General features: G+C 40.0%; 57 protein-coding genes (2 of these 57 cut by a window edge). 27 read left to right on the top strand and 30 right to left on the bottom strand.

Annotation, left to right across the window (positions count from 1 at the left end):
* Both OWEHO_RS07880 and OWEHO_RS07875 read left to right on the top strand, forming a co-directional pair.
* On the top strand, positions 1–270 hold the 3' end of the coding sequence (locus OWEHO_RS07880) for a DUF1015 domain-containing protein (RefSeq protein WP_014201945.1). The gene continues 957 nt to the left of window position 1, outside the view; 270 of the gene's 1,227 nt are visible here — the last part of the coding sequence; its start codon lies off the left edge, out of view; the stop codon is at positions 268–270.
* A 45-nt stretch (positions 271–315) separates the two neighbouring features.
* Positions 316–993 (top strand): YggS family pyridoxal phosphate-dependent enzyme, encoded by a 678-nt coding sequence (locus tag OWEHO_RS07875; protein WP_014201944.1) that lies wholly within the window; start codon positions 316–318, stop codon positions 991–993.
* Here OWEHO_RS07875 and OWEHO_RS07870 read toward each other — a convergent pair.
* The 4 genes from OWEHO_RS07870 to OWEHO_RS07855 form a co-directional block, all read right to left on the bottom strand.
* A complete protein-coding gene (locus tag OWEHO_RS07870; protein ID WP_014201943.1) occupies positions 981–1,652 on the bottom strand; it encodes a hypothetical protein in 672 nt (223 codons plus the stop codon). The two genes, OWEHO_RS07875 and OWEHO_RS07870, sit on opposite strands and share 13 nt — an antisense overlap.
* Positions 1,649–2,383: an LVIVD repeat-containing protein gene (locus OWEHO_RS07865; RefSeq protein ID WP_041628068.1), complete on the bottom strand. Its 735-nt coding sequence runs from the start codon at positions 2,381–2,383 to the stop codon at positions 1,649–1,651. The genes OWEHO_RS07870 and OWEHO_RS07865 overlap by 4 nt, the downstream gene beginning before the upstream one ends.
* Complete coding sequence (locus tag OWEHO_RS07860) at positions 2,380–2,868, bottom strand: hypothetical protein (RefSeq protein ID WP_052301102.1); 489 nt, start codon at positions 2,866–2,868, stop codon at positions 2,380–2,382. The genes OWEHO_RS07865 and OWEHO_RS07860 overlap by 4 nt, the downstream gene beginning before the upstream one ends.
* Before the next feature lie 66 nt (positions 2,869–2,934).
* The gene (locus OWEHO_RS07855; protein ID WP_041627505.1) at positions 2,935–5,328 is read right to left on the bottom strand and encodes a DUF5686 family protein; all 2,394 of its coding nucleotides are present in this window, start codon (positions 5,326–5,328) and stop codon (positions 2,935–2,937) included.
* 178 nt (positions 5,329–5,506) lie between these two features.
* Between OWEHO_RS07855 and OWEHO_RS07850 the strand changes: the two genes are divergently transcribed.
* From OWEHO_RS07850 to OWEHO_RS07830, 5 genes are all read left to right on the top strand, one after another.
* On the top strand, positions 5,507–6,778 hold the full coding sequence (locus tag OWEHO_RS07850) for a 3'-5' exonuclease (RefSeq protein ID WP_014201941.1): 1,272 nt from the start codon (positions 5,507–5,509) through the stop codon (positions 6,776–6,778).
* A 46-nt stretch (positions 6,779–6,824) separates the two neighbouring features.
* Entirely contained in the window at positions 6,825–7,493 is a 669-nt protein-coding gene (locus OWEHO_RS07845) for a hypothetical protein (RefSeq protein WP_014201940.1), read from the top strand.
* Positions 7,494–7,544: 51 nt separating this feature from the next.
* Complete coding sequence (locus OWEHO_RS07840; RefSeq protein WP_014201939.1) at positions 7,545–8,210, top strand: hypothetical protein; 666 nt, start codon at positions 7,545–7,547, stop codon at positions 8,208–8,210.
* Positions 8,207–8,815, top strand: coding sequence for a hypothetical protein (locus OWEHO_RS07835; protein ID WP_014201938.1), 609 nt, complete (start codon positions 8,207–8,209; stop codon positions 8,813–8,815). The genes OWEHO_RS07840 and OWEHO_RS07835 overlap by 4 nt, the downstream gene beginning before the upstream one ends.
* Before the next feature lie 64 nt (positions 8,816–8,879).
* On the top strand, positions 8,880–9,263 hold the full coding sequence (locus tag OWEHO_RS07830; RefSeq protein ID WP_014201937.1) for a hypothetical protein: 384 nt from the start codon (positions 8,880–8,882) through the stop codon (positions 9,261–9,263).
* Between the two features lie 81 nt (positions 9,264–9,344).
* Here OWEHO_RS07830 and OWEHO_RS07825 read toward each other — a convergent pair whose 3' ends face one another.
* Together OWEHO_RS07825 and OWEHO_RS07820 are read right to left on the bottom strand one after the other, a co-directional pair.
* Positions 9,345–10,301: a phosphoribosylaminoimidazolesuccinocarboxamide synthase gene (locus OWEHO_RS07825; protein ID WP_014201936.1), complete on the bottom strand. Its 957-nt coding sequence runs from the start codon at positions 10,299–10,301 to the stop codon at positions 9,345–9,347.
* Between the two features lies 1 nt (position 10,302).
* Entirely contained in the window at positions 10,303–11,244 is a 942-nt protein-coding gene (locus tag OWEHO_RS07820) for a PhoH family protein (protein ID WP_014201935.1), read from the bottom strand.
* A gap of 125 nt (positions 11,245–11,369) precedes the next feature.
* On the opposite strand from OWEHO_RS07820, the gene OWEHO_RS07815 reads away from it, so the two are divergent.
* From OWEHO_RS07815 to OWEHO_RS07765, 11 genes are all read left to right on the top strand, one after another.
* Positions 11,370–12,164: an SAM hydrolase/SAM-dependent halogenase family protein gene (locus OWEHO_RS07815; RefSeq protein ID WP_014201934.1), complete on the top strand. Its 795-nt coding sequence runs from the start codon at positions 11,370–11,372 to the stop codon at positions 12,162–12,164.
* The gene (locus OWEHO_RS07810; RefSeq protein WP_014201933.1) at positions 12,161–12,454 is read left to right on the top strand and encodes a putative quinol monooxygenase; all 294 of its coding nucleotides are present in this window, start codon (positions 12,161–12,163) and stop codon (positions 12,452–12,454) included. Before OWEHO_RS07815 ends, OWEHO_RS07810 begins: the two co-directional genes overlap by 4 nt.
* Positions 12,455–12,467: 13 nt before the next feature.
* Positions 12,468–13,187 (top strand): gliding motility-associated ABC transporter permease subunit GldF, encoded by a 720-nt coding sequence (gene gldF, locus OWEHO_RS07805; protein WP_262496311.1) that lies wholly within the window; start codon positions 12,468–12,470, stop codon positions 13,185–13,187.
* Entirely contained in the window at positions 13,187–14,908 is a 1,722-nt protein-coding gene (gene gldG / locus OWEHO_RS07800; protein WP_014201931.1) for a gliding motility-associated ABC transporter substrate-binding protein GldG, read from the top strand. Before gldF ends, gldG begins: the two co-directional genes overlap by 1 nt.
* Positions 14,905–15,921, top strand: coding sequence for a DUF4340 domain-containing protein (locus OWEHO_RS07795; RefSeq protein WP_014201930.1), 1,017 nt, complete (start codon positions 14,905–14,907; stop codon positions 15,919–15,921). Before gldG ends, OWEHO_RS07795 begins: the two co-directional genes overlap by 4 nt.
* Before the next feature lie 100 nt (positions 15,922–16,021).
* Entirely contained in the window at positions 16,022–17,143 is a 1,122-nt protein-coding gene (gene dnaN / locus OWEHO_RS07790; protein WP_014201929.1) for a DNA polymerase III subunit beta, read from the top strand.
* Between the two features lie 16 nt (positions 17,144–17,159).
* A complete protein-coding gene (locus OWEHO_RS07785) occupies positions 17,160–17,807 on the top strand; it encodes a metallophosphoesterase family protein (RefSeq protein ID WP_014201928.1) in 648 nt (215 codons plus the stop codon).
* A gap of 102 nt (positions 17,808–17,909) precedes the next feature.
* Positions 17,910–19,541 carry an L-glutamate gamma-semialdehyde dehydrogenase gene (gene pruA, locus OWEHO_RS07780; protein WP_014201927.1) on the top strand — a complete coding sequence of 544 codons (1,632 nt, stop codon included), beginning with the start codon at positions 17,910–17,912 and terminating at the stop codon, positions 19,539–19,541.
* A 228-nt stretch (positions 19,542–19,769) separates the two neighbouring features.
* Positions 19,770–20,138 carry a toxin-antitoxin system YwqK family antitoxin gene (locus OWEHO_RS07775; protein WP_014201926.1) on the top strand — a complete coding sequence of 123 codons (369 nt, stop codon included), beginning with the start codon at positions 19,770–19,772 and terminating at the stop codon, positions 20,136–20,138.
* 64 nt (positions 20,139–20,202) lie between these two features.
* Positions 20,203–20,967, top strand: a complete 765-nt coding sequence (gene yaaA, locus OWEHO_RS07770) for a peroxide stress protein YaaA (RefSeq protein ID WP_014201925.1) — start codon at positions 20,203–20,205, stop codon at positions 20,965–20,967.
* 4 nt (positions 20,968–20,971) lie between these two features.
* Entirely contained in the window at positions 20,972–21,640 is a 669-nt protein-coding gene (locus tag OWEHO_RS07765; RefSeq protein ID WP_014201924.1) for a DUF6089 family protein, read from the top strand.
* Here the strand turns inward: OWEHO_RS07765 and OWEHO_RS07760 are convergent.
* A complete protein-coding gene (locus OWEHO_RS07760) occupies positions 21,637–23,118 on the bottom strand; it encodes a right-handed parallel beta-helix repeat-containing protein (RefSeq protein ID WP_014201923.1) in 1,482 nt (493 codons plus the stop codon). The two genes, OWEHO_RS07765 and OWEHO_RS07760, sit on opposite strands and share 4 nt — an antisense overlap.
* 143 nt (positions 23,119–23,261) lie before the next feature.
* On the opposite strand from OWEHO_RS07760, the gene OWEHO_RS07755 reads away from it, so the two are divergent.
* The 5 genes from OWEHO_RS07755 (at position 23,262) to cmk (ending at position 29,299) form a co-directional block, all read left to right on the top strand.
* Positions 23,262–23,513: a type B 50S ribosomal protein L31 gene (locus OWEHO_RS07755; RefSeq protein WP_014201922.1), complete on the top strand. Its 252-nt coding sequence runs from the start codon at positions 23,262–23,264 to the stop codon at positions 23,511–23,513.
* A gap of 123 nt (positions 23,514–23,636) precedes the next feature.
* Positions 23,637–24,794, top strand: a complete 1,158-nt coding sequence (locus tag OWEHO_RS07750) for a GlmU family protein (protein ID WP_014201921.1) — start codon at positions 23,637–23,639, stop codon at positions 24,792–24,794.
* A gap of 92 nt (positions 24,795–24,886) precedes the next feature.
* Positions 24,887–27,376, top strand: a complete 2,490-nt coding sequence (lon, locus tag OWEHO_RS07745; RefSeq protein ID WP_014201920.1) for an endopeptidase La — start codon at positions 24,887–24,889, stop codon at positions 27,374–27,376.
* Between the two features lie 199 nt (positions 27,377–27,575).
* Positions 27,576–28,598: a type IX secretion system protein PorQ gene (gene porQ / locus OWEHO_RS07740; RefSeq protein ID WP_014201919.1), complete on the top strand. Its 1,023-nt coding sequence runs from the start codon at positions 27,576–27,578 to the stop codon at positions 28,596–28,598.
* An 8-nt stretch (positions 28,599–28,606) separates the two neighbouring features.
* Complete coding sequence (cmk, locus tag OWEHO_RS07735) at positions 28,607–29,299, top strand: (d)CMP kinase (RefSeq protein WP_014201918.1); 693 nt, start codon at positions 28,607–28,609, stop codon at positions 29,297–29,299.
* 1 nt (position 29,300) lies between these two features.
* On the opposite strand, the gene OWEHO_RS07730 is transcribed toward cmk, so the two are convergent.
* Genes OWEHO_RS07730 through rsfS form a run of 6 tightly spaced genes read right to left on the bottom strand, consistent with a single transcriptional unit; the run spans position 29,301 to position 34,221 of the window.
* Positions 29,301–29,594, bottom strand: coding sequence for an acyl-CoA-binding protein (locus OWEHO_RS07730; RefSeq protein ID WP_014201917.1), 294 nt, complete (start codon positions 29,592–29,594; stop codon positions 29,301–29,303).
* 5 nt (positions 29,595–29,599) lie between these two features.
* A complete protein-coding gene (locus OWEHO_RS07725) occupies positions 29,600–30,259 on the bottom strand; it encodes a phosphatidylserine decarboxylase family protein (RefSeq protein WP_014201916.1) in 660 nt (219 codons plus the stop codon).
* Positions 30,256–31,074 (bottom strand): phosphatidate cytidylyltransferase, encoded by an 819-nt coding sequence (locus tag OWEHO_RS07720; protein ID WP_169312769.1) that lies wholly within the window; start codon positions 31,072–31,074, stop codon positions 30,256–30,258. The genes OWEHO_RS07725 and OWEHO_RS07720 overlap by 4 nt, the downstream gene beginning before the upstream one ends.
* An 8-nt stretch (positions 31,075–31,082) precedes the next feature.
* On the bottom strand, positions 31,083–31,718 hold the full coding sequence (locus OWEHO_RS07715; RefSeq protein WP_014201914.1) for a LutC/YkgG family protein: 636 nt from the start codon (positions 31,716–31,718) through the stop codon (positions 31,083–31,085).
* A gap of 29 nt (positions 31,719–31,747) precedes the next feature.
* Positions 31,748–33,823 carry an ATP-dependent zinc metalloprotease FtsH gene (ftsH, locus tag OWEHO_RS07710; protein WP_014201913.1) on the bottom strand — a complete coding sequence of 692 codons (2,076 nt, stop codon included), beginning with the start codon at positions 33,821–33,823 and terminating at the stop codon, positions 31,748–31,750.
* 20 nt (positions 33,824–33,843) lie between these two features.
* Positions 33,844–34,221, bottom strand: a complete 378-nt coding sequence (gene rsfS / locus OWEHO_RS07705; protein WP_014201912.1) for a ribosome silencing factor — start codon at positions 34,219–34,221, stop codon at positions 33,844–33,846.
* Positions 34,222–34,292: 71 nt separating this feature from the next.
* Between rsfS and OWEHO_RS07700 the strand changes: the two genes are divergently transcribed.
* The gene (locus OWEHO_RS07700) at positions 34,293–35,054 is read left to right on the top strand and encodes a biotin--[acetyl-CoA-carboxylase] ligase (RefSeq protein ID WP_014201911.1); all 762 of its coding nucleotides are present in this window, start codon (positions 34,293–34,295) and stop codon (positions 35,052–35,054) included.
* Here the strand turns inward: OWEHO_RS07700 and OWEHO_RS07695 are convergent.
* Together OWEHO_RS07695 and pyrE are read right to left on the bottom strand one after the other, a co-directional pair.
* On the bottom strand, positions 35,051–35,440 hold the full coding sequence (locus OWEHO_RS07695) for an SRPBCC family protein (RefSeq protein WP_014201910.1): 390 nt from the start codon (positions 35,438–35,440) through the stop codon (positions 35,051–35,053). The two genes, OWEHO_RS07700 and OWEHO_RS07695, sit on opposite strands and share 4 nt — an antisense overlap.
* A 36-nt stretch (positions 35,441–35,476) precedes the next feature.
* Positions 35,477–36,121 carry an orotate phosphoribosyltransferase gene (gene pyrE / locus OWEHO_RS07690; RefSeq protein WP_014201909.1) on the bottom strand — a complete coding sequence of 215 codons (645 nt, stop codon included), beginning with the start codon at positions 36,119–36,121 and terminating at the stop codon, positions 35,477–35,479.
* Positions 36,122–36,128: 7 nt separating this feature from the next.
* On the opposite strand from pyrE, the gene OWEHO_RS07685 reads away from it, so the two are divergent.
* Entirely contained in the window at positions 36,129–36,740 is a 612-nt protein-coding gene (locus OWEHO_RS07685; RefSeq protein ID WP_014201908.1) for an NUDIX hydrolase, read from the top strand.
* 101 nt (positions 36,741–36,841) lie between these two features.
* Here the strand turns inward: OWEHO_RS07685 and OWEHO_RS07680 are convergent, their stop codons facing one another.
* The 6 genes from OWEHO_RS07680 to dinB all read right to left on the bottom strand — a co-directional run bounded on the left by OWEHO_RS07680 (position 36,842) and on the right by dinB (position 42,866).
* On the bottom strand, positions 36,842–37,903 hold the full coding sequence (locus OWEHO_RS07680; protein ID WP_014201907.1) for a hypothetical protein: 1,062 nt from the start codon (positions 37,901–37,903) through the stop codon (positions 36,842–36,844).
* A 167-nt stretch (positions 37,904–38,070) separates the two neighbouring features.
* Positions 38,071–38,526 (bottom strand): pantetheine-phosphate adenylyltransferase, encoded by a 456-nt coding sequence (gene coaD, locus OWEHO_RS07675; RefSeq protein ID WP_014201906.1) that lies wholly within the window; start codon positions 38,524–38,526, stop codon positions 38,071–38,073.
* Positions 38,527–38,567: 41 nt separating this feature from the next.
* Complete coding sequence (locus tag OWEHO_RS07670; protein ID WP_014201905.1) at positions 38,568–39,554, bottom strand: D-alanine--D-alanine ligase; 987 nt, start codon at positions 39,552–39,554, stop codon at positions 38,568–38,570.
* A 160-nt stretch (positions 39,555–39,714) separates the two neighbouring features.
* Positions 39,715–40,566 carry a DUF4197 domain-containing protein gene (locus OWEHO_RS07665; RefSeq protein ID WP_014201903.1) on the bottom strand — a complete coding sequence of 284 codons (852 nt, stop codon included), beginning with the start codon at positions 40,564–40,566 and terminating at the stop codon, positions 39,715–39,717.
* Positions 40,567–40,615: 49 nt separating this feature from the next.
* Complete coding sequence (locus OWEHO_RS07660) at positions 40,616–41,749, bottom strand: hypothetical protein (protein ID WP_014201902.1); 1,134 nt, start codon at positions 41,747–41,749, stop codon at positions 40,616–40,618.
* 31 nt (positions 41,750–41,780) lie between these two features.
* Positions 41,781–42,866, bottom strand: a complete 1,086-nt coding sequence (gene dinB, locus OWEHO_RS07655) for a DNA polymerase IV (RefSeq protein ID WP_014201901.1) — start codon at positions 42,864–42,866, stop codon at positions 41,781–41,783.
* A 130-nt stretch (positions 42,867–42,996) separates the two neighbouring features.
* Here dinB and OWEHO_RS07650 point away from each other — a divergent pair, with 130 nt between their 5' ends.
* Both OWEHO_RS07650 and OWEHO_RS07645 read left to right on the top strand, forming a co-directional pair.
* A complete protein-coding gene (locus OWEHO_RS07650; RefSeq protein ID WP_014201900.1) occupies positions 42,997–43,446 on the top strand; it encodes an RrF2 family transcriptional regulator in 450 nt (149 codons plus the stop codon).
* A 99-nt stretch (positions 43,447–43,545) separates the two neighbouring features.
* Positions 43,546–45,024: a T9SS type A sorting domain-containing protein gene (locus OWEHO_RS07645; RefSeq protein ID WP_014201899.1), complete on the top strand. Its 1,479-nt coding sequence runs from the start codon at positions 43,546–43,548 to the stop codon at positions 45,022–45,024.
* 5 nt (positions 45,025–45,029) lie between these two features.
* On the opposite strand, the gene OWEHO_RS07640 is transcribed toward OWEHO_RS07645, so the two are convergent.
* The 9 genes from OWEHO_RS07640 to OWEHO_RS07600 all read right to left on the bottom strand — a co-directional run.
* Entirely contained in the window at positions 45,030–45,716 is a 687-nt protein-coding gene (locus tag OWEHO_RS07640) for an SMUG2 DNA glycosylase family protein (protein ID WP_014201898.1), read from the bottom strand.
* Between the two features lie 61 nt (positions 45,717–45,777).
* Positions 45,778–47,553, bottom strand: coding sequence for a choice-of-anchor I family protein (locus tag OWEHO_RS07635; RefSeq protein ID WP_014201897.1), 1,776 nt, complete (start codon positions 47,551–47,553; stop codon positions 45,778–45,780).
* A 160-nt stretch (positions 47,554–47,713) separates the two neighbouring features.
* Complete coding sequence (locus OWEHO_RS07630) at positions 47,714–49,492, bottom strand: choice-of-anchor I family protein (protein ID WP_014201896.1); 1,779 nt, start codon at positions 49,490–49,492, stop codon at positions 47,714–47,716.
* 129 nt (positions 49,493–49,621) lie between these two features.
* Positions 49,622–52,063, bottom strand: a complete 2,442-nt coding sequence (locus tag OWEHO_RS07625; RefSeq protein ID WP_041627501.1) for a TonB-dependent receptor — start codon at positions 52,061–52,063, stop codon at positions 49,622–49,624.
* On the bottom strand, positions 52,047–53,405 hold the full coding sequence (locus OWEHO_RS07620) for an HTTM domain-containing protein (protein WP_014201894.1): 1,359 nt from the start codon (positions 53,403–53,405) through the stop codon (positions 52,047–52,049). The genes OWEHO_RS07625 and OWEHO_RS07620 overlap by 17 nt, the downstream gene beginning before the upstream one ends.
* Positions 53,406–53,432: 27 nt before the next feature.
* Entirely contained in the window at positions 53,433–54,539 is a 1,107-nt protein-coding gene (locus OWEHO_RS07615) for an imelysin family protein (RefSeq protein WP_014201893.1), read from the bottom strand.
* Complete coding sequence (locus OWEHO_RS07610) at positions 54,536–55,948, bottom strand: di-heme oxidoreductase family protein (protein WP_014201892.1); 1,413 nt, start codon at positions 55,946–55,948, stop codon at positions 54,536–54,538. The genes OWEHO_RS07615 and OWEHO_RS07610 overlap by 4 nt, the downstream gene beginning before the upstream one ends.
* Positions 55,949–55,958: 10 nt before the next feature.
* Positions 55,959–57,188, bottom strand: coding sequence for an imelysin family protein (locus tag OWEHO_RS07605; RefSeq protein WP_014201891.1), 1,230 nt, complete (start codon positions 57,186–57,188; stop codon positions 55,959–55,961).
* 21 nt (positions 57,189–57,209) lie between these two features.
* Positions 57,210–57,671, bottom strand: partial view of an imelysin family protein gene (locus OWEHO_RS07600; protein ID WP_014201890.1) — the final stretch only. 621 nt of this gene lie beyond the right edge of the window; only the last 462 of its 1,083 coding nucleotides appear in the window; its start codon lies beyond the right edge, outside the window; it ends in the stop codon at positions 57,210–57,212.

Here is a 57,671-nt window from a genome sequence, read left to right as displayed (position 1 = left end):
TTGAGCAAGAAAATATTGAAACCAATTCTGGGTATTCAAAACCTAAAAACGGATAGCCGTGCTGGATTTTTGCCGGGAACCGAAGGTGTATCAGGTTTAAAGAGCAAGGTAGACAGTGGTGCCTTTGATATTGCTTTTGCTTTATATCCTGTAGCGGTGGAGCAAATAAAGCAGGTTGCCGATGCTGGAAAAACTATGCCGCCAAAGAGCACTTACATTGAGCCAAAACTGAGAAGTGGACTTACTATTTATCAAATTTTGGAAAACTAAAACTTTCCAATTTTTAAGCTGTTCATTTTAAAAACACTCCTGAATATGTCTTCACTTGTAGCCGAAAATATCAAGCAATTTTCCAAAGCTTTGGAAGGAAAAGCCACGCTTATTGCTGTGAGCAAAACCAAACCTGTAGAAGATATTGCAGAAGCTTATGAAGCTGGTCATCGTGACTTTGGCGAAAATAAGATTCAGGAAATGGCGGATAAATATGAGCAATTGCCAAAAGATATTCGCTGGCACATGATAGGTCATGTGCAGGGTAATAAAATAAAATACATGGCGCCATTTGTACACTTGGTGCATGGTATTGATAAAGCCAAGCGCCTTAAAGAACTGGATAAAGAAGCAGCTAAAAATGATAGGGTAATCGATTGCTTGCTGCAGGTGCATATTGCTAAAGAAGACACCAAATTCGGTTTTGATGAAGTTGAATTGACAGAGGTGTTGACCGAATCTCCAGAAGAAAAATACCCAAACGTTCGTATTCGTGGATTAATGGGGATGGCCACTTTTACCGATAATGAGCTACAGGTGAGAAATGAGTTTAAAGGCTTATTTCAAATCTATTCAAAAGCAAAAGCCCAGTTAGGGCTTCCGCATTTTGACATTCTTTCTATGGGGATGAGTGGTGATTATCAATTAGCTATTGATGAGGGTTCAAATATGGTGCGAATTGGCTCATCAATTTTTGGCGAGCGCAATTATCAGTCTAAGTAAAAACCCATTTTGATGCTCAGCCTCGGTGCAATTCCAGAGTAATCGAGGTCATCAAAAAAATCACCACTGTTTTCGCTAAACTCTTCCGGAGGGGTATCGTTAGAAATTACACCTTTATACTGTGCGCCAAATGAAAACTCAGTAAAGAAAATACCGGCCTTGAGCTCCACGCCCATTTCCATTCCAAAGGCAATATTTTCTACGTGATAATACTTTGCCACATCTCGATAATAGTAGTATGTGAGACCACCTGATGGTTCGGTTACCCAATCTTTTTCAAAGTATTTTATATCAGCATTTTCATAGGATAAATGCAATTTGGTAAATGCAAAAGTGTTTCCCTTTTCTGAACTAAAGACATAGTATTTGTAGCCTAAGTTGGTGTAAATACTATTTGCAGGATAGTTGCTTCGGTTAAAAGGGTTGTCATCCATGTCCATACGGCCGAGGTGGGTGCCTACCCCAAGAATTAAGGTATGTGGGCCAGCAATACGGTAAGCTCCTTCCATTCGAAAGCGATCTACAATAAAGTCAGAAAGAACAAAGCCTATACTTAGGCGATTTTCAGGAAAACTATTTCTGATAACAAGTTCATCTACTTGCTGTGCTTGGGCAAAAAAGCTAGCACACAACAAGAGAAGTTGGGTTAATCGTTTCATATTTTGCTTAGAAATTTGAGTTCGCCTTTGTGATATTCGTACTGCTCAAATCCGGTGCTGGTGGAGATAATCATTTGCTTACCGTAAGGAATAATATCCACAGCATCTATTTCCTTTTGAGTGGTAATGAGGTAAGGGTTGCGAGGATCAACGGTGCTAAAAACTTTTATCCCATCATCGCAAACCAGCAGGGTGTCGCCATACAAACCTAGCCCGATGGGGTGATCCATGGGTATGCGGTTTACTTCCTGCGGCATAGTTAGGTCTGAAATATCCAGAATGTCAAGCTGGTTTACACCTCGGCTGCAAGCATTGTTATTTACCGAAGAGCGCAATGTTACATAAGCGTAATTTTCATTTGCCACCACAGGGTCGCAGCTTGTTACGTGCCTGTAAGTGCTGAGGTGTATAATGTTCGGAGCATTGCTAATGTCATAAATAAACATGCCATCTGTAGAGCCGATAAACAATGTTGCGGAGTCTCTCAAAAAGATGGTTTCTACATTTACACCAAGGTTTTGGGTAGAAAGCAACCGTGGGTTTTCCGGGTCACTAAGACTGAATACTTTTAGAGATTGACCATTTACGGCAAACATAAAATCAGATGAAATGGCGAAACGTGCTAAACTGCCGCCTTGGCCAGTTCCGGGGATAGCGCTTGTGTCTGAAACTCCATCTTGGCAGCTCACTAAAAAAAGGATGGACGCAGTAAGTAAGAGTAGCTTTTTCATAGTTTTTCCCATTTTACGATTACGGTATTTTCAGGACGATTTGTGGCGGTATATTCATCTGGTATATTTCCAAAATCAGGAGCCACGATTTCTGGAAAGACATCTCTGTCGCGATCCAAAATTTGAATTTGCTCATTAGAATATCTCAGTGCCACAAGGTCTACAGCATTGTCTGCATAAATAATGTCGTTATTAATGGTAATGTCAACATTGCCCGGAATTTTGATTAACCCTAAGGCCACAGGTTTTTTCGGATCACCATTGTTGTATACGTGCACACCTTCAAATTTTTCATTGATAAAAAGAAGGCTTCCCTTGCGGTAGATTTTACCAGCATCCTTTATTGGACGGGCGCTTTCTACTTTAATAGATTTTTCAAGGTCAGATCTTTTGAGGAGTACAGGTGTGTATTCTGTGTAGGTTTCGGGCTCTTCGCCACATGCTGTGAGAAGTAGGGCAGGGATTAGTAAATACAGTAGCTTCATAGGTTGATAGATTTATGAGCGTACACGAAAGCTTAGCCTGAAAGGTTGGCTGAAGAAGAGAAAAAATTACCTTTTATTACGAACGTAATAAAGATAATTGAAGTCGATACCCACCAGAATGGTTGGGCGTACATCGTTGATATTGTGTATGCTACTTGCAATTTCTATTTTTAGAATATCCATGATATTATCTATTCCAAAAACTACTTCCAAAAACTGAGGGTCACTGAAATTATTCAGATAATTAGCACCGCCAAACGCATGAATTCCGGTATTTCTTAAAAAAGAAATCTTTGATAAAAGCGCTCCGTCAAAATGATGTTCTACGTGCGCTTCAATAAAGGCCTGATCGGTACTGTAGCTATAATATCCCAAAGTGCTAAATCGTTTGATGGAACTATAAGAATAGGCACTTTGCTGCAGGTAAAAAGTTTGAGTACCATTAAAATGTTGATAATCGATAAATTCCATGTACTTGTTGTCCATAAAACCACCTGCACTAAAATCCCATTTGGTGTGACCTGCATTTCCTAAATCAGTATTGAAGGAAATCCCTGCTGAGGCAAAAGCAAACCTTGTGTCGCTAAAGCTGGATTTTATTCCTTGTCGGTAATTGAGGTACACTCGCGGAGTATTCATTTGTAGAGCTACCTTTTTACCATTTATGGTTTTGTATCTCTGATGAAATTGATAAGCTAGCTGAGTTCTAAATGTTAAAGCATGATGTTCCTTGAATCCATTTTCATCAATCACATCATCAGCCGTGGGGTTGTTTGGAGTAAAATTACTTCCATCACCAAAAAAGGTGTAATCTGTATTATTATACACAGCAAAGCGGTTACCATATTCCAGTGACGACTGGAACTCCAGGCCGTTCACAATTTCAAGCTGGTATCCCGCACGAATGTAGTCTTTGCCATATAGCTTCATGTAGTTTTTGCCAAGAACCAAGCTGTAGTAGGTATTGATAAATGGCGATATGGGATCTTCTTCATTAAACTGGTCAAAAACATGGCCTACTTCCAGTGATACTTTTTTTGGGTTTTTGAGGTCGTACGTGAGCTCAGCTGTCATCCTTGATTTAAACTCATTGTCCGCAAAACCATAACGCACCATAGGGGTAAGGCTCCATTCCGTATTTGGTTTGTATACCTTTATCGGAACTTTGTAAGTGAGATAGGCGCCTTCTACTGTGTTGAACCCTGGCATGTAATACAGAGGAGAAAGATTAAAATACAGATCATCTTCTCTGTAAATGTATCTCTTATAGAGCAGCTGAAAAGGTTTAAATTCAGTGTGAAAGTGTAGGTTTCTAGCGTATTTTCCTCTAAATATTTTATTGAGATTCTCACTTGTTAAAACTCTTTCGGCTTGTGTAGATATAGGTTTAGGAGCATGGTTTTTCCAAATGTTGCTATCACCATTTATTGCTAAAGAATCTAAATGGTAAACCTCTGTTCCTAGCTTTATTTCAGGGTTAGAATTTTGATACTCATAATCCGAAAAATAGGTGTTGGATTCATAGTTTCCACTAAATCCGGTGATGTGTAGATAATGGGTAAGGTGATTGTGAACCTGGCGGTATTCATCATTTTGGTAAACAAAAAATTGCTCCACGGCAACGCTATCCAATGATTTGAGGTGGTGTGCATTGTCAAAACTAAATTTGGCGAAAGCCAAGGTGTAGGTAGAGTCATAAAGCTCCATATATCCTTTTAAGGTAGCGCTACCGTATTTTTTTGGTTCAAAGCTTATGCGAAAGACTTTGCGATTTCCATCCATATAAGTACCCTTGGCGGAAAACTTGTAGTAACGCAAACCTCTATCACCAAGAGGTGAAAAGTACTTGCGATAATCCAACTCAGGCAAGGACAGCTGATTGTGGTATAATGACAAGTCTTTATCCGATACATAATTGAAATTAGGAACGGGGAGGTTGCCACCAGCTCTGTAGGCTATCACGCTGTCGCTAAAACTGTATTCATTTTGAAAGTTGTGTTTACTGATTTGCTCTGAGTAAAACATTATTCCCGTGTCTCCCTTTCCGGGAAGGATAAAACCGCTGGCGATGGGTATCTGAAAAGGGACATTGAAAAGATTGGCAGTAGTGGATTTGAATGCTGTTCCGGTGTAGGCTGTGTATTTCTCTTCGTTTTCTGCTCTTTTGTTTTTTGCCAGTCGTACTACTTCATAAGGGTTGAAATATTCATCAGTAATGTTTTGTTCCAAGTAAATAAGCAAAGGCTGATTATGATTATATGGCAATACTATTCTTTTGGATGAAAACTCTGGAGCAGTTACTTTCAAATAATGTTTGTGAGAAAGTATCGGGATGTTAAAATCTCCATTATTGTCGGAGTAAAAAATAGTATCCATATCTGAAACCCAAAGTAGAGCCTGCGAAATAGGTTCTCCATCTTTGTCTCTCACGCTTCCGTATATACTTTTAGGCTGAGCCAAAGCAATGTTGCTTAGCGCAAAAAATAGTATTAACAGATAGAGTTTCGGTCTCAAATTATAGCTCCGTGTGGATGTTTTACTTAATGATTAAGCATTTGCTAAAGTATAAACCTGAGTTCGAATATTATTTGGGATTCAGGTATTAAAGTCAGGCTCTATTAATGATTACCTTTGCCGAGTGTTTTGCATATTAGATATAGAATCGTCTGGCGGTCCTTTTGGCAAAGAGGCCATGATTGAGATTGCCGTATACCGTTTTGATGGCCACGAGGTGGTAGATCAACTCATTAGTTTGGTGCATCCGCATCGGGAAGTTCAAAAATTTGTAACCAAGATAACTGGGATTACTCCCAAAATGTTGCAGCGGGCTCCTCGTTTTCAAGAAATCGCTAAGCGCATTATTGAAATTACGGAAGGAGCAATTTTGGTAGGCCACAATGTGGAGTTTGATTACCGCATGGTACGTCAGGAATTTGCTCGTTTGGGTTATGAATATGAGCGTGAAACCTTGGATACAATTGAAACTGCTCAAGAACTCATACCTGGTTTACCTGCCTATGGTTTGTCAAAAATCTGTAAAGAACTGGGTATTCACATGCCTAACAAACATAGAGCTGAAGATGATGCCTTGGCTACTTTAGAGCTGTTTAAAATCTTAAGAGAAAAAGATAGCAAGAAAGATATAAGTGTGCTAGGGCAAAGCATACAGGAAGGAAATTACATGCGGGACAAGCTGAGCGATTTGGCACGTTCTATCAAAACCCAAAAAGGAATTTTTTATTTACACGATAAAGACGGGAAGGTTCTTTATTTAGCTGCCTCTGATAATATAAAGAGTGCCCTCAATAGGGTTTTTGTGGCCGATAGCAAGCGCGCTGATGACTTGCGCGAACGCGTACATTCTGTGCATGCTGAGGCTGTGGGCAACTGGCTTATTGGTCGCGTCAAGCGTGAGCAGGAACTAGAAAATACCCGTCCTCCTTTCAATCGTATTTCTGAAACACATCTGGAGAGAGGGATTTATATAGATAAGAGAGGAAAGTCTCCAAAGCTTATTCAGCGTGATATAAAAGATGCAGGCAAGAAAAAACCTTTGATTAAAAGTATTAATCAAAAGCTTACTTCTAGAGCTTTGGCCATGTTTGGTCGAAACTTTAGAAAGTCGGAATCACGCCAAGCTATTATAGATTTATTGTCTGATTTTCCAGCGGAAGCTGTGTATTATGGTTCAGGTAGAACGCGAACCGAATACTGTGCATTTATAGTAGAAGATGGTGATTTGATTGGCTACTATTATTACAATCTAAACGATCAAATAAGTCATGCAGAAAGACTGCACAAAAGCATGACGAGCATAAAGCCTAAAGAAGCTTATACCGAGCTTTTGAAGTTGGGTATACTGAGTGGAGAGTTTAAAAAGTTTGAAGGAGTTGTGGAAAGAATTAAATAGATTCGATTTCAACTTTATTATTTGCCAGATAAAAATAAAAACTAACATGCTTATTTTCTCTCAAAAGCTTTTTCATGTAGTCTCAATCATCTTGTTATTCAGTTTAACTTCCTTGGCACAAGAGGTTTCTTTTAGGAGTTTAGGTGTAGGAATGGGAACGGGAGTAACATCCACAGGGATGGATGAAGGCCCTAATTTCACACTTGGGTTAGATATAAATCATCAGAGGAATTTTTCCGATTTTTTCTCATTGCGAATCGGTCTTGGTTTGAATTACTTTTTGCCAACCCACTTAGAATATTATAACGAAAACGGTACTAATTGGTCATCAACTGAGTATAATCAAGTACACATGAACGCTACCTTTTTTGCGATGCCGGTCTTTTATATAAGAGCAGAAGCGGTGTCTGTATATTTTGGAGTTGCATCTGGGGTAGGAGGTCATATTACTAGTACAGAGGTGGTCGAGGAAGCAGATATTGGTGTGGGCGAAATAATAAGTGATGAAAGCAGAACTGTGCGAAATTACTTGATGGTCAACTTAAGACCTGTAATAGGGGTTAGTTTTAATGTATTTGAATCTGATGAACTGCAGCTTGAGGTTTCGCAGAATTTTTGGAAGGAAGCACAGGATCTTGCTGATGATGATTTTTGGGAGCCTGATGTTAGCTTGTTTTCAGTTACACTTTCCTACCGTTTTGGTTTTTCAAGATAAGGAAGTGTACAAATCTTATTTATATTCGTTCGCTCTCAATTAAACTAACACATGAATTTGAATCTCAAAAAGCTTTTGCTCTTTACTGCAATAGCACTCTCTTTCTCTCAGGTTTCATGGTCGCAAGATTATTTCCCTCATGGTTTGGGTATAGGTATTAATGGTGCCGTGGCAACCAACGGAAGCAATTTTGATGTTGACCATGAAGCTATTGGTCTGCACTTTGACCACCAAAGAAATTGGTCAAGATTTTTCTCGTTCCGTACAAGTATTGAGGCGAATTATTTTTTACCAGATAGGAATTCTTACACCAGTTCTAGTGGAAGTAGTCCCGTGAATGTTGAGCAAATCACTAAAAAGTTAAACACTACTCTTAGTTTGGAGCCTATACTGTATCTAAGAACTAACGCTGCTTCATTTTATCTGAGCTTGGGTATATTGGCTGGAGATCACACACAATATAATAAGAGAATAATGCGCAGTGTAGATGGCGAAGAGGATGTATCTAAGTATAAGGACAGTTATTTTATTGTGGGGATCAAACCTTCGATTGGGGTGACTTTTCACATGCGTGATAATTCTAATGATATAGATTTTCAGTTTTCGCAGAATCTATGGGGAGGTTTTGAAGATGTAATTGATGGCGGCCTGTTGGAATATGGGGAATACATGTATGTGCTTACAATTGCTTACCGTTTTAACTTTCTAAAGGGATGAAAAAGCTTATTTCAATAGTGGCTCTACTGCTTGTAAGTTTTGCCGTCAAAGCTCAGGACTTTGAATCTTACAAGGCATTTGGATTACAGGTATCTAAAAGGTTTACGAATTTAAACGTAAAGGATAGGGAGGATGTCGAATTGACGAGTACCGGCCAAGCAGGTCGGGGTTTTGACGTCATCGCTCATTATGATAATGGAGTAAAAAAGTGGTTTGGTGTTGGTGTAGGCCTGGGCATTAGTTCAATAGGAAGTAGTGTAGGAGGGGATAAACAATTGTATTATGCTGTGTTGCCCTTACGGATGCAAATTAAGATGGGAAGTGTGTGGTTAGAACCAGGGTTAGAAAATCGATTTTTTCTGTGGATGGATGAAGGTAACCGGCCTAATTATGTAAACTCAAAATCGGCAAACACTTATCATTTGGCCGGTAATTTGGGGTTGCGTTTTAAACTATTTAGAGGGCTCTCTATTAATGCGGGCGTGTCTGCTAGTATTACTCCTGTAATTAGTCTCGAAAAAGTGGACGTTAAATATGGGAATACCTATTACAACTCAATCGCAGGTTTTGTAGGTGTGAGGTATATGTTTAATCAGCCTTATTGAAAAGTGTGCGTCATGCTAACCTGACTAATCTCTATAGTTTCTTGGGAATAACACTTAATTTCTAATGAAAAATATTAGTGGTTTATGGAAGTGTCTATTGGTTGTACTCGTACTATGGTGGATTGTTGTGTTTACTTTTGCCGATAAATTTAGCTCAGTAGTAGAGGGAGTTGGCATGGCATTTACTATTGTTTTAATATTTGCTTATGCGTTATATCGGTATGAGCTTTCTAAAATGATTAAAGCTAAAGGAGACACTTTCTTTAATCAGTATTTAGGATTAGGAAGTATGAATGGGATAGAGCTGGTAACAACAAGTATTTTTAGGGAGATTGGTTCTGATAAATTGAAAGGAGAAGAACGGAAAATGCTTTTGGGTTACAGGAATTCCTTGTATTTATTCTTTGCAAATGTAATCTTCATGATTCTATACGTATTGTTGAGGTGAGTTAGGGTTAATAAACTAAAAAGCCCCGCCAGTTTTCACTAGCAGGGCTTGTCTAATATCTAATCCCGATAGCTATCGGGACTACTTTCTCAACTTCTCCAACTCCTTCACCACATTCTCCTCAATTCTCTTTTCAAGATCTGAAGAATCATGGCGCTTAAAAGGTTCGCCAGTGATTTGCTCGTAAAGCTCTACATAGCGATCAGAAACGGAGGTGATATATTCTTCAGTCATTTCAGGAACTTGTTGTCCTTCCTTTCCCTGAAAGCCATTTTCAATCAACCATTGGCGCACAAACTCCTTGCTTAGTTGCTTTTGCTGCACATCATTCTTTTGGTTTTCTTCATAGCCATCAAGATAAAAATAGCGGCTGCTATCGGGTGTGTGAATTTCGTCAATCAGTACGATGGTACCATCTTCTGTTTTTCCAAACTCATATTTGGTGTCTACCAAAATCAAACCGCGCTCATTGGCGTATTCTTGTCCGCGGGCAAATAGCGCACGGGTATATTTTTCGAGCTGCACGTAATCTTCTTCTGAAACAATGCCTTGCTTCAAAATTTCTTCACGGCTAATATCCTCATCATGATCACCTTGATCAGCTTTGGTGCTTGGTGTGATGATAGGCTCCGGAAAAGCATCATGTTCTTTCATTCCTTCAGGAAGAGTAACTCCGCAAAGTACGCGCTCGCCAGATTTATAAGTTCTCCAGGCATGGCCTGTCAAAAATCCACGGATTACCATTTCCACTTTAAATGGATCCGCCATGTGGCCAATGGTAACCATAGGGTCTGGTGTAGATATTTTCCAGTTTGGAACGATGTCCGAAGTCATGTCCAAAAACTTATTGGCAACCTGATTTAGCACTTGGCCTTTTCCAGGTATTCCTTCAGGAAGTACTACATCAAATGCAGAAATTCTGTCGCTGGCAATCATCACCAAAAGGTTGTTGTCAATGGTGTACACATCGCGCACTTTGCCACGATAAAACTTAGTTTGCCCCGGTAGGGTGAAGTTGGTTTCTTTTAAAGCGTTCATCTTATTCTTCGTCTTGGTATGCTCTGATAATATGTTTTACAAGGTCATGGCGGATCACATCGCGGTCATCCAGCATCACAAATTTTATCCCTTTTATGTTTTGAAGTCTGCCCATAGCTTCTTTCAGTCCCGAGGCTTGCTTTCGCGGAAGGTCTATCTGCCCTGCATCACCGGTAATGATAAACTGAGCATCAGACCCCATTCGCGTAAGGAACATTTTCATTTGGCTATGAGTGGTGTTTTGGGCTTCATCCAAAATCACAAAGGCACGATCTAAAGTGCGTCCACGCATAAATGCCAATGGTGCAATTTGGATGGTTCCGGTTTCTAAATAGTAAGCCAGCTTTTCTGGTGGAATCATATCGCGCAAAGCATCATATAATGGCTGCATGTACGGATCTAACTTTTCCTTAAGGTCACCAGGAAGAAATCCTAAGTTTTCACCAGCTTCTACAGCAGGTCGAGTCAGAATTATCTTTTTGATTTGTTTGGTTTTTAAGGCTCTCACGGCCAAAGCTACAGCAGTATAGGTTTTTCCGGTTCCGGCTGGGCCAATGGCAAATAGCATGTCATTGTCTTTCATGGCGCGCACCATCGCTCGCTGGTTTAGAGTGCGGGCTTTTATTGGGCTACCAGTAGTACTATATAATATAGTGTCATCCTCATTATTCGAATCGTCAGCCACGGGCATTTCATCCTTTAGGATTCGCTCCAGCTGATTTATAGAAAGTGAGTTGTATTTATTGAGATGCAAAATGATTTCCTCAATTTTTGACTCAAAATGATCTATGCGATCAGATTCGCCATTTACCTTAAGATTTAGGCCGCGACCAATAATTTTGAGCTCGGGAAAATGCGCCTTTATGAGATCAAGATATTTGTTATTACTGCCGTAAATATCTCTAGGGTCGGCATTCTCTATTACTATCGTTCTTTCGATCAAATTATTAAAAAACTATTAGGGTAAACCCTCGATTGAGGGTGTAAAATATTAATACTTTTGAAGCCACAAAGTAACAACATTTCTAGCCACGTGTTGTTCTTAGCTACTTAAGTTTATATGCCTCAATGCCAATAATTACGCTTACATCTGACTATGGTATTCTGGATCACTATCTGGCCTCGGTAAAGGGGGCTTTACTTAGTGAGTCTCCAGACTTTACTTTGGTGGATATAAGCCACACTATTGAGCCGGGCAATTTTTTTGAAGCAGCTTTTATCCTGCGTAATTGCTACGCAAGCTTCCCAAAAGGGACGGTTCATTTAGTAGCTTTTCAAGAAATTTCAGAGAATGGCAAACTTTTAGCTGCCGAGATGGACGGTCAATTTTTTTTGATGGCCGACAACGGTTTGCTACCCATGATAAATCCAGATCTTAAGATCAAGAAAACCATAGAGATAGACCTTCGAGCGGAGAAGTCACACTTTCCCGCCAAGGATATTTTGACCCGAGCAGCCAACCACTTGGCTCGTGGTGGGTCTATAGATTTGCTGGGGAGGCAAGCGCGCGATATTGTGCAAAAAACTATTAGCCGCCCAATTATCAGTAATGATAAAAATTCAATAAAAGGATCGGTGGTGTACATTGATAATTTTGGAAACTTGATTAGCAATATTTCGCAGAAGACCTTTAGAGAAGTGGGGCAGGATAGGAGTTTTGAAATACAGTTGCCAAGAAGCCAAAGAATTTCCAAGTTGAGTGAATCTTATCACTCAGTTTCTTCGGGAAGTGTAATGGCTTTCTTTAATTCGCAAAATCTGCTGGAAATAGCGGTGAGCGATTCGCGCGGTAAAGTTTTTAATGGCGCCAATACCCTGTTGGGGATAGAGGTGCAAAATGTAATAACTATACAGTTTAGATGATTGTACGCATAGTGAAGATGACTTTTCAGCCTGAAAAGGTGAAAGACTTTTTAGAGAATTTTGATGCCAATAAAGCCAAGATTCGCGGATTTGAAGGTTGCGAACATTTGGAACTACTAAAGGAAGAAGGCCGTGAAGACGTGTACTTTACCTACAGTTACTGGCAAAATGTGGAGGCTCTGGAAAATTACCGACATTCGCAGCTCTTTAAAGGGGTTTGGAAATTTACCAAAACCTTGTTTGCCGATAAACCACAAGCGTGGAGTGTACAATCAATAGATAAGCAATAGTATGGGGGCTTTGATGCTCAAAGAAATCAGGAGCTTTTTAAATTCAATTACCGGATATCTGGTGATTGTAGTTTACCTGCTCATCAATAGTTTTTTACTCTGGATGTTTCCTGGGGTGTTCAATATTTTGGAGGGAAGCTACGCTAGTATAGACAGCCTTTTTCTTGTTTCACCTTGGGTGTTTATGTTCTTAATTCCGGCTATTACCATGCGCATGTTTGCGGATGAAAAAAAGGCGGGTACCATGGAACTTCTTCTTACACGGCCAGTCACTGATATGCAAATAGTGCTGTCCAAGTTTAGTGCTGGATTTATTTTGGTACTGTTTTCAATTTTACCAACCCTCATCTATTATGTATCGGTTTATCAGCTCGGTAATCCTGTTGGCAATATTGATAATGGTGGTGCTTTTGGTTCGTACATCGGACTATTGTTTTTGGGTGCCAGTTATGTGAGTATTGGTGTATTTGCATCATCTCTTACCGAAAATCAGATTGTAGCTTTTTTGATTGGTGTATTCCTTTGTTTGTTTATGTACATCGGTTTTGAGCAAATGTCCGAGCTAAACCTTTTTGGTAATGCGGATCTATTTATCCTTTCTATGGGAATAAGTGAGCATTACACTTCTATGAGTCGTGGGGTGTTGGATAGTCGCGATATGCTGTATTTTATTAGCCTTATCGTTTTCTTTTCGTTGGCTACCCGATTGGTAATTCAAAGCAGAAAGTGGTGATGAAGAGTAGAAGAACAAAAGACATCATAAACTTCTTGGTGATCACGGCCATCATTTTGGTACTGAATGTGATTGTCTCCCTCAAGTTTTTTAGAATTGACCTTACCACTGAAAACAGGTTTAGCCTTTCGGATGCTACCATTGATCTGCTGGAAAGCTTTGATGATGTAATGTATATTAAGGTATACCTGGAAGGGAATTTCCCTGCAGATTTTCAACGTTTGCAGCGTGAGACGCGTCAAATGCTGGATGAGTTTAGAGCTTATAATAATAAGATTGAATACGAATTTATAGATCCTTCAGCATCTGAAGATTCTAAGATTAATCAGGATGTATTTGAGCAACTCCAGTACAAAGGACTTAAGTATTATGAACTTCGGGTAAGTGAAAAAGGCGGGAACAAAACGCAGCGTGTTTTTCCTGGGGCTTTGGTTACCTATGGAGAGAAGGAAGTGCCCGTTCAGCTTCTTATGGATCAGCTTGGAGTAGCCCCGCAAGCACAGGTAAATGCTTCGGTTCAAAATCTTGAGTACACATTGGCCAATACCATTCGAGGTTTGGTTCGTCAGAGAAAACCGCTTGTTGGATTCCTACAGGGACATGATGAATTGGATCTAAAGTATGTTGCTGATTTTGCTCGTTCATTAAGTGAAAACTATAGTGTGGATAAGTTTAATATCCGCAAGTTTAAATCAGACAGCACAGGTCAGGATTTAAGCATTATGGAGCAACAGCGAAGATTAAATCGCTTTGATGGATTGATCATTGCTAAGCCACAAAAATCTTTTAATGATTTAGATAAATTTCTGCTGGATCAATACCTGATGACCGGAGGGAAGGTTCTTTGGCTGGTAGATGCCATTCACGCCAATATGGATAGTTTGAGCGAAAGCTCACAGTTTATTTCATACCCTATTTATGATCGCCTCAATATTCAGGATATGTTGTTTCGCTATGGTGTGCGAATAAATACAAACATTGTACAGGATTTGGTCGCTGGCGGGGTTGCTGATCGCCAAGGTGTTTATCCGTGGGTGTATTTTCCTATGATAATGCCACAGTCCAAGAACCCCATTACTAAGGATTTGAGCGGGATAAAGTTGGAGTTTCCTTCTTCTATTGATACCATTATTGCCAAGGGGGTAAAGAAGACTTTTTTGCTTAGGAGTTCGCAGTACTCTAATGTGGTGGCTACTCCGCATATGGTGCGATTGCAAACCTTGTATGAGCCTCCAAGCGAAGATCGATTTAAAGCAAAAGGAGTGCCTTTGGCTGTGTTACTTGAAGGAAAGTTTGAGTCAGCTTTTAAAAATCGCCTAAAGCCAAAATCTAATGGACAAGAAATGCCAAACCTGGTGGAAGAGAGCCAATCTACGCAGATGCTGGTGGTGGCTGATGGTGATATTATCAAAAACCAATTGAATATTGTAAACCCAAATATTCCAAAAGGAGCGCCATTACCACTTGGTTTTGATCAGTTTACTCAAGCCCAATATGGCAACAAGAATTTCCTCTTGAATGCTGTTGATTATATGCTGGATGAATCTGGTCTTATAGATATTCGCTCTCGAGAATTGAAAATTCGCCTTTTGGATGTAAATAGAATAAACAATAATAAGCTGTTTTGGCAGCTGCTTAATACAGTTGCACCTATCCTTATAATTTTCCTTTTTGGGGTGGTGTATATATATTTAAGAAAGAGGAAATACGGAAAAGCATGAAGAACAAAAATCTTGTATATCTAGGAATTTTAGTAGTTCTGTTGGCCATAGCAGGCTGGCTTCTTACCAGTAGAAATGATGGTGGTACGTTGGAGCGTAAGATGGATTACAACTTTACCATAAAGGACACTGCTGATATTGATAAGATTGTAATCAAGGATAAATCTCCGGCTGAGGTTACTCTTACTAGAGAAGGCAAGGAGTGGATTCTGGATAATAAATACAGAGCAAGACAAGGGGCAGTAAAAACTTTGTTGGGAACTCTGTACAGAATGGAGCTCAAGAATTTCATTCCCGAAAGAATGAAAGAAACTGTGATAAAACGTATGGCGGTTTTTGGTAAAGAAGTGCAGATTTATAAAAATGGGGAGCTTTTTAAAACCATTTATGTAGGTACAGAAACGCCTGACGAAATGGGAACTTACATGATGATTAAAGGTTCTGACGCTCCATACGCTGTGCATATGCCTGGTTTTAATGGTTTCCTATCCACGCGATTTTTTACACAACAGCACCTTTGGAAAAGCCGTGATGTAACACGCATGGATCCCCGCAATATTAGAGAGGTTACTATGGTGTATCCTGATTCGTCATCTGCATCTTTTAAAATTCAAATGTTTTCGCCTGATAGCATTTTTGTAACTCAACTTTCTACCGGAAAGGTTTTACGCAACGTGAATAAGGTGAAGACTCGGTTATACATTGGCTCGGCAGCACGTATGAAATATGAAGGTGCTATTTTGCCAACCGATCCTATTTCGGCAAGAAGAGATTCACTTTTAGCATCAAATCCAGTGTTTGAAATTACCGTGAAGGATACTAATGGTAAAACCACTTCGCTGGAGGGTTACCATATTAAAGCGCCAGAAGGCATGACCAATGATGCCGGAATAGAACATAAGTATGATCCGGATAGAATGCATGGTTTTATAAACAAAGAGGATATGGTGCTTATACAGTATGCTGGTTTGATAGAGATTATTAAGCCAATAAGCTTCTTTGTAACGCCCTAGTTTTGTTAAAAACAATTGAAAACAAAAAGTCCATTAGGGATTCAATTCAAATTATATTTGCTCTTTAACCTAACCAAGGTCAATTAAAATACATAGTCCCATGAAGTTTATCGTTTCCAGCGGAGCATTATTAAAGCAACTGCAAATTGTAGGCGGAGTATTGAATAATAACAATACCCTGGCCATTCTTGATAATTTTCTTTTTGATCTAAAGCAGAATGAACTTACCCTTTCTGCAAGTGATTTGGAAACAACCATTAGCGCTACCCTTGAGGTAGATAGTGAAGATGAAGGTCTGGCCGCCATCCCGGCCCGTCTATTGCTTGACGGACTAAAAGCTTTGCCAGAGCAACCAGTAACTTTTGTGCTTGATCCAAAGACAAACTCATTGGAGATGAGCTCGGACTATGGTAAGTATTCATTGGCTTTTGTAGAAGGTGAAGAATTTCCGAAACTTCCAGAAATGGAAGACGTAAGCACCACCGTAATCCCTGGGGAAATTATGGCGAATGCTATTACTAAAACGCTTTTTGCAGCTGGTAATGATGAGCTTCGTCCAGTAATGTCGGGTGTGTTTTTTCAGTTTAGTAGCGATAGTCTAACCTTTGTTGCTACAGATGCACACAAGTTGGTGCGTTACCGCAGAAATGATTTGAAGAGTGATCAAACAGCAGAGTTTATTATGCCACGTAAGCCACTTACTATTTTGAAGTCTACCTTGGCTTCTATAGGCGAGGAGGTTACTATTCACTACAATGAAACCAATGCGCGCTTTGAGTTTGAAAACATCATTCTTACCTGTAGGTTGATTGATGGAAAGTATCCAAACTACGAAGCGGTAATCCCTAAAGAAAATCCTAATACCATGGAGATTGAGCGAACCACGTTTCTTAGCTCGGCTAAGCGTGTAGCTATTTTCTCTAATAAAACTACCCATCAAGTTCGCCTAAAAATTGCTGGCTCGGAGTTGCAGCTTTCCGCTGAGGATCTTGACTTTTCTAATAAAGCTCATGAACGTCTTAGCTGTAATTATAGCGGTGAGGATATGGAAATTGGCTTTAATAGCCGTTTCTTAAATGAAATGCTTAGCAACCTTGATTCAGATGTAGTTACCCTGGAAATGTCTGCGCCAAATCGTGCGGGTATCATTTTACCTAATGATGGCCTTGAAGAAGGCGAAGATATTTTGATGCTGGTTATGCCAGTGATGTTGAATAGCTAAAAAGCTATCGTTCCCTATGAATTTACTGGTGATTGGTGACGTTCATGGATGCTATCATACTTTAAAACAACTAGTGGAGGAACACTGGGATGTGGAAAACGAGTTGCTCATACAGCTCGGAGATATGGTAAATAAAGGGTCTCATTCCATAGAATGCATCAAATATTGGCAGCAGCTGCAGGCTAAGCATGGCGATTATGTGGTGATGCTAAGAGGTAATCACGAACAGCAGTTTGTGAAAGACAACCTGGAGCACCCTCGTGATTTAGAGAATGCCCTGTTGCAAAGGGATGCTTTAGCTCAAGGGATGAAAGTAAAGTCATTGAGAAAATGGTTTACTCATCTGCCCTTAGGCTGGGAAAATGATGACATCTTAGTTACCCATGCCGGAGTTGCCAAAAACGGTATCAACCCTTTTTCTGCAGAAAATAAAACAGGCGTACTTTATAATAAAGGTCCTTTGAAATGTTTGAAAAAGCTTCAGGTGAAAGGACACTCTATTGTGGCAGGAGATAAACCTGTGTTTGTACCTCGTGAAAATGCTTGGTATATAGATACGGGGGCCTGGACAAAGAAATATCTTTCCGCCATACGTTTGTCTCCAAAAGGAGAAATGCTAAAAGCAGTTCGGGTGAAAACACACCCTGAAGACAAAAGAAAATAGACTCTTAATAGACTGTGTTAATCACCATGGTTTTATCACTTGCCAGTCCTCATTAGAATACTAATTTTGTGGCCACTTTATTAATTTCTAAATCAACGAGATATGTCCAAAGGATATTACGATATTCCCTTAGCGGTAAATGAGCCGGTAAACTCTTATGCGCCAGGCACCCCAGAGCGCGAAAGCTTGCAAAAAGCCTACGATGAAATGTGGAACCAGAAGCTTGACATCCCAATGGTAATTGCTGGCAAAAATGTAACTACAGGTAACACTCAGCGCGTAATTTCTCCACAAGACCATCAGCATGATTTAGGTTCTTATCACTTGGGTACTGCTGATCATGTACATCAAGCTATTGATGCTGCACTTGCTGCTAAAGAAGGTTGGGAAAGATTACCATGGGAGCACAGAGCTGCAATTTTCTTAAAAGCAGCAGATCTTATTGCCGGGCCTTACCGCGATAGAATCAATGCAGCTACCATGATTGGTCAGGGTAAAAACGCAATGCAAACTGAAATTGATGCAGCTTGTGAAACAATTGACTTTTTACGTTTTAACGTACAATATATGGCTGAGCTATATAGCCAGCAGCCAGAATCTTCTGAAGGTGTGTGGAACCGTACAGAGTACAGAGCTTTAGAAGGATTCACCTTTGCAATTTCTCCATTCAACTTTACAGCTATTGCTGGAAACTTGCCTACCTCTATGGCAATGTTGGGTAACACTGTGGTTTGGAAGCCTTCTTACAGCCAGATGTATTCTGCACATGTGTTGATGGAAATTTTTACAGAAGCTGGTGTTCCAGCTGGTGTAATCAACATGATTGCCACCGATCCTCAGGAAACAGCTGATATCGTATTTGGTCACAAAGATTTTGCTGGACTTCACTACACAGGAAGTACTACAGTTTTCAAAAATATATGGAAGACCATTGGTAACAATATTGATAAGTACAAAACTTATCCACGTATAGTTGGAGAAACTGGCGGTAAGGATTTTATCCTTGCTCATCCTTCAGCTGATGCCAAGCAAGTTTCTACTGCAATGGTTCGTGGTGCTTTTGAATTCCAAGGTCAAAAATGTAGTGCGGCTTCTCGTGCTTATGTTCCTTCTAATATATGGGAGGATGTGAAGAAGTATATGATTGCTGACTTGAAAGACATCAAAATGGGTACTCCTAGAGACTTTACCAATTTTGTAAATGCAGTAATTCACGAAGCTTCTTTTGATAAGTTGGCCTCATTTATTGATGGAGCTAAAGCTGATGCAAATGCTGAAATCATTGCTGGTGGTAACTATGATAAATCTGTAGGATACTTTGTAGAACCTACGGTAATCTTGGCAAAAGATCCTAAGTACACTACCATGTGCGAAGAGCTTTTTGGACCAGTACTTACAGTATATGTATATGACGAAAATGAATACGATGCTACTGTTGAGTTGGTAGATAATACTTCTATTTATGGTCTTACAGGAGCTATTTTCTGCAAAGACAAAGCTGTTGTTGCTGAAACTGCACATCGCTTAAGAAATGCAGCGGGTAACTTTTACATCAATGATAAGCCAACCGGAGCTGTTGTAGGTCAGCAGCCATTTGGTGGAGGTAGAGCTTCAGGAACCAATGATAAGGCTGGTTCTATGCTTAACCTATTGCGTTGGGTAAGTCCACGTACTATTAAGGAAACTTTTGTTAGTCCTACTGATTATCGCTACGCCTTTTTAGGTGAAGATTAGTCTTTAGAAACTAACAAATAATACATACAAAAGCCGGGTGTTTATGCAACATCCGGCTTTTTTTGTAGGCTCCAATGTTAAATTTTTATGTTTCAATGTTAAGTTTTTGAGGCTAAACCATTGGTAGCTAGTGTTTTGGTTTTTCAATGTTATCTCAATGTTAAGAGAAGGTTTACTCAAAGTGAATTATTGGGTATATTTGTTAAGAATAATTTAAATCAGGAACAGATGAAAGCAATGACAAAAATATTGAGCGTGATGATGGTTTTCCTGTTTGCAGTACCTACTCAAGCTCAAGAGATAAAAGACGAATATACCCGCAAAGGAGATAAAGTGATGGTAACTCGCTACTATGAGAATGGAGCAGTGAGGGAACAAGGAACTTTTGCTAATAATGTAGCCGATGGTCGTTGGGTAGAATACAAGAGAGACGGAAGCGTGAAGATTGAAGCGTTTTACGAAAACGGCAAAAAAGAAGGAAAATGGTTTGTATGGTCTGATGAAGGCGAAGTAATGTACGAACTAGTTTATGCTGATAATTATCTTCAAAACTCTAATCGCTGGAAGTTGGAAGAAAATAATGTAGCGGATAAGTAAACTCATTAAAAAATTTAATTTTGAAGGTGTCTCAATTTGAGGCACCTTTTTTAGTTTATACTATATGATATTATTTCTTTCGCCAGCCAAAACCCTTGACTTTGAAAAAGATGTGCAAATAGGGGAGGTTACCAAGCCTGTGTTTTTGGAAGAGTCTCAAAAAGTAAATGCCAAGCTAAAGAAAGTTTCCAGGAAAAAACTGATGGAACTTCAAGGTATTAGCACGCAACTGGCCTCACTAAATTATGATCGCAACCAGCAATGGAATGCGGAGCACAATGAAAATGTGAAGCAGGCAGTATTTAGTTTTAAAGGTGATGTATATGTTGGCTTGCAAGCCGAAAATTGGAATGAGCAGGACATGAGTTTTGCCAACGAGCATGTTCGTATTCTTTCAGGCTTATATGGTATTTTGAAACCTTCAGATTTGATAATGCCTTACAGGTTAGAGATGGGAACTTGGCTAAAGGTGGGACGAAGGGAAGACCTGTATCACTTTTGGCAGGATAAGATAAAAGCCTACTTTAAGGAAAATATTGATAGTGAAGAGCTTATTGTAAACCTTGCTAGCATAGAGTACTTTAAGGCCGTTGAAAAAGCAAAGGTGAAGAATCAGGTGTTGAACGTTGAGTTCAAGGATTTTTCAAATGGTAAGTTTAAAATAATTAGCTTCTTTGCGAAGAAGGCAAGAGGCTTAATGGCAGATTTTATTGTGAAAAATAGAATTAGCACAGCCGAAGACTTAAAGAAGTTTGACACTGATGGATACTATTTTGATGCAAAGGAATCCACCGAAGGTAATTATGTATTTTTGAGAGATAAAAAATAACAGAATGAAGAAAATTTGGTCATTTTTAGTGGTGATGGGTATTGGCGGAAGTTTATTTGGCCAGGCTCGTACCGCGTATTCAGAGTTGGGTATTGGTATTGGAACCCTCAATCAGAAAAGTGAAATTGCCAACACCACAAGTGCGGGTGCTTTACTGGCCGAAGTTCGACCAAACTTTTCTGCCTTTGCCGAGCGTCATTTTAATGATTGGTTTGCACTAGGAATAATGGCAAGCTATGGCTGGACGGTGGCTAATGATGAGAATCACAACAATCAAACAAGAGGTCTGTCTGTAAAAACGGATATGTTTCAGGTAAATCCTTTTGTAGAAGTGAACCTAATTAAGTTTGGAAAGTATCATTTGGATAGAAAGTTCACGATTTATCTTAGGGGAGGTGCAGGATTTTTAGCCTATAATCCTACTCCAAATGCTGCAAAAACATATCCTGATGAATTTGACGTGGAGCCGGATGCTTACAGTGGTGTTAACTTTTTCGCTGGTACTGGAGTGAAATTCCGAGTATCGTATGATTACATTCTTACGCTGGGTGTTCAGGTACACAACTCTGGTGCTGATAACTTAGATGGAATCATGAACAAAACTCCGGGTTTGCAAGGCAAAAATGATAGTTACGGAGGCATAAATATCAGCTTCAGTAAAGCACTTTTCTAGTATTTTCTTTCGTAAGCTCCCAAATCAGGTTGTCCATCCAAGCGTGGATATCCAATGATGTCAATGGGTGTTTGCCTACTTACAGTTCCCTGATCCGTAGCTTGCGAAGCGGAATCCAGCGCGTATATGTTTTCTGAGGCATTTATAAAGCCTGGTTCCTTATTATATAGATTGTTTTGAAAGTGTGTCTGATCATCAATATCATACGCTCTATCATCTACATCATCAAAGATGTCAATCATATTATATTGTAAGAAGTATTCCAAAGCTCCACTGTTGTCCTCTAGTATAGATAGCTCTTCTTGATTGTTTCCTACAATTAAACAGTTGCTAAAATTTGCCTGATTTAAATCTCGTACCAAACGGTAGGTCTTGTTGTTTTCATCCACTAGCTCCAAATAATTGCTCAGTGTTACACCTCCACCAGAACGAGTGCCACCTTGCCAATAGTTGGCAAAAGTACTATTGGTAAAATCATAGCTCCCGCCAAAAGCATATAGAAGATGGACGCCAGCGTTGGCTACCACCACGTTTTCAGCCTTTAGGTTTCCAAACCCACCATAAATACCTACTCGCGAAGAGTTGAGAATATAAGAATTGGTAAGCGTGGTGAGCGAACTTACATTACTATCCAACCTAAGTGCGGTAGTTGCGTTTTTTATAACAGTATTATTAATGATGTGGTTCCCACTATTTCCTTGAATAAATAGGCCTCCAAGCACACCACCCCATTGACCGGGCACATCTTCATAAAACGGCTCTAGTCTGTCTCCTGCAAAAATTACCGAGTCTCCAATTCCTGAAATAGCATTTTCAGCAATTTTTAAGGTAGCACCTTCAAATACCCACATACCACTGTTTTGATGAAAGTAAACCTCGGTTCCAGCCGGAATGTTAAAGTTTGCATTCTCGTCAACTACACCGTAACCATATACTACATGGGGTTTGTCATTTGACCAAGTGGTAGTTTGATTTTCAGGGGCTATAATGGAATAAGGAATAGGGATACCGTCAATAAGTACAAAACTTGTGGGAAAGTGAAAGTATGCATCACGGACGGTGGTGACAAGCTTTACATTTTGGGTGGTTCCCTTATTCACAAATATTATGCTGTCTTCAGCAATAAAGTTTAATGAAGTAGGCTTCTTGTTATGCTTTACCTCCACAAAAATGTGGATACTATCTTTTCCTAAAATTTCTACATCCTTTAGGTCATTACCAGCTGTGCCGTTCACGTTCATGGTGTAAAACCCTGCTGGGTTGTTAATATATACCCGATCCAAAATCACCTTATCTTCACTTGGATTGAATACTCTAAGATTGTAAGTGCTAGAACCGATAGATGTAAATACGGTATCAAGGAAAACAGTATCGGTAGAAAATTTTAAATTCACCCCGTTACTGGCTACAGGCTCATCTTTGCGGCATGAGTATAGAGCTAAACTTATAAATGCAATAAGTAGGAAAAGTTTTTTCATCTTAATGAAACGGTCAGTTGCGACCAATATTTTGAGGAGTGAAATTCTTTAAATCAAAAGGTTGCCTATAAAAATAGCTTGTTCTATATTTGCAGCCCTTTAAAAGGCTGGGCAAAATCCTAGCGCAAAGAAACTAAAGTATTATGAAAAAAGACATACATCCAGACAACTATCGCTTTGTAGTATTCCAAGACATGGGTACTGGCGAAGAGATCCTTACTCGCTCATGCTTAGAGACTAAGGATACTATTGAAAAGGACGGTGAAACTTATCCATTGTTCAAAGTGGAAATCTCTGCTACTTCTCACCCTTTCTATACTGGTAAGATGAAGCTTGTGGATTCTGCAGGACGTGTAGACAAGTTCCGCAACCGTTACGCGAAATTCAAAAAGTAAGATTTACTTTTTTAGCATAAATTTTAAACCCCGGTTAATTTTATTAATCGGGGTTTTGCTTTTATAGGTATTCCTTCTTCCTTTCATTTAAATTAGCCCTCTCGTTTATTAAAATTAGCATTCATGAATATTATACTCTTTGACGGCCCGTCACGTAATCACCTTCTACCATTCACTTTTACACGACCTGTTTCTGAAATCAGAGTAGGTATTATTACCCTAAGGGAAAAGTGGGAAAAGCGCATTGAGGGAAATTATTCGTGGCAAACGGAAGAGTACCTTCAGGGTAAATACCCAATGAATACTGGTGCTGATAATCTTTTTATAAATAGTGCTCTTTGTGCGAATGATGCTTTAGCGAAAGCTGTAGGTGATCTCAAGCTCGGGCAAAAACTTGTAGCTGGCGACACTTTCCTTGCCGCAAAACTGGAAGGTCAGGATTTGGAGTCAAATCTTGAAGCGGTAAGTTTTGAAGGCGAATTCAACCTTATTGATCGCCCATGGAAAATATTCTCTTTGAATGGAGCAGAGCTTGAATCCGATTTTGACCTTATCACCAAAGGAAGAAAGTCGCAACCATTAAGTGAAACCAACACTGTAATTGGCGATCGCATTTTTGTTGAAGAAGGCGTGGAGGCTGAATGTGCTGTATTTAATACCAAAAGCGGAGCAATCTATTTAGGAAAGGATAGTTCGGTGATGGAGGGTTCTGTAGTACGAGGAGGCTTGGCTTTGGGTGAGCATTCTCAACTTAAGCTTAGCGCAAAAATATATGGCCCTACTACTATTGGACCTCACAGTAAAGTAGGTGGTGAGGTAAATAATTCGGTAATATTTGGCTACAGCAACAAGGGGCATGATGGCTTTTTGGGTAACTCCGTAATTGGAGAGTGGTGCAATATTGGAGCGGATACCAACAATTCTAACCTTAAGAATAACTATGATGAAGTGCGTATTTGGAGCTACGTTCGCGGTGGCTTTGAGCGTACGGGCCTTCAGTTTTGTGGTCTTATGATGGGTGACCATTCTAAATGTGGAATCAACACCATGTTTAACACAGGAACCGTGGTTGGCGTAAGTGCCAATATTTATGGAGGAGGTTTTCCCCGCAACTTTATTCCATCATTTAGTTGGGGAGGTTCCGGAGGTTTTGTTGATTATAAATTGGACAAAGCCCTGGCCACAGCCGGAAGGGTAATGGAGCGCAGAAAAATTGAGCTTGACGAAAATGAACGTTCTATTCTTCAGCATGTTTACGATACCACCAAGGCTTCTCGATAATTAGGTAGGCCTTTTGGCACACCAATTGACTTACATAGGGCTCTATTAAGGTTGCGCCTTTTGCGTGACATAATGGCTCAAAAAATCAAAGAATGAAATCCAGAGATATTTTTGATATGGACAGCTTGTCATTGGATCAGGTGATAAGTGAAGACACGGAATTTATTCCGTTAATGACTCATGATGATGAGGACAACATGGAGAAGGAAGAGGTGCCAGAAACACTTGCGATCTTACCATTACGAAATACAGTGCTTTTTCCAGGTGTGGTAATTCCTATCACAGCAGGTCGCGATAAATCAATTCAACTTTTGCAACAAGCCAATAAGGATAAAACCCTGATTGGTGTAGTGAGCCAAAAAGATGGCAACAATGAAGATCCTGGAAAGGAGGATATTTATGGTGTAGGAACCGTTGCCCGCATAGTACGAATGTTTAAAATGCCTGATGGAAACACCACTGTTATCATTCAAGGGAAAAAGCGATTTGAAGTAGAAGAGGTAACGGAAGAAGAGCCTTATATGAAGGCCCGCGTTACTATTCTTACTGAAAAGAAAGTACGCAAAGACAATCAAAAGTTTGCGGCACTTATTGATTCCATTAAGGATATGGCGCTTAAGATTATTAAGGAATCGCCAAATATTCCTAGTGAAGCGGCTTTCGCCTTAAAGAATATTGAGAGCGATACTTTCTTGCTAAACTTTATTTCATCCAATATGAATTTGGATGTGGATGCGAAGCAGGAGCTTTTGGAAATCCGAGACATGAAGGAGCGCGCCAATATGGTATTGAAGCATCTACATGATGAGCTTCGCATGTTGGAGATGAAGAATGAAATCCAAAGCAAGGTAAAAACCGAGTTTGATCAGCAGCAGCGCGAGTACTTTTTGCATCAGCAGATGAAGCAGATTCAGGAAGAGCTTGGAGGAAATACTTCGGAGGAAGAAATTGAAGAAATGCGTGCCCGTGCCGAAAAGAAAAAGTGGCCGGATAATATTAAGGAGGTTTTTGAAAAGGAATTGAAAAAAATACAGCGCATCAATCCACAGGTTCCTGAATTTAGCATTCAGCGCAACTATTTGGAGTTTATGCTCGACCTGCCCTGGAATGAATATTCAAAGGACACTTTTGATTTAGCGAAAGCGGAAAAAATACTAGACCGCGATCATTACGGTTTGGAAAAAGTGAAGGAGCGTATTTTGGAACACCTTGCTGTGCTTAAGCTAAAGGGTGATATGAAGGCGCCAATCCTTTGCTTATACGGCCCTCCGGGAGTTGGTAAAACCAGTCTTGGAAAATCTGTAGCCGAAGCTTTGGGACGCGAGTATATTCGTATGTCTCTTGGTGGAATGCGTGATGAAGCAGAAATCCGTGGACACCGCAAAACCTACATTGGCGCCATGCCTGGCCGATTGATTCAAAGCATAAAGAAAGCTGGTACGTCAAATCCGGTTTTTGTGCTGGATGAGATAGATAAATTAGCAAGTGGAGGAGGGCATGGTGACCCACAATCTGCCATGCTTGAGGTGCTTGACCCTGAGCAAAACAGTGAATTTTATGATAACTACCTGGAGTTGGGCTATGACCTGAGCAAGGTGATGTTTATTGCTACAGCTAATAATTTGAGTTCGATTCACCCCGCGCTTCGCGATAGAATGGAAATCATTGAAATAAATGGCTACACGGTAGAGGAGAAGGTGGAAATTGCAAAGAGACACCTTTTGCCAAAGCAGCTTAAAGAGCATGGTATTAAGCCAAAAGATTTATCTGCTGACAAGAAAGTGCTTGAATATATCGTAGACAACTACACCCGTGAATCAGGTGTACGTGGCCTTGATAAAGTGATGGCTAAAGTGGCTCGCTATGCGGCCAAAAATGTAGCCATGGAGAAGGATTACATCAAGAAGCTAAAGGTTTCTGATGTGAAGGAAGTGTTGGGGCCAGAGCGTTTTAATAAAGACAAATACCAAGGTAATGATATTGCAGGGGTGGTTACGGGCCTTGCCTGGACGCCCGTTGGTGGCGCTATTCTTTTTATTGAATCATCATTGAGCAAAGGGAAAGGTAAGCTTACCGTGACCGGAAACTTGGGGGATGTGATGAAGGAATCGGCTATCATAGCTATGGCATATTTGAAGGCCCACGCTGATGAATTTAACATCAATTACAACTTGTTTGACCAATGGGATGTGCATATTCACTTCCCTGAAGGTGCCACACCAAAAGATGGACCTTCAGCCGGTATTACAATTTTAACTTCTTTGGCTTCGCTATTTGCTCAAAAGCAAGTGCGTGAAAAGACAGCTATGACTGGTGAAATAACTCTTCGTGGAAAAGTACTGCCAGTAGGAGGTATTAAGGAAAAGATTCTTGCTGCCAAGCGTGCTGATATTCAAAATATCATTCTTTGTGAAGATAACAGAAAGGATATCGAGGAAATCCGTGCTGACTATTTGGAAGGGTTGAACTTCCATTATGTTGAGAATATGATGGATGTGATAAAATTTGCATTGACGGATAAACCTGTGAAAAATGCAATTGACATGTCTGATAAAAGGCCAATTGGTTTGAAACAAGCTTAGGATAGCGAATTAAAGGAGTTTACTCTTTAAGATATATAAGATAGCCCCATGAACTTCATGGGGCTATTGTTTTATAAAGCTAAATCAAAAAATGCTGTTGGAAAATAAAACGGTGGTAATTTAATTGAACCTTGTACGTTCTATAATCTGATTTAGATATTTAGCTTGCCATTAGCTATAAATAGATATTTTCGCATTTATGAAGAAACTGCTATCGCTGCTTATTCTTTTATCCGGTACACTCAGTGCCCAAATTGGTGGTCAAAATGCTTACCAATTTCTGAACATTGTTCCTTCGGCTCGTGTGGCGGGGCAAGGAGGAGTAGCTATTGCTAATACTGAGCAAGACGTAAATTTTGCCCTATGGAATCCTTCGCTTCTCAATAAAGAAATGAGCGGTCAGGTTAGTATCAGCATGGTAGATTATCTAAGTGATATTTTGCTAGGAGATGTAACCTACGCGCGTCATTATGATAGTATTGGTACGTTTTCAATTGGCTTACGCTATTTAGATTATGGTGATTTTGACAGAGCAAATACCTTGGGTATAAGAGCTGGAGAATTTGGCGGAGCAGATGTAGCCCTCACCATTGGTTATGGTTATCAGTTAGACACCAATTGGAGTTTTGGTGCAAACTTAAAAGTGATAAACTCTACTCTTGAAGCTTACTCGTCTACAGGGATGGCACTGGATTTAGCAGCTACTTATCAAATTCCGCGAAAGAGACTTTCTATTGCCTTGGTGGCAAAAAATATAGGATTCCAGTTTAATGCCTATGATGCACAAAGAGAAAAACTTCCGTTTGAATTACAATTAGGTATTAGCAATAGATTTGAGCATTTACCGCTAAGGTGGTCACTTACATGGGAGCAGTTGGAAACTTGGGACCTGAGGTATGATGACCCCAGTAATGTAAAAGTGAATAGCCTTACAGGAGAAATAGAAGAAGATAAGCCGGGTGTGATGAATAACGTATTGCGACACTTAGTAATTGGTGCTGAGTTCGCGCCTACTAAGAGTTTCAACATCCAGTTTGGGTATAATTTTAGAAAAAGACAAGAGCTTAATTTGGATACCAGAAGGACTTCAGCAGGATTTTCTTTTGGCTTGGGCTTGAAAATTTCAAAATTTAGAATTAACTACGCTCGAAATATGTATCACGTTGCCGGAGGTGCCAACAATTTTAGTTTGGTCACTAATCTTGGTGACTTTAAAAAGTAAAGCGGGCCATGCCTAAATCTATCAATATAGCCGTAGATGGCTATTCTTCTACAGGAAAAAGTACACTTGCCAAAGATTTAGCAGCAGCACTTGGATATCGCTATGTAGATAGCGGAGCAATGTATAGAGGCGTCACTCTTTATGCCCTCAAAAATGGCCTTATCAAAAATGGCCGAATTGCCGAAAATCTTGCTGATTATCTAGAAGATATGCATTTAGAGTTCATTTTCAATCGTGAACGAGGAGCCTCCGATTTACACTTAAATGGTGAAGATGTAGAGGAAGAAATTCGTGAATTGGAAGTTGCTAAGTACGTGAGCGATGTAGCTTCTATTTCAGAAGTGCGAAAGTTTTTGGTGAAGGCTCAGCAAAAAATGGCTGGCAAAAAGGAGGTGGTAATGGATGGCCGCGACATTGGTACGGTGGTAATGCCTGATGCAGAGCTCAAAATATTTGTAACAGCAAGACAAGCGGTGCGTACTTCACGCAGACATGGTGAACTTATCCGTAGAGGAAAGGATGTAACCAAACAAGAAGTGGAAGCTAACCTTATGCAGCGCGATTTGATTGATAGTACTCGCGAAGACAGCCCTTTGATGCAAGCAGAAGATGCTCGTCTTTTGGATAACTCTGAACTAAGCTTAAAAGAGCAGCTGGAAATTGGCCTAAATTGGGCTAAAGAAACTTTGGCTACTACTTAACTTACTCACCGCCTTCTTTCTCCAATAACTTTATAGTGTCAATATACTTTTGCATGGCTTCTTCTTTGGGCATGCCTTGAAGGCGGTACCAGGCGTCATGCTTGAAAGTTTCAATTACGTTGGAAGATTCGTGAGGGCGGGTGTGGGTATTGTTACCAATAGTACCTTGCTTAAAGTAGGCGTAAGCGATGAGCATGTTGTCTGCCGTTTGAGGAGGAAGGCCGCTGCCAATTTCCACATACTTCCAAAATTCGGTGTCCAGACTTTTGTCCTCCATTACTACTAGCTTTGCCATCAAATTTACTTTAGTTCTGCTAAAATCTGCTCCCCTCCGCGAGCTTTGTCTCCAACTTTTACCAACACATTTGCGTCAAGCGGTAAAATAATATCTACACGAGATCCAAACTTAATAAATCCTGAGTCAGTACCCTGCAATACTTTTGCGCCCTCTTTGGCATACATTATTATTCTTCTTGCCAATGCTCCAGCAATCTGCTTGTACATTACAGGTGTTCCTTCTGGGTTTTCTACCACTACTGAGGTACGTTCATTAAGTAAGCTCGACTTTGGGTGCCACGCCACCAAATATGCACCAGGATGATATTTTGCGTATTTCACCAATCCTGAAATAGGGTAGCGATTTACGTGTACATTTAAAGGTGACATAAAAATACTGATTTGTATTCTTCTGTCTTTAAAATATTCTTGTTCGTCAATTTCTTCAATTACAACCACCTTGCCATCACATGGTGCTATCACTTGATTATTATCTACCTGATGGTAGCGCTTAGGATTTCTAAAAAATTGAAGCACTAATGCGTAGATGACGATTGAAACAATTAGCACAATGTTTTCTACCCACTCATTGGTAAAAAGCAAAAACACAGCTACATTAATTACGGCAAGTATGAGCAATGCTCTAAAGAGGATAGTTTTTCCTTCTGTGTGAAGTCTTATCATTGGGCTAAATTTTCAATAATGCGAATGTAAAAATAAGAGAGGGGCAAGGTAAATAAAAGACTGTCAATACGATCTAAAATACCACCGTGCCCGGGCATGAATTTTCCACTATCTTTTCTATCAAAGCTTCTCTTAAGAGATGATTCAAACAAATCTCCTACAGTACCAAATATCAAAACAATTATGGCTAAACCTACCCAACCCACAATAGGCATAAAGGTGAGGTAGTGGGACATAATTGTCGAGGCAACAAGGGCTGATATGGCGCCACCGATAAAACCCTCCCACGTTTTGTTGGGGGAAATACGCTCATAAAGTTTGTGTTTGCCAAATGTTCTTCCAAACAGATAAGCAAAGGTGTCATTACACCATATAAGTATAAATACTGAGGCCAGCATCCATGGTTGATTTTCGCCCATGTACTGGGGCAGCATTGGTAAAACTATTAGTGGAAAGCCGATATATACCAAACCAAAAATGGTGTGAAAGAGTTTTTTAGGAACGTCTCTAGAATTAAAAGCTAAATTCATCATTAGGGTGGTCAGCATCACAATAAGTAGGGCTTTTAACCATCTTAGTTGTTCCACATCTACATCAAAAATTCCTGTAAAGCAGTAGATGGAAAGAAAGATGCTACCGATGCTTAGTGCTGTAGGAAATGATATGTCCTTGGCTTCTTTGTCAAACTGCATCCATTCTGTCATGGCGGCAATTACTAAAAATGCCGAGAGGAAAACCTGGCCAAACTCTCCGCTAAAAGTGGTTAGAATTACAAGGGCAACATACAGCACCCCGCTGATAGTACGTATAAACATGTTTGACATCAGAGCTGGTCTTCAAGTAATAGTAAATATACTTCTTTGTTACAAGTGCTACCTCCAGCTTCTTCGGGGGCGCTGGCCTTTATTGGGCCTTTTATAGTGGTGATCTGCGAAGGGATGTTTCCGCTATATTTATTACGAATACCGGTAAGGCCCGAACGTAGATTCTCTACAATCTGGCTGGTGCGGGCTACGGTAATAAAGGTTTCAGGAAGATCATTTAATTTATTTCCCATTGTTTGGTTGGCGGTAATCATAATGCCACCATTAAACGAAATGAGATATTCGCAAGATGAGCAGAAGGCATCAGCACTTTTTACATCATCAGCCAGCACTTTTATTCCAGCTTTTTGCAAAATAGATTGCAAGTTACTTTCATTGCAAAAGATGGAATTGAGATGGGACTCCTTGGCTATTTGAGCAAGAAATTCATAGGCATCTTTTTCCTCCTCACAATAAAGAAATTTACCGCCAGAGGCGGTAAAGTTTTTTACAAAAGAAAGGTCAACCGGCTCTTTTTTAGAAGAGCTGCTGAATAGGCTTTGAGTTTCAGGCTCAGAAGAATTTTCCTCTGGCCTTCCACTTAGCACATTAAGAAATTTACCAAAAAAACCGGTCTTCTTCTTAGATTCTGCCATTTGCACTTTTAAGGTTGTGCGAGGTTTTTCTAGCTATTTTCCCCCGGTGATGATACTTCTTCTTCCTCAGTTTTAGAACTTTCCAAGTCAGCTTCGATTTTCTCTATTGCTTTTTGTTCTTGGATTTTCTCTTCCTGATTTTTCCAGGGGCGTTTGCCAAAAATTTCCTCTAAATTTTCCTTAAAGATAACTTCTTTGTCAAGCAGAAGGTCGGCAAGGATAGAGAGTTTTTCCTTGTGCTTTGTTAATAATTCCTTAGCTCTTATGTATTGAGCCTCAATTATCTTACTGATTTCTTCATCAATTACCTGTGCAGTTTTTTCGCTGTAAGGCTTACTGAATCCGTAATCGTCATTGTTTTGACTGTCGTAATAAGTGATGTTTCCAAGCTTATCATTTAGGCCATATACAGTAACCATGGCACGAGCTTGTTTATATACTTTTTCTAGATCACTAAGTGCTCCGGTAGAAATTTTACCAAACACTATTTCTTCAGCAGCTCTACCACCAAGGGCAGCACACATCTCGTCCAAAATCTGATCAGTGTTGGTTATTTGTCTTTCTTCAGGAAGATACCAGGCAGCACCTAATGAACGGCCTCGTGGAACGATAGTAACTTTTACCAATGGAGCAGCATGTTCCAGCATCCAACTGGTAGTAGCATGACCTGCTTCGTGAAAGGCAATCACTTTCTTTTCCTCTTGCGTGATGATTTTATTTTTCTTTTCAAGCCCGCCAACTATACGGTCTACAGCATCAAGAAAATCTTGCTGATCAATTGCTTTCTTGTTTTTGCGAGCTGCAATAAGTGCAGACTCATTACAAACATTTGCAATATCAGCTCCAGAAAAACCTGGTGTTTGCTTAGCTAAAAATTCAGTATCCAAATTTTCAGCAAGCTTTAATGGCTTAAGGTGAACCTGAAAGATTTCCTTACGCTCATTAAGATCTGGAAGATCTACAAATATCTGACGATCAAAACGGCCGGCACGCATAAGTGCTCTGTCCAATACGTCAGCACGGTTGGTGGCAGCAATTACAATTACGTGTTCTTTGGTAGCAAAACCATCCATCTCAGTAAGCAGTTGGTTAAGCGTATTTTCGCGCTCATCATTACCTCCACTAAAAGAGTTTTTACCACGAGCTCTACCAATCGCATCAATCTCATCAATAAATATAATAGCAGGAGATTTTTCTTTGGCTTGCTTAAACAAGTCACGAACACGAGAAGCTCCAACTCCTACAAACATTTCTACAAAGTCAGAACCTGAAAGAGAGTAAAAAGGAACCTTGGCTTCTCCAGCTACGGCTTTCGCCAAAAGCGTTTTACCAGTTCCGGGAGGGCCTACAAGTAGTGCGCCTTTTGGGATTTTACCACCGAGGCTAGTGTACTTTTCAGGGTCTTTTAAAAAAGAAACAATTTCTTCAACCTCCTCTTTTGCGCCTTCCAATCCGGCTACATCTTTAAAGGTGATTTTTACATTTGTGTTTTTGTCAAAAAGCTGTGCTTTAGATTTGCCAATATTGAAAATCTGAGCACCAGCTCCACCGCCACCACCGCTCATTCTGCGCATGATGAAAATCCAAATAGCAATCATAAGGATGAATGGAAAAGTCCAGGCGAGAATGTCGCCCCAGTAATCTTTTTGCTCTTCGTAAGTAACTACGGGTTTGTTTTCTACAGCTTCCGGATGTTCCTCATAAAACTCACGAAGGTTAGTGTTAAAAGCTTCAAATGGCATCTCAAAAGTGTAATGCGCAGCACCACCCAAGTTGTTGTCTTTAAGCTCCTTGTACTTATCCTTTTCAGCAATCACATCTTTCTTTACGAAAACTTGGATTTGTTTTTCGTTCACAATTTTTACTTTGCTCACATCACCATCTTCTACCATAGATGTAAACTCTCTAAAGTCTATAGTAGTGCTGGATTGGCTAAAGCTTCCAAAGATTTGAATGCCAATAAATGCTATAAAAATGGCTGCATATACCCAGTAAAAGTTGAAGCGCTTATTTGGCCCACCGGGCTTCTTTCCGCCTCCTTTACCGTTATTTTTGGAAAACTGTTCTTTAAGTTTATCCAGTTGTTTTTTATCTTTTGTCTCCATGGTTTCTTTAAAAAAGTAGATCAGAAATTGTTTTCAAGCACCGTTACTTTGGCATCGCCCCACAGGCCTTCCAAATCATAAAAATCACGGGTTTCGGCTTGAAAAACATGAGCCGCAACATGAACATAGTCCATCAAAATCCACTGAGAATTATCAAGTCCTTCTACATGCCAAGGCTTTTCATTCAGGGTTTTACGAACGTTATCTTCTACACTGTTACTAATCGCTCTCACTTGCGTGTTTGAGTTGGCATCGCAGATAATAAAGTAATCACAAACGGAATTTTCCAACTCGGTAAGATCTAAAATGGTGATATTTGAAGCCTTCAAATTTTCCATACCATCCTTGATGGCTTCTACAAGCTCGGGGAACTTGTTTTTTTGATTTTCTTTGATCATTTACTTGTTTTGGTCACAGCCTGTAAAAATAGAAAATATACAAGCGGCATCAGTTATCTTTGTGTGTAAATATGGCAAGCACTTCTCATTTAAACACCCTGTTCATCGGTCATCATCGACTGCATTTTGAATCTCTGGATTCAACCAACAATTATCTTAAAGAATTGATTGGTAAGAAGGATGTACAAGAAGGACTTGTAGTTACCGCAGATTATCAAACATCAGGCCGAGGACAAATTGGCAATACATGGGCTTCGGAGCCGGGAGTGAACCTGCTGATGAGTGTGTTTTTCAAGCCACATTATCTGAATGCTTCTCATTCTTTCTATTTTAATATGTCAGTTTGTCTTGCGGTGGCGGATACCCTAAATTTCTTTCATGCCGGTTTTCAGGTAAAATGGCCAAATGACATTCTCTTTGATGGCAAAAAGGTTTGCGGTATTTTGATTGAAAATTCACTGATGGGAAAGAATATCCAACACTCCGTTGTGGGAATTGGCGTGAATGTAAATCAAAATATTTTTGATAAAAACACTAACAAAGCAACTTCTCTTCGTCAGATTTTAGGCCATGAGGTGGAAATGAGATATTTTACCAATAAGGTTTTGGAAATGTTGGAAAAGAGGTATCACCAACTTCAGCGCGACAGGTATGGTTTACTGCAGGATTATTTTGCCTTTTTGTATGGCTACAAACAAACCGTGGCAGCCTTTATAAATGGTAAAAAGGTAATGGCCACCATAATAGATGTGCTAGCCGATGGGCACCTAAAAGCGGAAATAAATGGAAAGACAGAGCTATTTCAGTTTAAGGAAATAAGCTTTGAGCTTTAAATGGTGTTTAGCTTGTCAGCTAAAACTTCAATAAAATTCTTCAACGGCTTTTCTACCATCATGCGAAGCATAGGATTGAACTTTCCTTTAAAATCAAAGTAAGCTTCGCAGCTATTGTCATCAATCGGGCGAATGCGGCATGCAAGACTAAAATCTAATTTGCTGCTTGCGGCTTTGAAAGCAATAAGCTCTGGCTCATTCTTTTCTTCCAATACCAAGCGAACTTCTGGCATTCCTTTCATTCCAAAAAGGAAAGAAGTTTCGTCTGCTTCAAATTTGGTAACGGATTCAGGCATGGCTTTGCCAAAGTTTTCAAAATTCTCCAACTGCTTATAAAGCTCCGTTGCAGATTTATTTACGATCACTTTTTTAGATTCTATATTCATGCCTGATTTATTTGAAATTAATTTTGAAAAGAAGAATTACACACCCTTCCAAGCAGAAGGATCTTTTCTCCATTCTTGAAGTGTGGCAAAAGTGGTGTCTTCTAAAAAGCCATTGTCACGAACTTGCTCCAATAGGTGATTGTAATCACTTAAGGTCAAAAGGTCGCAATTAGCGTTTTTGAAATTTTCATCAGCTACTGGAAAACCATAAGTGAAAACAGCGGCCATTCCTATCACTTTAGCATTTTCTTCGCGAAGGGCTTCTACAGCTTTTAGGCTGCTACCTCCGGTGCTAATCAAATCTTCTATTACCACCACACTTTGGCCAGAGTCAATTACTCCTTCAATTTGATTTTTGCGGCCGTGGCTTTTGGCTTCCGGGCGAACGTATACAAAGGGTAGTCCCATTTCCTGAGCTACCAATATTCCCATGGCAATGGCACCTGTGGCTACTCCGGCAATTACATCTGGTGTGCCATATTTTTCCTCAATAGCTTTTACCAAATGTTCACGCACATAGTTGCGCACCATTGGGTAGCTGAGGATTATACGGTTATCACAATAAATAGGAGATTTCCATCCGCTGGCCCAGGTAAAAGGGTCTTCGGGTTGCAATTTTATTGCCTTTATTTGCAGGAGTTGTTCGGCCGTTTGTCGGGCTATTTCTTTGTCAAAAATCATGCGCCAAATGTATAAAGTTTTCATCAACGATTCCTCTATTAGCTTCATAGAAAAACCGATTTCAGGTGAGGTTTCTCATCTTTCTTATGAATCCAAAGATCATCTGGTAGAATCTATCAAGAGTTTGGAGAATAATTCAGAAATAAAGCACCTCACTTTTGGGGTCGATAGTCTTCAGGAGGTGTGGAATGATTTTACAGAAATGTATGAAATTATTGAAGCGGCTGGTGGAATTGTGAGAAATGGTGCTGGTGAGATTTTGATGATTTATAGATTAGGAAAATGGGATTTGCCAAAAGGCAAGCTCGAAGAAGGCGAAAGTGTAGAAGAAGGAGCCGTACGCGAAGTAATTGAAGAGTGCGGAATAAGCAACCTAAGAGTGATTCGCGAGTTGCCTATTACATATCACACTTATGAAATTGGCGGAAAGAAGATTTTAAAACGAACCTATTGGTTTGAAATGCACACCAAGTTTATTGGTGATTTAGTTCCTCAAATAGAAGAGCACATCGAAAAAGCCCAATGGGTAAAGCCAGACTTTTTGGATGAGTATATGGGAAATACCTATGCTAGTATTCATTGGCTATTGGAGGCTAGTAGGGAGCTGCTAGAGCATTAAAGAATATTTTTCCTCTAAGATCAGCTGAAGATTGCAAAAAGAAAAACCGCCCCGAAATTTTTCGAAGCGGCTTTTGAAAAATTCAAATGTTTCGCAACATCTTATTTTTTATGCAGATAAACTGCTGATGCACCACTGAACTGTGTGTTGTAAGAAGCGCTCTCACTTCCACTATTGTTTGGCACGTCATAAGCCATAATGCGACCACCAGCATTGGCACGTTCTGCGATATATACTTTGTCGGTACGGCTATCATACGCGCAGTCTACAGGGTTACCTAGCATTCCGTCAGCATCTTCTACACGAATTTGGTTGCTCAAAGCAATCATACCTCCATTTCCGGCAGCATTCATTTTTGAATTCCAATCGGCAATTACAGTAAAGGCACCATCATTATCAGAGCTGGCATCACCAATATCGGTAAGGACCATCACATCCGCATCTGCATCATAATTGATACCATGAGTACGCACAAGGCCTTCAATAGAAACAGTCATATCTGCAGTGATTGCAGCGGCAATACCTTTATTGAAAAAATCATTGAATACCACAACATTATTAGATTGATCCTCTACAGCATACATGGTATTTCCTTCAAGTTGAATTCCCCAAAGTAAAACAGGAGAGATATAAATATTCGACAAATAAAGGCTGTCATTGGTTTTTGTGTAAATGTAGAATGAGCTTACCACACTTGCACCAGCTGGACTTTGAGCAATCACAATCTTATTACCGCTTTTGGCAATTTCACGTCCATTTTGGAGTGGGCTCAAAGCACCTATAACCGCTGAAGCATCTGTACTCAATGATGCCTGAATAGTTGAACCTTCAGTTTCTGCTGAAAAGTTAGTGTAAGCTCGCAATTGGTTATTACTACGATCATTTTGGTACAGAATATCTGCTTCAGAGTCGTAATAAATACCATCGGCATCGGCATAAGCTACCGTGTAAGTACTCATTTCATTGGTTTCATTTTCCCCATTTTCATCTTCAGAAAATTCAGTTTTTGAAACCTTCTCTTCAGAGTTACTTGATCCGTAAACCGTAGCTTCCTTTTTGGTAGTTGGGTTCGTTGTCTGTTTGTCATCATCCTCATCGCAACTGGTGGTGATAAAAAAGGTTGCCATGCAGGCGCTTAGTGTTAAAAATTTTAGAGACTTCATGTGTTTCATTTTTTCGATTATCAAATTGATTGAAAAATAACAGAGAGATAGAAACAGATATATTATCCATTACCGTTTCTCTGGTTACATTAACACATACGTAACATTGGGGGAAAAGGTTTACTAGAGAGTAAATAAAGGTTTACGGAAAATGAAATAAGCGAAGGTTAGGCCTTCACAGCACCAGGCACAAACTGCGAGTAATCGCCATCATGCCTTAGCACATCTCTTACAATGCTGGAGCTTATAGATGAGAGACCAGAAGAAGTTAATAGAAAAACGGTTTCCAAGCTTGGCTCCAACTTTCGGTTGGTTTGAGCCACAGCTTTTTCAAATTCAAAATCGGCAGGGTTGCGCAGGCCACGAAGAATAAAATTGGCGTCTTTTTCTTTACAGTATTTTACTGTAAGTCCGCTGTAGGTGTCCGTCTCAATTTTTGGTTCGTCCTTAAAGGTTTCCTTAATCCAGGCTATACGCTGCTCTAAGGGAAACATGTATTTCTTGCTGGCATTTTCGCCCACGGCTACTATTATTTTATCAAATAAAGGAAGACCACGAGAGATGACATCGTAATGACCAAGTGTAATGGGATCAAAGGAACCGGGGAAAACCGCAATTTTCATGTTGAAGCGTTTTGTGCGTTTACTGCAAAGTACTAATACTTTTACTTTTTGCTGGCCAGGGTTTGCTCTAGGGTTTGATCAAAAAGATCTCCCAAACTTATACCAGCGTAATTAGCCTGTTTTGGCAAAATACTTTCTTCGCTTAGGCCTGGAACAGTATTTACTTCAATAAAAAATGGAACACCACTTTCGTTAACGATATAGTCTACACGGGCGAGGCCATTGAGGTTTAAGCTTTCATATATGAATTCACTTTCTTCCATAATTTGGTTGTAAGTATCTTCAGAAATACGTGCAGGAGTAATCTCTTCAGACTGTCCGCTGTACTTGGATTCGTAGTCGAAGAAATCATTTTTTGGAACAATATCAGTAGCCGCTAAAGCTTTGATATAACCTTGATGATTGGTCACTCCACAGCCTACTTCCACACCTTTTACCATTGCTTCAACTATCACTTGGGTGTCAATAGAAAATGCTTTTTCGATAGCGGGAGAAAGTTCTTCGGGAAGGCTAACTTTGGTTACACCAATGCTCGATCCGCTTCTGTTAGGCTTCACAAAGCAAGGAAGACCTACTTGCGAAATTATTTCAACGCTGTTGTAATTTTCGTGGCTAGCCAAATAATAGGCAGATGCAATGTTTACACCTTGACCTTTGAGCAGCATGCTACACTCAGCTTTGTTAAAGGTAAGTGCACTTTCAAATTGCCCTGAAGAAGTTTGTGGCATACCAATCAATTCAAAATACCCAGCCAATGGTCCGTCTTCACCGGGTGCACCATGGATAGCATTGAACACTGCATCAAATGTTAGCTTTTCGCCATTGATGTTGGCTGAAAAATCATTGAGATCTATTGGGTATTCTTGTTCGTCATTTCCAATCATCACCCACTTTTCGCGTGTGATAATCACTTTGTACGGAGCGAATTTTATTTTGCTCAGGTTTTTGTAAACTACGTTTCCTGAATTGATAGAAACTTCATATTCGGGTGAAAAACCACCCATCACTACAGCGATGTTGTACTTCATGGCAAATTTGAAAAAAACGAAAGCAAAGGTAAATTTTAAAGTAACCGAAAAAAGGTTTTTCGTCTTATGAATAGAACGTTAGGGGTAGAGGACAAACTACCCCGTCTTTCACATGCTCCGCGCGAAATCCACCCCTTCAGTTTTGAAGGGGAATTAAGGCTTAGTCTAACTGCCCAAAAACTTTTTGAAGAATAGCATTTACACGAGCCAGCGGATTACTGCGAATGTCAGCTTCTTCTTCAGATATTTTAAGGAATAAACCATCCAAACCTTTTTCAGTGCTGTAGGCAGAAAGGTCAGTGGTGGCAATGGCATTGATTCCCATAAGGGAGCCAATTGTACCTATACCAACACTAGTATTTAGCACGGCATTATACTGTGTTATAAAATCTTCATATTCATCCACCACACTTGAGTTACCGACTTTTACAGCTTGTAAAGCGGCATCAATTTTAGGTTCAAAATTGTTGAACAAGGTAGCTTGTGTTCTTCCTTGAAGGTAAGTGGTGGCCGCAGTGGAATCTCCACCAAACAGAATGTCGTAGCCGTCTTCTATGGTAATATCCGTAATGGCATCAATAAAAATAGGGCCGGCTGTGGAGGCTGCACTTTCAGCCGCACGGTTTATTCCTTTTATAAGTTCATCTTCTTTACTTTTTAAGCCTGGGATATTGATGCCGAGGGCAGTATTAGTGTAGCCATCGTACAAATTTTCGCCTGTAACTGTTACAAAACCAAGGTTTATTGATTTTGATTTAAAGGTCTCGATACTGGTTTGCACCTCAGTGGGTAAAAGAAGCTTTACTGCAAGATCAGCGTAATATCCGTCTTCAGTGCCAAGCTGTGCGGTAGAAGTGTCCGTTCCCACGGCAAGTGCCGATTTTAGACCATCTACAATCTCTTCATCCGTAAGGGAAGTGTCTAATATATCTTTTACAGCATCTGCAGTTTCGCAAGAAGCAAATGAAAATGAAATAGCTGCAATTGCAGCTAGACGGGCAAATTTTATCATGAATTGTGATTTTGAAACAAAGTTAAAGTATATGAATCTTACTGTGGAGCTATCCATCTGAAATATTCTCTAGATAGCATTTCCAATTTTTGTTAAACGTACTAAGGTCCCATTTTGTGATTTCCAAGATTGTTTGCAGGAGCTTTTCATCATCCGAAGTGTCTTTTTCTAAAAGGAGCTTCAGTTTTTTTGTTCCGTAATAGTGATGGATTAAGTCGCACAAAATGGCACCTTGAGCATAAAAACTAAGCGTATGATCTTTTAAGAGATCTGTAAAGTTCCCATCCACTTTTTCAATAGCCCTAGATGAAAAGTCCATGGATATGACTTTATAGTTTTGATTCATAGATCCACCCAACCAGGTTGCTATACCTTCATCCAATAAGCGATTTCGCTTGTCATTTTTAGGCCATATTTGATGAACAAATTCATGCGGGTAGTACGGGCTGCTATTGCCACTTAATATAATGTTGTTGATGGATTTGCCTTCAGCATTACCATAAATGTAGTATTCGTAGCCAAGCAATTGTCCTAATTCATGTGTGCCATTTACAGTATATACCGAAAATGGACTTGGCTTTTTGAGGTTGTAATGATCACAAATGGAGTCGCAAAACTTAACACTGTTTTGGATTGTAAGCTTATTATTTATATCAGCAGAGGGAGCGTAAAACGTGATATAGTCCTGTTGATATTTATTCCAGTTGGAGGTTTCATAAGGTAATATATTGGCCATTTTCCACTTTCCGTTTTCTTTCACCACCGCATATTTCATTATAGCCAACGGGTCGTAAGAGGTGTATTGAGGTCCTAAATGGGCTTTTGCTTTTAAAAGGGAGGTGAGTTGATAAACGGTATCCTTTTTTTCAATTTTCAATAAGACTGGAATAAAACTGCTGAAAATTGCCTGTGCTGTTAAAGTACCTTGAAATATGGAGTTCCGACTCAGGTCAAAATCTTTGTAGAGAATTTTTTCCCGTTTGTTCCAATTGGGATTGTCATAAATAGAGTCAGGAGCGGAGTTGATGTAATTCGAGTATAAGTTCACAAATGGCTTCAGCTCTGGATGATTTGTAGTATCGGTCCACCAGGATAACTGAACTTGAATGTTTTGATCCTGTGCTAATAAAATGGTTGGCATAGCAATATTCAAAAGAAAAAATAAATAGAGGTACTTCAGCATGAAACTAAGTTTAGATAGCCTCTAAAATATTTTAAAAATCTAAAGTTAACTGCACAGATTGCGAATTATCACTTTCGTCATTTTTGAGATTGGAAAGTGTAATTCCCAAAAGTCGCACCGGCTTTTCTGGGAAAGGCTGGTAAAGTAGCTGAATTATTTTGTCAAAAATCTCTTCCTGAGAATTTATATAATGATCAAACGTGAAGCTGCGGGTGTGTTGCTCAAAGTCAAAGCTTTTTAGTTTTAGTGTAACTGTTTTTCCACTGGCTTCCGAGCTTTCTATTCTTTTGTGAAGAATGGTCATAATTTTTTCAAGCTCTTCTTTCAGGTCACTTTCTGCGTGAATGTCATCAAAGAAAGTACGTTCTGCTCCAATGGATTTTCGGATGCGGTCAGGTTTTACTGTACTCTTTTGAAGGCCACGGACAATATTGTAATAATGAGTTCCGCTTTTTCCAAACTCTCTTACCAAAAGTGGTAAATCCCATTGCTTGAGGTCGCGGCCAAAATGAATGCCAAGCTTTTTCATTTTTTCGGCTGTCTTTTCACCAATGCCGTAAAATTTTTTGATGGGTAAATTTTCTAAAAAGGGAATCACATCGTCCGGCATTATGGTTTTTTGGCCATTTGGTTTGTTGATGTCTGATGCTACTTTGGCCACAAACTTATTGATGCTAATTCCAGCAGAAGCGGAAAGTTGGGTTTCTTCCCAAATGCGCTGACGGATTTCTTTGGCAATGCGGGTGGCAGTGGCAATTCCCTTCTTGTTTTCGGTTACATCCAAATAAGCTTCATCCAGTGAAAGCGGCTCCACCAAATCGGTGTATTCAAAAAAGATTTCCCTGATTTGCTTTGATACCTCCTTGTATTTTTCAAAGTGAGGTTTTACAAAAATGATGTGAGGGCATTTGCGATAAGCAATGGAAGAAGCCATGGCAGATCGTATCCCGTATTTACGCGCTTCATAGCTAGCGGCTGCTACTACTCCACGTTCTCTAGAGCCGCCCACAGCCACAGGTTTGCCCATCAATTCTGGGTTGTCGCGCTGCTCTACGGAAGCGTAAAAAGCATCCATATCTACATGGATTATTTTGCGGATGTACTCTTCGGGAATCAAGTTTGGGAATTAGTTCCGCAAAGGTATGGATAGAAAATTCAGGGCTCAGGTTTCATTTTCAGGATATTAAAACTACTTATCCAATATTCCCTTAGGTTGATGTTTACATTCAGTATTTTCGCCACCCTATATGCTATCAAAAAGATCAAAATACGCGATAAACGCTTTGGTATACCTTGCTCGTCAAGCGAAGGTAGATCCTGATCGCAAGGTGCAGATTGCTGAAATTTCTGAAGCACAGCATATACCACGCAAGTTTTTGGAGGCCATTCTTTTGGATCTTAAAAACAATGGAATTCTTGGTTCAAAAATGGGCCGTGGTGGTGGCTATTATTTGCGTAAGCCGGCTACCGAAGTAAATCTTGCCGAAGTCTATCGCATTTTTGATGGAGCCATTGGATTGCTGCCTTGCGTTACTTATAATTATTATGAAAAGTGCGAAGAGTGCCGCGATGAGGAAACCTGTGGGATTCGCGATGCTATCTTAGAAGTCCGAAATAAAACAGTAGAAATTCTTAAGGAAAATACGCTGCAGGCTATTCTTGATACTGAGGATAGGAAGATTGCAAATCATAAATAAAACTAATAATTAAAATAGTTAAGAAGTTATTAATTTCTGTATTATTGATATTATTATGCAACAAAATTATTAGTTATTATTCGTTAAGTTTTATTTAAAATGCATCGATATTTATATTTACTCATTTTGGTAATTGGTTACTGTGAAATGTTTGCCCAGCATTATTGTGAACAAACAATTCAGACACCCCTATTTCATTTTAGCACCGAGTTAGTGTCTCTTAATGGCTCACTGTATCATGGGTATGCTGAATCAGACGGATATACTCCGGGCATTAGTCAGCCAAGAAAGAATTATATTCTAAAAACAGATGATTGCCTCAATGTATTAGATTCAGTTAAGGTTCCGTTGGATTCTGCTTTCTTCCGTTTTATAGCCAATTTGAGTGTGGCTAACGGTTATTTATACTGCTTAACACGTACAAGTGATGTGGAAAGATACGACACAATTGGAAATCAGGTGAAGTCTGAAATACTTGTGTATGATTCGTTGCTAAATCTTGTAGGGAGACACGATATCACAAGGGATTTGGGGGTGTATAACTTCAATGTAACGATGGATGTATTAGGAGATAGCCTCCTTATGATTAGGTCAACTACTTTCACAGGTTCAATAAATACATTAGTGAGCGTATTTGGATTGGATGGTATACTTAAGGAAAGTATACTAGATAGTTTGTATGGTTTTCACATTGGCCCTATCGGTTCCTTTAAAGGTGTAGGTAATTACTTTATTTGGAGAGGGCAGTTTGAAATTGATTTTTCCATCAATCCTTTGTCTTTGGCTACAAAGATTGACACCATTATTCATCATACAACTTTAGATGAGGTAAATTCTGGGTCCATTGTTTCACACCCCAATGGATATACCTATTTGGTTGCCGAGTGGAGCACTTTTGACTTTGTCAATGCACATTATGGTCTTCGCGTATTTCGGTTTGACAGTTTAGGAAATAAAATAGATTCCAGTGTTGTTTTAGGAGACAAGGATGGAAGGGAGGACATATTTAGTAGGGATGCGGTTTCAATTGCTACAAATGGTGATATCATAATTGCATCCGGTCTCTCTGTTGCGGATAACGGTGGGGAATGGAATATGCTGGTAACCCGGATAGATGAAGATATGAAGCTTAAGTGGTCTAAAGCGGTTAGGGTACCTAATACACTTATGCTACCAACGTTTTCAGAGGGAACCTCTGATAATGGGGTTACTATTATTTCTGCATTGCGCGACTCCTCCACTCAGGATATTAGCCGCTCTTTTAATGATTTGCACTATATACACATGGATAGCACTGGGTATTATAGTCCGATATCTTCTGAGGACTTTAGTTATATGTGGGAGCAAAGTGTAAATATTTATCCTAACCCAGTAGAGGACAGATTTGCACTTAGCGGCTTGGATGAACATGAGGTGTATCAGGTAGGACTGTATGATGTTTCAGGTAATCTAATTAGTCGCTTTGAGCTTGCGTATCCATTCAATAAAAAATGTGATGAATTAGTACAGGGTACCTATTTATTAATTCTTCAAGATTCAAGAGGAAAGAGGGTTTCTAAAAAGATATTAAAAAACTAAAGTAATTAGCTCAAAGCTTCCAAAAACTTTGTTACATAATTTTCCTTGCTTTTTAGCTTATACTGCATAATGTAGCGCGGATGCTCGAGTGGAGTAATTTCATCAAACAGTTGAATTTTCTTGTTTAGCTTTTGAAGGTATTTATAGTTTTTACCCGTGCCGAGTACTACACATTTTCTTGGGTTTCCACAGATTTCTAGTTGTTCTTGTAACTTGTCAATGATAAAAGGTCGAACAGCTTTTTCAAGTTTTGGGTCATCGTAATAATTGTAGTTTACCCAATTGCCCTTGGAATTTTGATGGATGAATCCGAGCGGACTTGTGGCACCAATAAACCAATTGCTATAAAATTTTTTTGCACCTCCAAATGCTTGTATTACATCATAAACAAACACAGATGAAGTTTCTCTGGTGTCAGTTGGGAAGTCAATATCACAAAACTCTTTGAGGCGATAAGAATCAGTAAATGGGATGCCAGTGATTCCGGCTCCAAATCTTCCTGGGTTTATACCCAAAATCAATCCTCGTTTGTGATGGTCTCCATAATATTTATGATAAAATTCGTGAAGTACCTTTTCCATTTCGGGAGAAGGATTTTGGTAAGGATTGAGCACATCAACTTTTAGCGGAAGCGTAGAAACATCAATATTGAGGTTTGAATAGAAATCAAGGATTTGCTCGGCTTTTGTCATTTAGCTAAAATAAAAAAGGCTGCCCGATATGGACAGCCTTTGGGAGTGTGTTTGTGACATTTTATTTCTTCACGGCCTTTATGGCTTGGCCTTCTGTATTTTTGATGATGTAGATGCCGGCCGGCTGATCTTTAAGATCAATTACAGTATGGTTGGTTATACTTTTCACCAACTTTCCATCCATGTTGTATACTTTATAATCTCCTTCATATGTGGTGTTAAAAATCCCGGTAGATGGATTTGGGAAAATGGCCTCATCTTCCACCATGTAATATTCTTCTATACCAATGCCAATTCCCATTTCGTAGGCAGTTATAGTACCGCTCACTTCATTGGCTACCAAAAGCATAGCGAAACCAGTAGGGCTTACGTTAGCAGGTATAAACTCTAAACTTGAAGGTCCCAAATCTCCTGCTCCAGCACTATTTGCAGCTTTACTAAAGTCACGGTTTAGCTCATACATTTCAAATTTTGGGCTGGTAGGGTCAGAAATGTCATAAATCATAATTCCTCCCATTTTCTTTAAAGTTATGAAGGCGTAAGGCGTGCCATCTACTTCTCCAATAACGATAGACTCTGGCTCTGGTCCTTTTTCATTACTTGTGCTTTTGCGAGAGTTATTGTCGTCATCGTCAGAGTTAAATTCATTGGGGAACATCTGTGCAGTAATTTGCTCAAATTGATCTCCACTATCCCACACTAATTGACCATTTTCATCCCATATAGAGAAGGAACGTCCGCCAAAGCAGAATAGTGAATCCTGAAACAGATCATTATCATTATTTCCTAATGTATTTGTAATGTCCAACCTACCTAATACGCTGTCTTGGTATATATTGACATAATTGGGAAAAGCGTTCGCATCAAAAATGAAATCGGTAACCTTGGCGAGTTCTGAGTATGCAGAGTAGTCACGCGCTTTACCTTCATTTGCAGTAGCAAAATAGATGTTGCCATTTGCCGAGTAAGAAGCTATTCCATCGGGCTGATACATTCCAAATAGGCGATTGTAGGGTTTAATATCAATATCTGATTCCGTGTCGCTGGCATCTAGCCCTGTAACCGAAAAATCTTTGTAGCCTAGTGCAAGTACTGTATCAAGTGTGGCTGTAGCTAAGTCAATTACTGCTACAGCATTATTTTCCTGAAGTGTAACATAGGCCTTGGTAGAAGCCGGGTTTATGGCAATATGCTCAGGCTCCAAATCTTGAGAAGGTAATTGTAAGCCATTATTTCCATAGATGTGTATTAAGTAGTCATAAGCAGTGGTATCCAACCCTTGGAAGTTTACAAACTTCACCGAAGATGGAGATGTATTTGCTACGCCATTACTAATGTTTAGCATGGATACAGAACCTTCGGGATCAGTAGTATAGTCATCACTAGGTTCACCTTCGTTGGCCACTAAAACCCATGTTCCGTAGATGCTAAAGGTAACCATGCTTGGCATTGCCCCAGCAGGAAACTGTCCCGTAGGAGTTCCTTTTTCATCAAAAAACATAAGTTTTCCTGGTGACTGTGGATTATTATATCCCACTACAGCTACTTGCTGAAGGTACACATCTACACCAGTAATTGTACTTACATAAGGAGAAACATCAAGATAATGTAAGAATTTGGGTTTGCTTACATCCGAGTAATCATATACCTCTACGCGGTTCAAGCTTCGATTAGTGGTATAAACGTAGTTGTTGTTTTTATCAAAAGCTACAATTTCTGTACCTCCGGCATCAAAAATGCCAGTACCACGAGTGTTTAATTTAGCAAATGGTATTGTTTGCGAAAAGCTATTAAAGCTTAGGCTAAAAAGTAAGGCTACTAGGGAAAGATATTTCATCGTTTAGTTTCTGCGATTTTACGGCTCGCAAATTACTAAGAAAGGTTGGGATGGAAGGTGAGTCAGAATAAGTAGACCCTCACCTTTACTAATTACTAAAAATGAAAAAACCGCCCCATAGTTTCTACAGGGCGGCCATGTAATTAATTTTGAGCTGAGATTATTTCTTCAGGATCTGAAGGCTTAGCTCTCCTTCTACCAAAGTATAAATACCTGTAGGTAGATTTTTAAGGTTTGCGGTAGTGCCATTGATAATCATCATTTCACGACCACCCATGTCATAAAGTTTAGCATTGCTTACTTCTCTTGTAAAAGTTACTTCGTCCATTACTGGATTTGGGTAAGCTTGTAAAAGGCCTTTTTGTGAAAATTCATTCAAACCAATAGTTCCGCCTACTTGGTAAATTGAAAGTGTACCAGAAACTTCATTTGCGTTAAGCAAAAGATTTTGTCCATTTGGGCTTTCATTTGCCGGAATGAATACTAGGTTCTCAGGGCCTAGGTCTCCGGCATTTGCATCATCTGCATCTAAGCTGAAATCACGGTTGATGTAATAGCTAACAAACGTTGGGTTAGTAGGGTCTGTAATATTGTAAACCATTACACCACCCATACGCTCAAGGCCGATAAAGGCAAAACGCTGACCGTTGATCATGGCAACTTCTACAGCTTCTGGCTCGCAACCTTTGTCATCACTACGGCTTTTAAAAGAGTCGTTGTCATCATTGTTGGCGTTAAATTCATTTGGGTTGGTGCTCAATAATGTTTGAGCAAAAAGCCCTTTGCTATCCCACACTAGGTTAGCTTGGTCATCCCAAATAGAAAATGAGCGGGCACCGTAAGCATAAAGCTCATCGTAGTCTCCGTCATTATCAATGTCACCTAAAGAAGTGGTGATATTCAAACGACCCAAAGAATCTTCATGCTGAATAGCTGCTGCATTGGGAAAGGCAGTCGGGTCAAGAGTGATATCTTCTACACGCTCTTCTTCAGAGTATGCGTTGTAGTCGCGTGCGTCACCTTCATTAGCTGTAATAAGATATACAGAGCCGTTGTTTTCAAAAGCTTTCATGGCATCAGGCTGATACATTCCAAACACTGGCCAGTTGCGGATGTTTACGGTTGCTGGTTTGTTGCTGGCATCCATTTTATTGTCACCGGTTGACCAATCTTTAAAACCTAAAGACTTCAAAGAAGTGATGGTATTGGTACTAAGGTCAATGATAGCCATGGCGTTGTTTTCCTGGCATACAACATAAGCTTTGTCAGAAGTAGGAGAAACAGCGATGTATTCTGGTTCAAGGTTACGAGCTAATTCAGGATTAGCTGTTGGGCCAAAGTTTCTGATGGCTGGATCATAATTGGTGTTGAAAGAAATGAAGTCCAAAGTAGTAACGTCAGTTTGTGTTACGTTTTGTACTCCTCCAGAAATATCAATAATAGAAACCGTTCCGTAAGGATCTACAGTATAATCATCATCAGGCTCACCTTCGTTTGCTGTAAGCACTTTATTTCCATCAGGGGTAAAAGTGATCATATCCGGAAGAACACCTACTTCTGCGGAAGCAAGAAAAGCTCCGGTCGCGTTGAAGAAAACAGCTTTTCCATTTTTATCGAAATCATCATGCTCTACAGCTGCAGCTAATACACCATTTTGGAATGCTACAGAATTAGCGTGATCTCCATAAGGAGAAACATCTATTGTTGCGGTTTTGGTAATATTGGTTGGATCAGAAATGTCAAGAACTTCTATGGTTCCGGTGCTTCCGTTTACGGCAAATACCTTCTGTGTGGTGGCATCGTAAGCAGCAATTTCCATAGCGCCATCATCAAACACACCTGTCTTGTATGTGCCAATTACACTAAGGTCAATAAGGTTTTGTGCCTGGCCGGCAACAGCCATAAGTGAAAGAAAAAGTAATGTAGTTAATCTCATCATGTGATTTATTTTTTAGTAAACCGCAAATCTTAAGAATGGAGACTGTAACCGTGTAAAGGGGAGGTTAAGGAAAGGATAAGTTAGTTTTAGATAGAGGACAGACTTTAGTTAGGTGAACTAAATAAAGGTTTAAAACTTAACCCCAACACCCACATAAATACTTCTCGGTGCAGCAGTGATAATTCCAGGGCCGGGGTAGCCATCGGCTCTGCGTGTAAAGTAGGTATTGTTGGTAATGTTGTTTATGCCTCCTTCAAAGTTGAACATCTTGATACTGTAGCTTAGTGATAAATCCAAAACATCATAAGCGGGGATTATTCCATAGATGCCAGTGGGGGAGGTCTCGGCATTGGTAGCTTCTGAATATTGGTCAGAAACAAAAGAATACTGCAACGATGCCTTGATGTCTTTATATGAAATGGACCAACCCGTTTTTAGGTTGACCTTGGGGACTTCCTCCACCTGGTTTCCCTCGATAGCGGGTTCCTCAGAATTATGATAGGTGCCAATGATATAAGCGAAATTCACAAATAGACTTGATCTGAAGTTTTTGCTTTCGATATGGAAAAGCTTCATCAAGTCACTTTCCAGATAAAGCTCAGTTCCCAGAATGTTGGCATCAGCCACATTGGTGGTATAGCGAACTAAACGGTCACCAAAAAACTCATCTTCTACAACCCTTAGCACGGAGCCAATTCTGCCATTGTAGCTTAGCCAAAAAAGCCCTGCGTCCATAGTAAAAGCTTTACCCAATTCACCACGTACACCAAGGTCTAAATTGAACCCGCTCTCATCTTGTAAATTTGGGTCAACCGCAGCAGAGGGCGAAACCACGCGCATATCGTTGAAGGTAATTGCTCGATAATTTTGGGAAAAATTGCTGTACAGTTCCAGCTTTTCCGTAAGGCGATAAGCAAGGCCCAGCCCAAATAAAACTATGGAGCGGCTGCTTTGGCGGATTTCATAAGTAGCGCTGTCAATCACAATTTCTCCAGTATTTGGGATGCGCACCGAACTGTCATAAAAACCATCAGCGGTGGTGCGGATATATTCATATCGCACACCCGGAGTCAGGCTTAGCCTATCCGTGATGTTGAAGATGTTTTCACTGAAAAGTGCAATGTTGTAGCTCGGAAATTTATAGTCTGATTTTAGACCAAGTGAGTCTGTTTCAAATTCAAAATCAGCATCGGTGCCGTTACTTCCATAGCCTTGCGTTTTTTCGGTATAACCGCGATAAGCTCTAAAGCCAACAAGAAATGCAGAGGGTTTATTCCAAAGTTTATACTTGTGCAAAAGGCGGGTTTCGTTTCCTACATTTCGGTAATAATCCACCAATAAATCGCGAGGGTCGCTCAGGTTGTCAATACGCCCAGGATTGGAGCGAATGCCAAGTGCTTTTCTAGAGCCGATCAAGGTAAATGTTCGGCTGTTCAAAGCGGTTCTTTCATTAAGCTGAAAGTCTAAATCTGCAGCGATAAGGTTCCAGTTTACATAAAAGAAATTGCGAGTTCTAAAGCTTTGGTAGGGGTCTTGATCATACAGCGCATCTGTAAGCCCACCGGGCTGTTGCGCCAAATATTGCATATTGGTATAATCCAGCTTTAGCGTGAGTTGCTCATTGAATTTATACCCAAGATGAGCGTAGTTTGTATTGGCACTAAAGTCAGAGTTGGGACAGTTGCAATCTCCTTTTCTAAAGTTGATAAAGGTGTAATAATTCAACTTTCCGATTTGTCCACCAGCTTCATTAAATGTGTTAAAGTAACCATTGTCTTTCCCTATAAAATTGTAGGTATTCATGGTGCTTCCACTGAATTTCTTCTCAGGGTTTCCCTCCTTTAGTTTCAGGTTTATCATTCCACCAAACTGGGTTCCATATTGGAGGGAAGCGGCACCACGGACAATTTCAATTCTATCGATAGCCTGCATGGGGGGAGCGTAATAACTTTCGGGGTAACCCAAAGCATCAGCGGCCATGTCATAGCCATTTTGACGGGTGTTAAAATTGGAAGTTCTGTTTGGGCTCAAGCCTCTGGCACCAACTCCTAGCTGAAGTCCTGCGCAGTCATTTTCCCAAACTACTACGCCTGGCACACGTGCAAATACTTGGCGGGCATTGTTGCTGCTGAGGTTGGCCGTAATGTTTTTGAGTTCAATAACCTCATTTTTTTTGGCAGCATAAATAGCTACTCCATCAATGTTTTTGAGTCGGTTGTAGACAGAAGTTTGCTCGGGACGGTCGGTGATATCTATGGGGCTCAGCTCTTCACTACTTATTTTTAGTTGAACATCCAACACAATTTGGGTGGTGGAGAAGGTGATTTTTTCAGTGTGCTTTAAATAACCAATGCTACTGACAATCACTTTGTGGGTGCCAGCAGAGATATTAGAAATGGAATATTCTCCATTGATATCGGTGCTGGTTCCTTGTTTTGTGTCTGCGATATACACATTAGAAAAAGGAATGGGCTTACCATCCTGATCGGAAACAACACCCTTTAGCCCAGCGCCTTGAGCGTAGCTAAAAAGAGAAACGATAGTAAGTAAAATGCTAATCCCGACCCTCATAAGGTAAAATCCATTCTTTGGCGGCAAAGCTATCATTCACTTTCGTGAGATCAGTGTTTGGATCAATAAAAAGTCGGCTGCCTTGACCATTTAGTGTTACGTACACTTCGGCTGTGATTATTGGGTCCTCAATTCCCTTTTCTTGGTATTCTTTTTCTAAGAAATGAGCAAACTGTAAGATGAGGTCTGGCTGTGTGGCCAATTGCTTTTCTTGGTTTGGGGTAAGATAATCACCCGGATGAACTTCGCCTGTATTTCCGGTTGTTGGGTCTGTGATGTGATAAATGGCATAGCCTGCTTTTTCCATCAGCATTACGCGCCAGCTTAGACGGTAGCCTTGCTCAGTCCAAAATAAGTGACCAGGATAGGCGAGGAAGCGCCAAGGCCAAATTAACTGGAAGCAAATGAAAACTATAAATCCACCTTGTAGTAATGCTGGGAGCTTTAATGGGGAAGTAGAAATTTGGTGGTTTTTGAAAACTGGTTTCAAAAGGTGTAGAATCTTTTTGTGAAAATCATCTGAAAAGAAAATGAGGGTGCTGAAAATCATTACCCATGGAAAAACACCGATAGGAAAAAGTATCCAAGTAAGAAGATGAAAAACTACTACAACGAGAAAGGCATATGGTCGTGTCTTTTTATTCCAAAGGAAAAAGGGTACGGTAAGATCATAAAATGCACCAAACCAACTGAAGGCATAGGCTACCCATTCATAATCGAACAGAAAACCAATGAGTGGCATATCGGCTTGGGCTGGTAACCACATTTTTAGTGGAAGTGCCTCCAGAAGCCAGTCGGGGTTGAGCTTAGCTACACCTGCATAAAAATACACGATGGCGAGTTGAAGGCGTATAATATTGACGTACCACCAATTTCCTTCTTTGGTCAAAGGAGCCCTGCCATACCTTACATCTAGTGAGCTTAGGCGATGTGCCGGAAGGAATATCATGATTAATGAAATAAGACTTACAAAGTAGTAATGGTTGAGATAATTGGCTACGTCCAGCAATTCCACGTAAGTGAAAGTGAGAAAAAAGAGCGTGGCTGAAATACGGTAATAAAAACCCAGAGCAATGCCAATAGCGGCCAATGCCATGATGGCAAAAATCACATACATCCAGTTACCTGGTAGGGCGTGCACCCATTCAAAACCATAATACTTGAAGTGGAACTGCGGAGCAATATATAAATCGTAAATCCAGCCTTTGATCCAAAAACGTATGGTTGCAAACAACATTAGCAAACCAAATATGATGCGGAAAACCGCGAGGGGGGCTAAAGAAGTTTGTAGTCGGGAGTTTGTAGTTAGGAACCTTCCTTGTACGATATTTTTTGTTTTCATTCCCTACTCCTTATTCCCAACTCAGTTTTAGTCTCCATCATTATCACTAAAGGTAAGCGTTACCGAAAGGGCAGAGGTCATATCAGTTTTCACCAAAACCAAGAGAGCTTTCAGGTTTTGATAGAGTTCTTCTACATTTTGAGGTGAGGAGGTGAGTTCATTGCTCAATGAGCCGTTCATGTTTTCAAGATTGGATTGCACCAAATCTGCTTGTTCCAAAATGGCGGTACTTAAAAGCTTGCCATCCTTCATTGCTCCCAAATAATCCAGATAATCATCAAAGCCGGTATTGTTTTCTGTTCCAGTAAAAAGGCTTTTGAAAATCTTGATGTTAGCAATTAGCGCTTCTTTTGAAGTTTCGCTGATATAGGCTTCAAGTTGGGAGGTTCTAATACCTGTGTTTAATTCTTTTCCAAGAGGTTTGCCAACTTTGGTTACAGTCATAAACTCAATGTGGCTGCTCATTTGGTTTACCGTTTGGCTCAAAGATCCATCAAGTCCACCGCCAGTATTTGCGGAGTATTGACCTAGGTAATTATCACCAAGAGGAGACCAGAAGCTAGCGATTTCGAGTGCTTTCAGGCTGAGGTTTTCGCAGCAGGCTACTACATAATCTACTCGTCTTGAGTTGCTGCTGAGTTCGGAAAGTACAGTAGCATTATCTCCATTTTTAAAAATCAAATATTCGATAGCGGGCAAACCTTTGGAGGTAGCACCTTTGCCGTTTATAAAACTGTTATTGATGGGATCCGTGCCGCTGATAAAGCCTTCTATAAAACCATCATTGGTAGCCCATTTGTCCACCAAACTGTACATTTTGGTATCATTGAGTGGGCCAAACTTTAGCTGTTCAATTTTTTTGGAAGATGTTTTTGCCTGCACCCAAGCTGTTTGTAGTTCGGTTAAAGTATTTGTGCTAGGTTGGTTTTGAAAAGCTAAAGCCTTTTGAAAAAGGGAATCAGAAGTATTTACGAACTCTAAGAAAGTTGGCAGAACAACCTTGTCTCCCAAATTGGTAAAAAGCTCTTTGCGATTGAAATTGTCAACGGGATCTTTATCTTTTTCATCCTCCTTGCCACAGGCAAAAAGTGTAAGAAGCGCTAATATGGCCAGAGTAGGCTTTAGTTGAATCATAGAGATTCCAGGAATTTTATGAGTTTTTCACGATCGGCCAAAGGTAACTTCTTATAGCGTTCGCGCGAATTTTCTGCTTCACCTCCATGCCAAAGGATGGCTTGTTCTATGTTTTCGGCACGGCCATCATGTAGATAGCGAGTGTGTCCATTTACAGTTTCAAAAAGTCCAATTCCCCAAAGTGGAGGCGTGCGCCATTCAGTTTCGGTTGCTTCAAAATCACCCACGCCATCGGCCAAATCAGGCCCCATATCATGTAGGAGCATATCGGTATAAGGACGAATAGTTTTATTTGAAAATTCATCCATTGTAGGATGCTGGCCTGTTGTAATTTTGGGGAGGTGACAGCTGCCACAATTTATTTTGTTAAAAATAGCTTTGCCTTCAAGCACAGCTTGAGTGTTGTAATCTCTTCTTGCGGGCACTGCTAAACTGGCTACGTAGAGAACTACCTTTCCTAAATCATCATCATCAATTTCGGGGTATCCACCAGTGGGAGCATCATTACAAGCTTGTTGCCCACCAGCGCAATTTTGATTTGGGAAAACAGAAGTGGTAATCCCCATATCTCCATTAAATGCTCCTGCAGATTGCTGTAGTAAATTGGGCTGATTGGCTTTCCAGCCAAAACGGCCAACGGTGCGGCTTTTACTTACTTCATCCCACACATAGTTTGGTCGGCCACTTATCCCATCATTATTTGCATCATTTGGGTCTGCCCAAGAAAGTAACTGTTGCTCAGAAATAGCTTCTAAAAAGCCAAGACCGATTACCTGATTTGCAATTCGTGGGGAAATGAAAACATCCGCTTCTAGCGGACCATAAGCTAAATCAGTAACAGAATAGATGGGTTGTTTTAAAGTATAGGAAGTACCATCTGCAAATTGTCCCTCAATGTTTTGGTAGGTAATAGAAATTGTCCCTTCCTTATCTACGCCACCGATACTTCTATCTTGAAACTGGCCACCGTAATGGGAGTCACCAATATTTTGACCATTGATATCTTTTGCAGCTTTGGTTAGGCGAAGTAATAGCCCTGTAGCTTCTTCTCCGGGATATAAAGGGGGACGTCCTCGACCATCTTTAAAGTGGCATCCACTACAAGCACGAGAATTAAACAAAGGCCCGAGGCCATCGCGAGCCGTGGTAGAAGAGGGGGATTGTACCCAGTTTTGATTAAAAAAAGAATTGCCCACAAAAAACTCGAGTTCATCGGTTCCTTGAAGGCCATCTATTTGAAATCCAAAAGCATTTGGACCATCATTAAAAACCGTACCGGGGCCGGCAGAAAGTTCCTCACCTTCTTCAGGGCTCAGTTCATGTACTTGTTCTTTGTCTTTTTGGCAAGAGCCAAAAGCTACAAATACGCTGAGAAATGCGGCTCCCAGTACGATTCTTTGCTTTCGCATATTTTACTTTCTAGTCAGGCAGGTCAGTAGAAATAGAAATTCCTAATGCCGCTGCTGCTTCAGCAATTTTATCACCCTGATCTTGAAGTGAGTGAACAGTAGTCATAATCGGACCATTGCCTCCAACTGTTTCTTGTGTAAGAGCTTGGTCAAATGGAACCGGAATGCTCTCTGCATCAGATACGCTTGTTGCAACCATGGTGTTCAACTCTTCGGCAAGAGTAGCGTCTACCTCTTTAAGCAATTCATAAATTGAAGCTCCGCTTACTACCGTACCATCTGTACGTATATAAGTACCTGTATATACATTTTCAATTCCTTGAGCATTTAGGATGATATCACGATGTGTGTTATCAGAAAAACATGAATGCTCATCTTCTTGATCCTGGTTGTCAAGAGCTACATAAATACGCTCTCCAGCCAATTCTGATTTACTCAAAACACCCATTCCTGTAAGCATATTTTTGATGCTAACATTGGCAGCTTGACTGGTAAAAGTACCACGGTAGTTAGAGCTTCCTTCTTTCCATGCTTCAACCATTGTAGCCAAGTCGTCAACCAAAATTTTGGCGGTTACTTTAAGGTAATCACCTCTACGATCTTGATTGGTAGCTGTGCCGCTGCCATCGGTTACATAGTCAGTATAAGGTCTGTCTCCAGGTGCACCAGCGTTAAAATCCTGACCCCAAAGAAGAAACTCTATAGCGTGGTAACCAATAGAAATATTCTTTTCGCCACCATTTTCATTCAGCCCAATAAGTGTAGCCTCATCAATGGTTGGATAATCTGTGGTGTTATTAATAATGTTAGCCTCGTTTCCGGGATTGTCATCATTTCCGGTTCCAGCCTGTACGTAATCAACGTGTGCTTCATCAAGAGGCCATGCATTTAGCGCACCTTCTGGACCATCATTGTCATCAATTGGCCCTGAGTAAAAGCGGTAAACTTCCGTTTGACCGTAAGGCTCACGAGCATCAAGCCATGCTTGTTTTGCTTCGTCAAAAGCAGTTTGCGAAGGAGCATCTACAAATGCATCAAGCTTATTTTTTAGAATCACAGCTTTTGCATGAGCATCTTCGTAACTAGCAAAAACAATATCTGCATAGTTGCTTACTACAGACTGTTTCAAAGCAGCATTTGGATCTGCATTGTCAGTGTTTTCGTCATCCTTACTGCAGGCTGCAAATAGCATTGCAGAACCAGCCAAGGCAAGCATAGACTTGGTAAATCGAATATTCATTATTTTAATTTTTAGTTTGAATTAATCACCATCATTATCCTGATAGGTAATGAGTACACCCATAGCTGAAGGCATATCTACCTTTAGATAGCGTACATTTTGCTGTATGGTGAGGTATGCATCACTCACTGCATCAGCATCATTTATTACGGCATCAGAAAGAGGTGTGGTAATTTTTTCTAGAGCAGTCACCGCTTCGGTAAACTGTGTATTGATCACAACATCAAGTTGTTCATTATCGGTTGTGGTTCCTAATTCTATGATATAGTCTTCAAGGCTTGATCCTTTTAGGTTTCCATCAAAACTGTAACCTTGGAAAAACTTGTGAATAGCTTCGATATTGGCAATAGCTAAATCTATAGAGTGCCCGCTGTAGTAGGCTTCACAGGTTTCTGGGTAAGGTTTTCCTAAAGTTTTTTTACCAGCTGGAAAGCCAATCTTGGCATTTTTTACAATCTCGTAATCCTTGTTGATGGCATTCAC

It is taken from the genome of Owenweeksia hongkongensis DSM 17368, from assembly GCF_000236705.1.
Lineage (GTDB): Bacteria > Bacteroidota > Bacteroidia > Flavobacteriales > Schleiferiaceae > Owenweeksia > Owenweeksia hongkongensis.
Note: the sequence above shows the minus strand (reverse complement) of the source record. Positions and strands in the feature narration are given on the sequence as shown.

What these genes read in the sequence shown, in the direction of transcription:
- OWEHO_RS07875 (WP_014201944.1), top strand. Translation starts at nt 316, where the DNA reads ATGTCTTCACTTGTAGCCGAAAATATCAAGCAATTTTCCAAAGCTTTG.
- OWEHO_RS07870 (WP_014201943.1), bottom strand. Translation starts at nt 1,652, where the DNA reads ATGAAACGATTAACCCAACTTCTCTTGTTGTGTGCTAGCTTTTTTGCC.
- OWEHO_RS07865 (WP_041628068.1), bottom strand. Translation starts at nt 2,383, where the DNA reads ATGAAAAAGCTACTCTTACTTACTGCGTCCATCCTTTTTTTAGTGAGC.
- OWEHO_RS07860 (WP_052301102.1), bottom strand. Translation starts at nt 2,868, where the DNA reads ATGAAGCTACTGTATTTACTAATCCCTGCCCTACTTCTCACAGCATGT.
- OWEHO_RS07845 (WP_014201940.1), top strand. Translation starts at nt 6,825, where the DNA reads ATGCTTATTTTCTCTCAAAAGCTTTTTCATGTAGTCTCAATCATCTTG.
- OWEHO_RS07840 (WP_014201939.1), top strand. Translation starts at nt 7,545, where the DNA reads ATGAATTTGAATCTCAAAAAGCTTTTGCTCTTTACTGCAATAGCACTC.
- OWEHO_RS07835 (WP_014201938.1), top strand. Translation starts at nt 8,207, where the DNA reads ATGAAAAAGCTTATTTCAATAGTGGCTCTACTGCTTGTAAGTTTTGCC.
- OWEHO_RS07830 (WP_014201937.1), top strand. Translation starts at nt 8,880, where the DNA reads ATGAAAAATATTAGTGGTTTATGGAAGTGTCTATTGGTTGTACTCGTA.
- OWEHO_RS07825 (WP_014201936.1), bottom strand. Translation starts at nt 10,301, where the DNA reads ATGAACGCTTTAAAAGAAACCAACTTCACCCTACCGGGGCAAACTAAG.
- OWEHO_RS07815 (WP_014201934.1), top strand. Translation starts at nt 11,370, where the DNA reads ATGCCAATAATTACGCTTACATCTGACTATGGTATTCTGGATCACTAT.
- OWEHO_RS07810 (WP_014201933.1), top strand. Translation starts at nt 12,161, where the DNA reads ATGATTGTACGCATAGTGAAGATGACTTTTCAGCCTGAAAAGGTGAAA.
- gldF (WP_262496311.1), top strand. Translation starts at nt 12,468, where the DNA reads ATGCTCAAAGAAATCAGGAGCTTTTTAAATTCAATTACCGGATATCTG.
- gldG (WP_014201931.1), top strand. Translation starts at nt 13,187, where the DNA reads ATGAAGAGTAGAAGAACAAAAGACATCATAAACTTCTTGGTGATCACG.
- OWEHO_RS07795 (WP_014201930.1), top strand. Translation starts at nt 14,905, where the DNA reads ATGAAGAACAAAAATCTTGTATATCTAGGAATTTTAGTAGTTCTGTTG.
- dnaN (WP_014201929.1), top strand. Translation starts at nt 16,022, where the DNA reads ATGAAGTTTATCGTTTCCAGCGGAGCATTATTAAAGCAACTGCAAATT.
- OWEHO_RS07785 (WP_014201928.1), top strand. Translation starts at nt 17,160, where the DNA reads ATGAATTTACTGGTGATTGGTGACGTTCATGGATGCTATCATACTTTA.
- pruA (WP_014201927.1), top strand. Translation starts at nt 17,910, where the DNA reads ATGTCCAAAGGATATTACGATATTCCCTTAGCGGTAAATGAGCCGGTA.
- OWEHO_RS07775 (WP_014201926.1), top strand. Translation starts at nt 19,770, where the DNA reads ATGAAAGCAATGACAAAAATATTGAGCGTGATGATGGTTTTCCTGTTT.
- yaaA (WP_014201925.1), top strand. Translation starts at nt 20,203, where the DNA reads ATGATATTATTTCTTTCGCCAGCCAAAACCCTTGACTTTGAAAAAGAT.
- OWEHO_RS07765 (WP_014201924.1), top strand. Translation starts at nt 20,972, where the DNA reads ATGAAGAAAATTTGGTCATTTTTAGTGGTGATGGGTATTGGCGGAAGT.
- OWEHO_RS07760 (WP_014201923.1), bottom strand. Translation starts at nt 23,118, where the DNA reads ATGAAAAAACTTTTCCTACTTATTGCATTTATAAGTTTAGCTCTATAC.
- OWEHO_RS07755 (WP_014201922.1), top strand. Translation starts at nt 23,262, where the DNA reads ATGAAAAAAGACATACATCCAGACAACTATCGCTTTGTAGTATTCCAA.
- OWEHO_RS07750 (WP_014201921.1), top strand. Translation starts at nt 23,637, where the DNA reads ATGAATATTATACTCTTTGACGGCCCGTCACGTAATCACCTTCTACCA.
- lon (WP_014201920.1), top strand. Translation starts at nt 24,887, where the DNA reads ATGAAATCCAGAGATATTTTTGATATGGACAGCTTGTCATTGGATCAG.
- porQ (WP_014201919.1), top strand. Translation starts at nt 27,576, where the DNA reads ATGAAGAAACTGCTATCGCTGCTTATTCTTTTATCCGGTACACTCAGT.
- cmk (WP_014201918.1), top strand. Translation starts at nt 28,607, where the DNA reads ATGCCTAAATCTATCAATATAGCCGTAGATGGCTATTCTTCTACAGGA.
- OWEHO_RS07730 (WP_014201917.1), bottom strand. Translation starts at nt 29,594, where the DNA reads ATGGCAAAGCTAGTAGTAATGGAGGACAAAAGTCTGGACACCGAATTT.
- OWEHO_RS07725 (WP_014201916.1), bottom strand. Translation starts at nt 30,259, where the DNA reads ATGATAAGACTTCACACAGAAGGAAAAACTATCCTCTTTAGAGCATTG.
- OWEHO_RS07720 (WP_169312769.1), bottom strand. Translation starts at nt 31,074, where the DNA reads ATGTTTATACGTACTATCAGCGGGGTGCTGTATGTTGCCCTTGTAATT.
- OWEHO_RS07715 (WP_014201914.1), bottom strand. Translation starts at nt 31,718, where the DNA reads ATGGCAGAATCTAAGAAGAAGACCGGTTTTTTTGGTAAATTTCTTAAT.
- ftsH (WP_014201913.1), bottom strand. Translation starts at nt 33,823, where the DNA reads ATGGAGACAAAAGATAAAAAACAACTGGATAAACTTAAAGAACAGTTT.
- rsfS (WP_014201912.1), bottom strand. Translation starts at nt 34,221, where the DNA reads ATGATCAAAGAAAATCAAAAAAACAAGTTCCCCGAGCTTGTAGAAGCC.
- OWEHO_RS07700 (WP_014201911.1), top strand. Translation starts at nt 34,293, where the DNA reads ATGGCAAGCACTTCTCATTTAAACACCCTGTTCATCGGTCATCATCGA.
- OWEHO_RS07695 (WP_014201910.1), bottom strand. Translation starts at nt 35,440, where the DNA reads ATGAATATAGAATCTAAAAAAGTGATCGTAAATAAATCTGCAACGGAG.
- pyrE (WP_014201909.1), bottom strand. Translation starts at nt 36,121, where the DNA reads ATGATTTTTGACAAAGAAATAGCCCGACAAACGGCCGAACAACTCCTG.
- OWEHO_RS07685 (WP_014201908.1), top strand. Translation starts at nt 36,129, where the DNA reads ATGTATAAAGTTTTCATCAACGATTCCTCTATTAGCTTCATAGAAAAA.
- OWEHO_RS07680 (WP_014201907.1), bottom strand. Translation starts at nt 37,903, where the DNA reads ATGAAGTCTCTAAAATTTTTAACACTAAGCGCCTGCATGGCAACCTTT.
- coaD (WP_014201906.1), bottom strand. Translation starts at nt 38,526, where the DNA reads ATGAAAATTGCGGTTTTCCCCGGTTCCTTTGATCCCATTACACTTGGT.
- OWEHO_RS07670 (WP_014201905.1), bottom strand. Translation starts at nt 39,554, where the DNA reads ATGAAGTACAACATCGCTGTAGTGATGGGTGGTTTTTCACCCGAATAT.
- OWEHO_RS07665 (WP_014201903.1), bottom strand. Translation starts at nt 40,566, where the DNA reads ATGATAAAATTTGCCCGTCTAGCTGCAATTGCAGCTATTTCATTTTCA.
- OWEHO_RS07660 (WP_014201902.1), bottom strand. Translation starts at nt 41,749, where the DNA reads ATGCTGAAGTACCTCTATTTATTTTTTCTTTTGAATATTGCTATGCCA.
- OWEHO_RS07650 (WP_014201900.1), top strand. Translation starts at nt 42,997, where the DNA reads ATGCTATCAAAAAGATCAAAATACGCGATAAACGCTTTGGTATACCTT.
- OWEHO_RS07645 (WP_014201899.1), top strand. Translation starts at nt 43,546, where the DNA reads ATGCATCGATATTTATATTTACTCATTTTGGTAATTGGTTACTGTGAA.
- OWEHO_RS07640 (WP_014201898.1), bottom strand. Translation starts at nt 45,716, where the DNA reads ATGACAAAAGCCGAGCAAATCCTTGATTTCTATTCAAACCTCAATATT.
- OWEHO_RS07635 (WP_014201897.1), bottom strand. Translation starts at nt 47,553, where the DNA reads ATGAAATATCTTTCCCTAGTAGCCTTACTTTTTAGCCTAAGCTTTAAT.
- OWEHO_RS07630 (WP_014201896.1), bottom strand. Translation starts at nt 49,492, where the DNA reads ATGATGAGATTAACTACATTACTTTTTCTTTCACTTATGGCTGTTGCC.
- OWEHO_RS07625 (WP_041627501.1), bottom strand. Translation starts at nt 52,063, where the DNA reads ATGAGGGTCGGGATTAGCATTTTACTTACTATCGTTTCTCTTTTTAGC.
- OWEHO_RS07620 (WP_014201894.1), bottom strand. Translation starts at nt 53,405, where the DNA reads ATGAAAACAAAAAATATCGTACAAGGAAGGTTCCTAACTACAAACTCC.
- OWEHO_RS07615 (WP_014201893.1), bottom strand. Translation starts at nt 54,539, where the DNA reads ATGATTCAACTAAAGCCTACTCTGGCCATATTAGCGCTTCTTACACTT.
- OWEHO_RS07610 (WP_014201892.1), bottom strand. Translation starts at nt 55,948, where the DNA reads ATGCGAAAGCAAAGAATCGTACTGGGAGCCGCATTTCTCAGCGTATTT.
- OWEHO_RS07605 (WP_014201891.1), bottom strand. Translation starts at nt 57,188, where the DNA reads ATGAATATTCGATTTACCAAGTCTATGCTTGCCTTGGCTGGTTCTGCA.